The organism is Actinomadura sp. NPDC048955, assembly GCF_040649435.1.
In the GTDB taxonomy this organism is placed as follows: domain Bacteria; phylum Actinomycetota; class Actinomycetes; order Streptosporangiales; family Streptosporangiaceae; genus Spirillospora; species Spirillospora luteofluorescens.
Genome location: NZ_JBEZJI010000066.1, coordinates 1 through 48,094, shown reverse-complemented (window position 1 = coordinate 48,094; position 48,094 = coordinate 1). Strand labels below are relative to the sequence as shown.

General features: G+C 73.4%; 40 protein-coding genes. 17 read left to right on the top strand and 23 right to left on the bottom strand.

What is annotated here, in order from left to right:
- Positions 1 to 106: 106 nt before the first annotated feature.
- Together AB0C84_RS38585 and AB0C84_RS38580 are read right to left on the bottom strand one after the other, a co-directional pair.
- Positions 107 to 616, bottom strand: a complete 510-nt coding sequence (locus AB0C84_RS38585) for an aldo/keto reductase (protein WP_361075896.1) — start codon at positions 614 to 616, stop codon at positions 107 to 109.
- Positions 553 to 1,104 (bottom strand): aldo/keto reductase, encoded by a 552-nt coding sequence (locus tag AB0C84_RS38580; RefSeq protein ID WP_361075893.1) that lies wholly within the window; start codon positions 1,102 to 1,104, stop codon positions 553 to 555. Before AB0C84_RS38580 ends, AB0C84_RS38585 begins: the two co-directional genes overlap by 64 nt.
- Before the next feature lie 101 nt (positions 1,105 to 1,205).
- On the opposite strand from AB0C84_RS38580, the gene AB0C84_RS38575 reads away from it, so the two are divergent.
- Both AB0C84_RS38575 and AB0C84_RS38570 read left to right on the top strand, forming a co-directional pair.
- Complete coding sequence (locus AB0C84_RS38575) at positions 1,206 to 2,192, top strand: methyltransferase dimerization domain-containing protein (RefSeq protein WP_361075891.1); 987 nt, start codon at positions 1,206 to 1,208, stop codon at positions 2,190 to 2,192.
- On the top strand, positions 2,189 to 2,926 hold the full coding sequence (locus AB0C84_RS38570) for an SDR family NAD(P)-dependent oxidoreductase (RefSeq protein ID WP_361075888.1): 738 nt from the start codon (positions 2,189 to 2,191) through the stop codon (positions 2,924 to 2,926). The genes AB0C84_RS38575 and AB0C84_RS38570 overlap by 4 nt, the downstream gene beginning before the upstream one ends.
- 71 nt (positions 2,927 to 2,997) lie before the next feature.
- On the opposite strand, the gene AB0C84_RS38565 is transcribed toward AB0C84_RS38570, so the two are convergent.
- Both AB0C84_RS38565 and AB0C84_RS38560 read right to left on the bottom strand, forming a co-directional pair.
- Positions 2,998 to 3,678 carry a GntR family transcriptional regulator gene (locus tag AB0C84_RS38565; protein WP_361075885.1) on the bottom strand — a complete coding sequence of 227 codons (681 nt, stop codon included), beginning with the start codon at positions 3,676 to 3,678 and terminating at the stop codon, positions 2,998 to 3,000.
- Between the two features lie 50 nt (positions 3,679 to 3,728).
- Positions 3,729 to 4,460, bottom strand: a complete 732-nt coding sequence (locus AB0C84_RS38560; RefSeq protein WP_361075883.1) for an alpha/beta fold hydrolase — start codon at positions 4,458 to 4,460, stop codon at positions 3,729 to 3,731.
- 204 nt (positions 4,461 to 4,664) lie between these two features.
- Here AB0C84_RS38560 and AB0C84_RS38555 point away from each other — a divergent pair, with 204 nt between their 5' ends.
- From AB0C84_RS38555 to hpaD, 4 genes are read left to right on the top strand one after another with little or no spacing between them, the layout of a single operon-like run.
- Complete coding sequence (locus tag AB0C84_RS38555; protein WP_361075880.1) at positions 4,665 to 6,113, top strand: fumarylacetoacetate hydrolase family protein; 1,449 nt, start codon at positions 4,665 to 4,667, stop codon at positions 6,111 to 6,113.
- A gap of 1 nt (position 6,114) precedes the next feature.
- Positions 6,115 to 7,035 (top strand): 4-hydroxy-tetrahydrodipicolinate synthase, encoded by a 921-nt coding sequence (gene dapA, locus AB0C84_RS38550; RefSeq protein WP_361075877.1) that lies wholly within the window; start codon positions 6,115 to 6,117, stop codon positions 7,033 to 7,035.
- Between the two features lie 41 nt (positions 7,036 to 7,076).
- Positions 7,077 to 8,573, top strand: coding sequence for a 5-carboxymethyl-2-hydroxymuconate semialdehyde dehydrogenase (gene hpaE, locus AB0C84_RS38545; RefSeq protein WP_361075874.1), 1,497 nt, complete (start codon positions 7,077 to 7,079; stop codon positions 8,571 to 8,573).
- 8 nt (positions 8,574 to 8,581) lie between these two features.
- Positions 8,582 to 9,595, top strand: coding sequence for a 3,4-dihydroxyphenylacetate 2,3-dioxygenase (gene hpaD, locus AB0C84_RS38540; RefSeq protein WP_361075871.1), 1,014 nt, complete (start codon positions 8,582 to 8,584; stop codon positions 9,593 to 9,595).
- Between the two features lie 18 nt (positions 9,596 to 9,613).
- Here the strand turns inward: hpaD and dinB are convergent, their stop codons facing one another.
- The 3 genes from dinB to AB0C84_RS38525 all read right to left on the bottom strand — a co-directional run bounded on the left by dinB (position 9,614) and on the right by AB0C84_RS38525 (position 14,983).
- Positions 9,614 to 10,789 carry a DNA polymerase IV gene (gene dinB / locus AB0C84_RS38535; protein WP_361075868.1) on the bottom strand — a complete coding sequence of 392 codons (1,176 nt, stop codon included), beginning with the start codon at positions 10,787 to 10,789 and terminating at the stop codon, positions 9,614 to 9,616.
- 121 nt (positions 10,790 to 10,910) lie between these two features.
- Positions 10,911 to 13,835, bottom strand: coding sequence for a glycoside hydrolase family 48 protein (locus AB0C84_RS38530; RefSeq protein ID WP_361075865.1), 2,925 nt, complete (start codon positions 13,833 to 13,835; stop codon positions 10,911 to 10,913).
- Positions 13,836 to 13,945: 110 nt separating this feature from the next.
- A complete protein-coding gene (locus AB0C84_RS38525) occupies positions 13,946 to 14,983 on the bottom strand; it encodes a LacI family DNA-binding transcriptional regulator (protein ID WP_179848561.1) in 1,038 nt (345 codons plus the stop codon).
- Positions 14,984 to 15,277: 294 nt separating this feature from the next.
- Between AB0C84_RS38525 and AB0C84_RS38520 the strand changes: the two genes are divergently transcribed.
- Positions 15,278 to 16,768, top strand: coding sequence for a cellulase family glycosylhydrolase (locus tag AB0C84_RS38520; protein ID WP_361075862.1), 1,491 nt, complete (start codon positions 15,278 to 15,280; stop codon positions 16,766 to 16,768).
- 43 nt (positions 16,769 to 16,811) lie between these two features.
- Complete coding sequence (locus AB0C84_RS38515; RefSeq protein ID WP_361075860.1) at positions 16,812 to 18,542, top strand: glycoside hydrolase family 6 protein; 1,731 nt, start codon at positions 16,812 to 16,814, stop codon at positions 18,540 to 18,542.
- Positions 18,543 to 18,693: 151 nt separating this feature from the next.
- On the opposite strand, the gene AB0C84_RS38510 is transcribed toward AB0C84_RS38515, so the two are convergent.
- From AB0C84_RS38510 to AB0C84_RS38495, 4 genes are all read right to left on the bottom strand, one after another.
- Complete coding sequence (locus AB0C84_RS38510) at positions 18,694 to 19,773, bottom strand: lytic polysaccharide monooxygenase (RefSeq protein ID WP_361075857.1); 1,080 nt, start codon at positions 19,771 to 19,773, stop codon at positions 18,694 to 18,696.
- Between the two features lie 103 nt (positions 19,774 to 19,876).
- Positions 19,877 to 20,704 (bottom strand): carbohydrate ABC transporter permease, encoded by an 828-nt coding sequence (locus tag AB0C84_RS38505; RefSeq protein WP_361075854.1) that lies wholly within the window; start codon positions 20,702 to 20,704, stop codon positions 19,877 to 19,879.
- Positions 20,701 to 21,705: a sugar ABC transporter permease gene (locus AB0C84_RS38500; protein ID WP_179848556.1), complete on the bottom strand. Its 1,005-nt coding sequence runs from the start codon at positions 21,703 to 21,705 to the stop codon at positions 20,701 to 20,703. Before AB0C84_RS38500 ends, AB0C84_RS38505 begins: the two co-directional genes overlap by 4 nt.
- A complete protein-coding gene (locus AB0C84_RS38495; RefSeq protein WP_361075851.1) occupies positions 21,702 to 23,000 on the bottom strand; it encodes an extracellular solute-binding protein in 1,299 nt (432 codons plus the stop codon). Before AB0C84_RS38495 ends, AB0C84_RS38500 begins: the two co-directional genes overlap by 4 nt.
- 267 nt (positions 23,001 to 23,267) lie before the next feature.
- Between AB0C84_RS38495 and AB0C84_RS38490 the strand changes: the two genes are divergently transcribed.
- From AB0C84_RS38490 to AB0C84_RS38480, 3 genes are read left to right on the top strand one after another with little or no spacing between them, the layout of a single operon-like run.
- The gene (locus AB0C84_RS38490) at positions 23,268 to 24,329 is read left to right on the top strand and encodes a LacI family DNA-binding transcriptional regulator (RefSeq protein ID WP_361075902.1); all 1,062 of its coding nucleotides are present in this window, start codon (positions 23,268 to 23,270) and stop codon (positions 24,327 to 24,329) included.
- Entirely contained in the window at positions 24,326 to 26,647 is a 2,322-nt protein-coding gene (locus AB0C84_RS38485) for a glycoside hydrolase family 3 N-terminal domain-containing protein (RefSeq protein WP_361075848.1), read from the top strand. Before AB0C84_RS38490 ends, AB0C84_RS38485 begins: the two co-directional genes overlap by 4 nt.
- A complete protein-coding gene (locus AB0C84_RS38480; RefSeq protein WP_361075845.1) occupies positions 26,644 to 28,167 on the top strand; it encodes a glycoside hydrolase family 43 protein in 1,524 nt (507 codons plus the stop codon). Before AB0C84_RS38485 ends, AB0C84_RS38480 begins: the two co-directional genes overlap by 4 nt.
- Here AB0C84_RS38480 and AB0C84_RS38475 read toward each other — a convergent pair.
- Positions 28,164 to 29,369 (bottom strand): ROK family transcriptional regulator, encoded by a 1,206-nt coding sequence (locus AB0C84_RS38475; RefSeq protein ID WP_361075842.1) that lies wholly within the window; start codon positions 29,367 to 29,369, stop codon positions 28,164 to 28,166. The two genes, AB0C84_RS38480 and AB0C84_RS38475, sit on opposite strands and share 4 nt — an antisense overlap.
- 92 nt (positions 29,370 to 29,461) lie before the next feature.
- On the opposite strand from AB0C84_RS38475, the gene xylB reads away from it, so the two are divergent.
- Positions 29,462 to 30,844 carry a xylulokinase gene (xylB, locus tag AB0C84_RS38470; protein WP_361075839.1) on the top strand — a complete coding sequence of 461 codons (1,383 nt, stop codon included), beginning with the start codon at positions 29,462 to 29,464 and terminating at the stop codon, positions 30,842 to 30,844.
- A gap of 9 nt (positions 30,845 to 30,853) precedes the next feature.
- The gene (xylA, locus tag AB0C84_RS38465) at positions 30,854 to 32,011 is read left to right on the top strand and encodes a xylose isomerase (protein WP_179848550.1); all 1,158 of its coding nucleotides are present in this window, start codon (positions 30,854 to 30,856) and stop codon (positions 32,009 to 32,011) included.
- Positions 32,012 to 32,204: 193 nt separating this feature from the next.
- Here xylA and AB0C84_RS38460 read toward each other — a convergent pair whose 3' ends face one another.
- From AB0C84_RS38460 to AB0C84_RS38445, 4 genes are read right to left on the bottom strand one after another with little or no spacing between them, the layout of a single operon-like run.
- The gene (locus AB0C84_RS38460) at positions 32,205 to 33,413 is read right to left on the bottom strand and encodes an ABC transporter permease (RefSeq protein ID WP_361075836.1); all 1,209 of its coding nucleotides are present in this window, start codon (positions 33,411 to 33,413) and stop codon (positions 32,205 to 32,207) included.
- A complete protein-coding gene (locus AB0C84_RS38455) occupies positions 33,410 to 34,096 on the bottom strand; it encodes an ABC transporter ATP-binding protein (RefSeq protein ID WP_258943111.1) in 687 nt (228 codons plus the stop codon). The genes AB0C84_RS38460 and AB0C84_RS38455 overlap by 4 nt, the downstream gene beginning before the upstream one ends.
- Positions 34,093 to 35,136 carry a peptidoglycan-binding protein gene (locus tag AB0C84_RS38450; RefSeq protein WP_361075833.1) on the bottom strand — a complete coding sequence of 348 codons (1,044 nt, stop codon included), beginning with the start codon at positions 35,134 to 35,136 and terminating at the stop codon, positions 34,093 to 34,095. The genes AB0C84_RS38455 and AB0C84_RS38450 overlap by 4 nt, the downstream gene beginning before the upstream one ends.
- The gene (locus tag AB0C84_RS38445; protein WP_361075830.1) at positions 35,136 to 35,675 is read right to left on the bottom strand and encodes a hypothetical protein; all 540 of its coding nucleotides are present in this window, start codon (positions 35,673 to 35,675) and stop codon (positions 35,136 to 35,138) included. The genes AB0C84_RS38450 and AB0C84_RS38445 overlap by 1 nt, the downstream gene beginning before the upstream one ends.
- Positions 35,676 to 35,852: 177 nt before the next feature.
- Between AB0C84_RS38445 and AB0C84_RS38440 the strand changes: the two genes are divergently transcribed.
- Together AB0C84_RS38440 and AB0C84_RS38435 are read left to right on the top strand one after the other, a co-directional pair.
- On the top strand, positions 35,853 to 36,509 hold the full coding sequence (locus AB0C84_RS38440) for a response regulator transcription factor (RefSeq protein WP_361075827.1): 657 nt from the start codon (positions 35,853 to 35,855) through the stop codon (positions 36,507 to 36,509).
- Positions 36,506 to 37,771, top strand: coding sequence for a HAMP domain-containing sensor histidine kinase (locus tag AB0C84_RS38435; RefSeq protein WP_361075824.1), 1,266 nt, complete (start codon positions 36,506 to 36,508; stop codon positions 37,769 to 37,771). Before AB0C84_RS38440 ends, AB0C84_RS38435 begins: the two co-directional genes overlap by 4 nt.
- Here AB0C84_RS38435 and AB0C84_RS38430 read toward each other — a convergent pair.
- Both AB0C84_RS38430 and AB0C84_RS38425 read right to left on the bottom strand, forming a co-directional pair.
- The gene (locus AB0C84_RS38430; protein WP_361075821.1) at positions 37,754 to 38,824 is read right to left on the bottom strand and encodes a hypothetical protein; all 1,071 of its coding nucleotides are present in this window, start codon (positions 38,822 to 38,824) and stop codon (positions 37,754 to 37,756) included. The two genes, AB0C84_RS38435 and AB0C84_RS38430, sit on opposite strands and share 18 nt — an antisense overlap.
- A 48-nt stretch (positions 38,825 to 38,872) precedes the next feature.
- The gene (locus AB0C84_RS38425) at positions 38,873 to 39,826 is read right to left on the bottom strand and encodes a sensor histidine kinase (protein WP_361075818.1); all 954 of its coding nucleotides are present in this window, start codon (positions 39,824 to 39,826) and stop codon (positions 38,873 to 38,875) included.
- Between the two features lie 233 nt (positions 39,827 to 40,059).
- Here AB0C84_RS38425 and AB0C84_RS38420 point away from each other — a divergent pair, with 233 nt between their 5' ends.
- Positions 40,060 to 40,566: a DUF664 domain-containing protein gene (locus tag AB0C84_RS38420; protein WP_179848543.1), complete on the top strand. Its 507-nt coding sequence runs from the start codon at positions 40,060 to 40,062 to the stop codon at positions 40,564 to 40,566.
- Here the strand turns inward: AB0C84_RS38420 and AB0C84_RS38415 are convergent.
- From AB0C84_RS38415 to AB0C84_RS38395, 5 genes are all read right to left on the bottom strand, one after another.
- Entirely contained in the window at positions 40,539 to 41,873 is a 1,335-nt protein-coding gene (locus tag AB0C84_RS38415) for a glycosyltransferase family 4 protein (protein ID WP_361075815.1), read from the bottom strand. The two genes, AB0C84_RS38420 and AB0C84_RS38415, sit on opposite strands and share 28 nt — an antisense overlap.
- Before the next feature lie 60 nt (positions 41,874 to 41,933).
- Positions 41,934 to 43,127 carry an Ig-like domain-containing protein gene (locus AB0C84_RS38410; RefSeq protein WP_361075812.1) on the bottom strand — a complete coding sequence of 398 codons (1,194 nt, stop codon included), beginning with the start codon at positions 43,125 to 43,127 and terminating at the stop codon, positions 41,934 to 41,936.
- Positions 43,128 to 43,319: 192 nt separating this feature from the next.
- Positions 43,320 to 44,462, bottom strand: a complete 1,143-nt coding sequence (locus AB0C84_RS38405) for an Ig-like domain-containing protein (RefSeq protein WP_361075899.1) — start codon at positions 44,460 to 44,462, stop codon at positions 43,320 to 43,322.
- 187 nt (positions 44,463 to 44,649) lie between these two features.
- Positions 44,650 to 45,438 (bottom strand): DUF3159 domain-containing protein, encoded by a 789-nt coding sequence (locus tag AB0C84_RS38400; protein ID WP_258943119.1) that lies wholly within the window; start codon positions 45,436 to 45,438, stop codon positions 44,650 to 44,652.
- Between the two features lie 213 nt (positions 45,439 to 45,651).
- On the bottom strand, positions 45,652 to 46,578 hold the full coding sequence (locus AB0C84_RS38395; RefSeq protein ID WP_179848540.1) for a LysR family transcriptional regulator: 927 nt from the start codon (positions 46,576 to 46,578) through the stop codon (positions 45,652 to 45,654).
- A gap of 145 nt (positions 46,579 to 46,723) precedes the next feature.
- Between AB0C84_RS38395 and AB0C84_RS38390 the strand changes: the two genes are divergently transcribed.
- Entirely contained in the window at positions 46,724 to 48,058 is a 1,335-nt protein-coding gene (locus AB0C84_RS38390; protein WP_179848539.1) for a pyridoxal phosphate-dependent aminotransferase, read from the top strand.
- Positions 48,059 to 48,094: the final 36 nt, after the last annotated feature.

Sequence of the window (48,094 nt, the reverse complement as noted above, 5' to 3'; positions counted from 1 at the left end):
GGCTCCACTTCTACAATCACCACCGCGCCCACTCCGCCATCGGAGACCAGCCACCGATCACCCGGCTGACCAACCTCCCTGGACATCACACCTAGGGCGCCCGGCGTCAGGCGCGGACGGGGGCGTCGGTGCCCCAGGACGCCGACGGGTCGACCACGTCCCGGTCCAGCCACAGCCCGGCGAGGGCGGCGCGCAGCTCGTCGCCGCGCCGGGCGCACAGGGCGAGGGCGGCGAGGTTGTCCTCCAGCTGCGCCGGCCTCGTGACCCCGACCAGGACGTTCGCCACCGCGGGGTTGGCCAGGCAGTACGCGATCGAGAGCTGCGCGGGCGTGGCGCCGAAGCGCTCGGCGATCCGCCCGACCTCGGGAACGACGGCGCGGATCCGGTCGCGGATCCCTCCCGGGTCGGCGCCGATCTTGCGCTCGGGGTGCAGCCTGCCGGCGAGGATGCCGCCCTCCAGGACGTCCGACGCCTGCAGGGCGAGGCCCTCGCCGGTGAACAGCGTCCCGAACGGCACCCCCTCGGGCACGGACCGGCGGACCAGGCTGTACTTCAGCTGCGCGAACGAGGGCGGCACCAGGCCCTCGGCGGCGGCGAACCGGCAGGCGAACAGCACGTCCCCGGCCGACCAGTTGTTGACGCCCCAGTGCGCGAACCCGCCCGCGCGCGCACCTGCTCGGCCACGTCCGTCACCACGGCGCGCAGGTCCGGGCGCTCCATGAAGTCGCCGACCACGACCATGTCGGCGCGGTCGGTGCCGATGCGGTCGAGAGAGACCCGCATCTGTTCGGCGAACGAGGACGCGGGGTACTCCCAGAGCCAGAGCTTTCCGCACAGCATGTAGTCCTCGCGCGCGAGGCCGGCGTCGCGTACGGCCTGCCCGAACAACACGTCCGTCTGGGCGTTCTCAGCGTGCGGGCCGAAGTCGTAGTGCGCGACGTCGAACAGGTCGACGCCCCGGTCGACGGCGAGGCGCAGCAGTTCGGCCGCGTCGTCGCGGTCCATGCGGTCCCAGGTGTTCCAGGAGCCGAGCGCCAGGAGCGGGACCTCGGGGCCGCCCACGCCGAGGCGCCTGCGCGGCGCCCGTTCTGCGAACTCCATCATGACCTCCGATGAGGAAGATCGGCCGTGGGCCGGGCCCCCTGGCCGCTGACGCAACGATCGTATAGCATCTGGCATATTCTTACCTGAAGGAGACCACTTCCATGGCGCATTCCTCTCCGGACCCCTCGGGCATCCTCGGCGTCGCCACCGGCTACATGGCCGCCAAGCAGCTGTTCGCGGCGAGCGAGGCGGGCGTGTTCGCCGCGCTCGCGGGCGGCCCGGCCACCGCGGCCGAGCTGGCCGGCCGGGCCGGGATGCCGGAGCGCACCGCCCGCATCCTCGGCGACGGGCTCGCCGGCCTCGGGCTGCTGGCGCGGGAGGACGGCCGCTACGCCAACTCCCCCGCCACCGCGGCCTACCTGTCCGGTGAGGGCGACGGCGTCGACCTGCGCCCGTTCCTGGCCTTCCTGGACGCGATCAGCTACCCGCACTGGCTCGGCTTCGGGGCGACCACGGCCAGCGCCGAGCCGCAGCCGCTCGACCTGACCGGTGACCGGATGCGGACGTTCATGAACGGCGTGATGACCTACAACGCGCTGCACGCCAGGATGCTCGCGGAGAACTTCGACTTCACCCGCTACTCCCGGATCCTGGACTACGGCGGCCTGTCCGCCGCGTTCCTCGTCGAGGCGCTCCGCTCGGCCGGGCAGGCGCACGGAACGTTCCTCGCGCCCGGCCAGTTCACGGAGTTCGCCCGCAAGGCCCTGCTCGACGCCGGTCTCGGCGGACGCAGCGAGGTCGTGGAGGCCGACCCGCTCACCGGGGACGTCCCCGAGGGGTTCGACCTCATCCTGCTGGAGCACGTCGTCCACCGCTTCGACGCCGAGCGGAACAAGGCGATGATCCGCCGGGCCCGGCAGGCCGCCGCCCCCGGCGGCACGCTCGTCCTGCTCGACTTCTTCCTGGACGACGACCCCGGCCAGCGCGTCATCGACGCCCTGCACGCGGGCGAGTACCTGGTCATCGACGGGACCGTCGTCTACCCCGAGGCCGAGGTGCGCGTCTGGCTGACCGCCGCGGGCTGGGAGCCCGTGGAGACCCGCGCCCTGCCCGCCAGCCCGCGCGTCATCGTCGCGGAGGCCCGGTGAGCGCCGGGCGCGTCGTCCTCGTCACGGGTGGCGCGAGCGGCATCGGCCGCGCCGTCGCCGCCGCGTTCGCCGCCGCCGGCGACCGCGTGGCGATCGCCGACCGGGACGCCGGGGCCGCCGCGCGCGCCGCCGGGGAACTGGACGTCCGCGCCGTCACCATGGACGTCACCGACGCCGCCTCGGTCACCGCGGGCGTCGCGGAGGCGACCGCGGCGCTCGGCCCGATCGAGGTGCTGGTCAACAACGCCGGCGTGGTGGCGGGCGGCGGCCCGCTGGTCTCTCTGCCCCTGGAGGTGTTCGACACGGTCGTCGCGGTCAACCTGCGCGGCACGTTCACCGTCACCCAGGCGGTCGCCGGCCAGATGATCGAGAGCGGCACGCGCGGCCGCATCGTCAACATCAGCTCGATCGGCGCCCGCCAGCCCACCGCCGGCCTCGGCCACTACGAGGCCACCAAGGCGGCCGTTGACGCCCTCACCCGCACCGCCGCGCTGGAGCTCGCCGGCCACGGCATCCGGGTCAACGGCGTCGCGCCGGGGCCCGTCCACACGCCGATGACGGCCGGGCTGATGGACGACCCGCAGGCCCGCGCCGCCTGGGAGTCGCGCATCCCGCTCAGCAGGATCGCCACGACGGACGACATCGCCCCGCTGGTGCTGTTCCTCGCCTCTGACCAGGCGAACCACATCACCGGCGCGGTCATCCAGGTGGACGGCGGCCAGCTGCTCGTGTAGCCGGCGTTCAGGACTCGGACGCGCCGTTCCCCATCCCTCGCCCGGTGGGAACGGCGCGTCCGGCCTTCAGGTCACTTGTGCGGGACGGGGTGCGCGCTGTGGAGCGCGTCGGCGGTGGCGTTCTTGTGGGCGCAGGCGATGCGCTCGATCTCGGCCGGGTCGCCGCCCCCGGTGATGAGGTCGAGGATGTGCCCGTGCTCGACCACGGAGCGGCGGGCGCGGCCGGGGACGTAGCTGAAGGTCGAGCGGCGCATGTGGTCCAGCCGGGTCCACTCGGCTTCGAGCAGGGAGCGCAGGTGCGCGTCCGGGCAGTGCTCGTAGATCGAGAAGTGGAACTCGCGGTTGAGCGCGGTGAACGCGGTCGGGTCGAACTCCTCCAGCGCCTCCACCATCCGGTCGTTGATCTTGCGGGCGGCGTCGATGTGCGCGGCCGTCATGAGCGGCGCGGAGATCGCGGTGGCGTAGCCCTCCAGCCGGGCGAGGATCTGCAGCGTGTGCTCGACCTGCTCGGCGTCGAAGACCGCGACGCGGGCGCCGACGTTGCGCACCACCTCGACGAGCCCGTCGGACTGCAACCGGCGCAGGGCCTCGCGCAACGGGATCGTGCTGACCCCGGTCTCCTGGGCGAGCTGGTTGATGACCAGCCGGTATCCGGGCACGTAGGTGCCTTCGAGAATGCGCGACCGCAGCAGCTCGTAGCAGAACTCGGCCTTGCTCTCCTTGGTCTGGTCCTGCTTCCTCGCGGCACTCACCCGGTTCTCCTCATCCTCGGCCCGCACCCCGGACGTGTTCGCCGGCCCGGTCACCGCGACAGCGCGTCCAGGACGGCCACACGCCAGTGCGGCCCGCCCGGCACCTCGTGGTGGGCGCCGGGCACGGTGACCAGTTCCGCCTCGCCGAGCTCCTCGGCGAGCCGGCCGATTCCTCGTGTCAACTCATCATTCTCTCCGACGACGAAGACGGGAAGAACCTTCGCGTTCCACGGGCCGCCCTCGAACGGCGTCGCGCGCAGGCCCTCGACGCAGAGCGCGAGCCCGGCGGCGCGGTCGCCCTGCGCCCTGACCATGGCCGCGATGGCGCCGGTGAACGGGTCGTCGCACTCCGTGCCCTCGTGGACGGCGCGCCGCAACGCGTCGATGTCGACGGCGGTGAAGGGCTCGACGGGGCTCAGACCGCCCAGGACGGCGCGCTCCATCCGCCCCGGCGCGGCCGACGGCAGCTCCCACGCGATCCTGGCGCCGAGCGAGTAGCCGACCGCGTCGAACGTCTCGGCCCCCGCCCGGTCCAGGACCGCCACCAGGGCGGCGGCGACGGCGGGCGCGGTGGCCTCGCCCGCGGAGGCGGGCGCCGCGCTGTCCCCGTGTCCGGGCAGGTCCGGGACGATGACGGACCGCCCAACCGCGGTCAGGGCGTCGACCATCCCGGTCTCGATCCAGTCGGCCCGCCCGTCGGAGCCGAAGCCGTGGACGAGCAGCACGGGCGGGGCGTCCGCCGGGCTGTCCGGCGTGAACGTGCGAACGGCGAGGTCGCGCATCCGTCAAGCACCTCCTAGAGGATTTCGCATACGATTTGCGATCGTACTGCACGGGGGCTTCGTCCCCCGTCGCGTCCGGCCCCCGATTGGAACGATCGAAGTCGGGATGGCCCTGCTCTCGTCATCGTGCATGACTTCATATACGATTTCTTCGTGACCTCGTCCGCGAGGTCCGGTCCCGTCCCGTCACAGGAGAGAGCCCCCGTGCCGCACCCCCTGGGCAGCCGGCCCTCGAAGATCATCGCCGTGCACCTCAACTTCCCCTCGCGGGCGAAGGAGCGCGGCCGGATCCCCGCCGAGCCGTCCTACTTCCTCAAGCCGCCGTCCTCGCTCGCCGGGACGGGCGACCCGCTGAACCGCCCCGCGGGCTGCGAGCTGATGACCTTCGAGGGCGAGATCGCCCTGGTCGTCGGCCGGCGCGCGCACCGCGTCGCGCCGCGGGACGCCTGGGAGCACGTCGGCTGGGTGACGGCCGCCAACGACGCCGGCGTGCACGACCTGCGCTACGCCGACCGGGGCTCCAACCTGCGCTCCAAGGGCTCGGACGGCTTCACCCCCCTCGGGCCCCGGCTTCTCGACGCGCGCGGCCTGGACCCGCGCGCGCTGCGCGTCCGCACCTGGGTGAACGGCGAGGTCGTCCAGGACGACACCAGCGACACGCTCCTGTTCCCCTTCGCCGACCTGGTCGCCGACCTCTCCCGGCTGGTCACCCTCGAAGCCGGGGACGTCATCCTCACCGGCACCCCCGCCGGCGCCTCCGTCGTCTCCCCCGGCGACGTCGTCGAGGTCGAGGTGACCGCCGGGACCGCCACCACCGGGCGCCTGTCCAACACGGTCGCCGACGCGGACCCGCTTCCCGGGTGGGGCGCCATGCCCCGGGTCGACGACGCCGTCCGGGCCGACGCCTGGGGCCCGGCCCACACGCGCGAGCCCGTCCTGGACGAGGCGACCGCGACCGCGCTGCGGAGCCTGTCGACCGCCACGCTCAGCTCCCAGATGCGCAAGCGCGGCCTCCAGCACATGACCGTCGACGGCGTCCACCCGGCGGGCGGCGCGGTGAAGATGGTCGGCACCGCGCACACGCTGCGCTACCTGCCCCTCCGCGAGGACCTGTTCGAGCGGTACGGCGGCGGCATGAACGCCCAGAAGCGGGCCGTCGAGGAACTCCGACCGGGCCAGGTGCTGGTCATGGACGCGCGCCGCGACGCCTCCTCCGGCACGATCGGCGACATCCTCGCGCTGCGCGCCCTGCGGCGCGGCGCGGCGGGGGTCGTCACCGACGGCGGGCTCCGCGACAGCGCCGCCGTCGCCGGACTGGACCTGCCGGTCTTCCACGCGGGCGCGCACCCGGCCGTGCTCGGGCGCCGCCACGTCCCCTGGGACACCGGGCTGCCGATCGCCTGCGGGGGCGCGCTCGTCCAGCCCGGCGACGTCCTGGTCGGCGACGCCGACGGCGTCGTCGTCATCCCGCCGGACCTCGTGCGCGGGCTCGCCGAGGACGCGGCCGAGCAGGAGGCGCAGGAGCGCTTCATCGCCGAGCGCGTCGCCGCAGGCGAGCCCGTCGAGGGCCTGTACCCGCTCGGGCCGCGCCGGCGGGAGGCCTACGAGGCCTGGCGCCGCGCCGGCCGACGAACCCCGACCGAGGAGCGATGAGTTGAAGTTCCGCACCGATCCGGCCGCGATCCGCGGGTCGATCGCGCCCGTCGTCACACCGTTCACCGCCGCCGGCGCCGTCGACCACGACGCGCTGCGCGGGCTGGTCCGCTGGCAGTTGGAGTCCGGCTCGCACGGGATCTCGCTGGGCGGCTCCACCGGGGAGCCGAGCAGCCAGACCACCGCCGAGCGGATCGCCGCGATCCGCACCGCCGCCGGCGCGGTCGCGGACCGCGTCCCGTTCCTGCCCGGCACCGGCTCGGCGAAGCTGGAGGAGACGCTGGAGATCACCGCCGCGGCCCGCGACGCCGGCGCCGACGCCGCCCTGGTGATCACCCCGTACTACGTGCGGCCCACCCAGCGGGCCCTGTACGACTGGTACGCGACCGTGGCGCGCGAGTTCCCCGACCTGCCGCTGGTGATCTACAACGTGCCGTCCCGGACGGCCGTGGACATCGCGCCCGAGACCGTCCGGCGGCTGTTCGCCGACTTCGACAACGTCGTCGGGATCAAGGAGACGACCAAGGACTTCGAGCACTTCTCCCGCGTCCTGCACGCCTGCGGGCCCGAGCTGCTCGTCTGGTCCGGCATCGAGCTGCTGTGCCTGCCGCTGCTCGCCCTCGGCGGCGCCGGGTTCGTCAGCGCCGTCGCCAACCTCGCGCCCGCCGCGGTCGCCCGCATGTACGAGCTGTGGACGGCGGGCGACCACGCCGCCGCCCGCGACCTGCACTACCGGCTGCACCCCCTCGTGGACCTGCTGTTCGTCGAGACGAACCCGGCGCCCGCCAAGTGGGTGCTGGAGCGGCAGGGCCGCATCCCCTCCGGGCACGTCAGGCCGCCCCTCGCCGCGCCCTCCGACGAGGCGCGGGCGCGCATCCGCGTCCTGCTCGACCAGGGCGGCGACCTCACCGCGGGGATCTGACCCGCCGCCCAGCCTCCCGCACCGAACCGGAAGAGAGCACGATGTCCCTCCCCTCCTCCCCCGCCCGCCCGGCCGGGCTGCCGGACCGCATCCGGCACTGGATCGGCGGCGCGTACGCCGACAGCGCCGACGGCGCGGTCTTCGACGTCGCCGACCCCGTGTCCAACACCCGCTACACCACCGCCGCCGCGGGCGGGCCAGCCGACGTCGACCGGGCCGTGGCCGCGGCCCGCGCGGCGTTCCCCGCCTGGGCGGCGCTCGGCAACCGCGAGCGCGCCTCCATCCTCGTCCGCGTCGCCGACGCCGTCGAGGCGCGCGAGGACCGCCTCGCCGAGCTGGAGTCCTTCGACTCCGGGCTGCCGATCACCCAGGCGCGCGGCCAGGCCCGCCGCGCCGCCGAGAACTTCCGCTACTTCGCCGACGTGATCGTCGCCCTCGGCGAGGAGGCCTACCGGGTCGGCGACACCCAGCTCAACTACGTCGTGCGGACGCCCGCGGGCGTCGCCGGGCTGATCACCCCGTGGAACACCCCGTTCATGCTGGAGAGCTGGAAGCTCGCCCCGGCGCTGGCGTCCGGCTGCACGCTCGTGCTGAAGCCCGCCGAGTGGACGCCGCTGTCGGCGGGCCTGTGGCCGGAGATCCTCACCGAGGCGGGCGTGCCCGCCGGGGTGGTCAACATCGTGCACGGCATCGGGGAGGCCGCCGGGCAGGCGCTCGTCGACCACCCGGACGTGCCGCTGCTGTCGTTCACCGGCTCCACCGACACCGGGCGGCACATCATGCGGTGCTCCGCCGACGGCCTGAAAGCGCTGTCCATGGAGCTCGGCGGCAAGTCCCCCGTCGTGGTGTTCGCCGACGCCGACCTGGAGGCGGCGCTCGACTCGGTCGTCTTCGGCGTCTTCTCGCTCAACGGGGAGCGCTGCACGGCCGGATCCCGCGTGCTCGTGGAACGCCCCGTCTACGAGGAGTTCACCCGGCGGCTCGCCGAGCGCGCCGAGAAGGTGCGGGTCGGGCTCCCGTCCGACCCCGCCACCGAGGTCGGCGCCCTCGTCCATCCGGAGCACTACGCGCGGGTCCTGGAGTACGTCGAGGTCGGCCGGCGGGAGGCCAGGCTGGTCGCGGGCGGCGGCCGCCCGGGGCACCTGCCGGAGGGCAACTACCTGCAGCCCGCCGTGTTCACCGACGTCCCGCGGGACGCCCGGATCTTCCAGGAGGAGATCTTCGGCCCGGTCGTGGCCGTCGCGCCCTTCGACGACGAGCGCGAGGCGGTCGAACTGGCCAACGCCACCCGCTACGGGCTCGCCGCCTACGTGTGGACCGACGACCTGCGCCGCGGCCACCGCATCGCCCACGAAGTCGCCTCGGGTATGGTCTGGATCAACTCGCACAACGTCCGTGACCTGCGCACCCCCTTCGGAGGGGTGAAGGACTCCGGGCTCGGCCGCGAGGGCGGCGCGCACAGCATCGACTTCTTCTCCGAATCCAAGATCGTGCACGTCATGCTCGGCGAGGTGCACACGCCCCGCTTCGGCGCCTAGGAGCAACCATGAGCACACCTCCCGACGTGATCCGCTCCGCGTACGCGCAACTGGCCGTCACCGACCTGGCCGCCGCCCGCTGGTTCTGGGTCGACATGCTGGGCCTGCACGTCCAGCACGAGGACGCCGGCGCCCTGTACCTGCGCGGCACCGACGAGCTGACCCACCACTCCCTCGTCCTGCGCTCCGGGCCCGTCGCCGCCCTGGACCACATCGCCTACCGGGTGCGGACGCCCGAGGACGTCGACCGCGCCGAGCGGTTCTTCGCCTCCCTCGGCCGGCCCGTCCGGCGCGTCCCCGCCGGGACCGGGACCCACGGCGTCGGCGACGCCGTCCGCGTCGTCGACCCGCTCGGCTTCACCGTGGAGTTCTTCCACGACATCGCCCGTGGTGAGCGCCTCATCCAGCGCTACGACCTGCACCGCGGCGCGCAGATCGCCCGCCTGGACCACTTCAACATCTGCACGCCCGACATCCCCGCCGCCTACGCGCACTACACCTCCCTCGGCTTCGGCTGCTCGGAGACGATCGAGGGCGACGAGCACGAGCTGTACGCGGCGTGGATGTACCGCAAGCAGACCGTCCACGACGTGGCGTTCACCGGCGGCGCGGGGCCCCGGCTGCACCACGTCGGCATGGCGACGCACGAGTCCCACCAGGTGCTGCGCACCGCCGACGTGTTCGGCTCCCTGCGCAAGGAGCACCACATCGAGCGCGGCCCCGGGCGGCACGGCGTCTCCAACGCCTTCTACGTCTACCTCCGCGACCCCGACGGGCACCGGGTCGAGATCTACACCTCCGACTACTACACGGGCGACCCGGACCACGAGACGTTCCGGTGGAACGTGCACGACGACCGCCGCCGCGACTTCTGGGGCAACGCCGTGATCGAGTCCTGGTACAAGGAGGCCAGCCCCGTCCTCGACCTGGACGGGCACCTCCAGCCGATCTCGGAATCGGTGCTGGACGAGTCCGCCGTCCAGGTCGGGGCGGACGGCCTCGGCATCGTCGAGCCGTCCTGACGGCCCGGCCGGGCCGGCTCAGTCGGGCAGCAGCGGCACCGGGTCGCCCTGGTCCCGGCCGAGCAGCACGGCGCGGGTGATGGCGGACGAGCCGAACCGGTCCCGGACGCCGTCGACCGCGCCGTCCACCGCCATCGCCTGGTCGAAGGGCAGGGTGAGCTGGACGGCCCGGTCGTCGTGCAGGTTGCCGAGCGAGAGGCCGATCAGCGTCAGCCCGCGCTCGTCGACCAGCGGCATGGCCGCGGCGAGCAGGCCCCGCGCCGCCGCCAGGAAGGCGGAGGTCTCGGCGGTGGCCTGGGCCAGCGTGTGCGAGCGCGTGGCCCGGGCGTAGTCGCCGAACCGCAGCCGGAGGGTGACCGTCCGGCAGACGCGGCGGGCCTTGCGCAGCCGGCCGCCGAGCCGGTCGGCCAGCCCGACGAGCATCGCGTCCAGCTCCGCCGCCGTGCGGGGACGCCGGCCGAGCGCCCGCTGCGCCCCCATCGACCGCCGCCGCACGCCCGCCCGCACGGGGCGCGGGTCGCGGTTGTGCGCCAGCGCGTACAGGTGGCGGCCCGCCCCCGGGCCGAGCATCGACACCAGGGTGGACTCCGGCATGCCGGCCACGTCCCCGACCGTCCGCACGCCGAACCCGGCGAGCTTGGCCGCGGTCGCGGGCCCCACGCCCCACAGCCGCCGCACCGGCAGCGGGCGCAGGAACTCCAGCTCGCCGTCCGGCGGCACCACCAAGAGCCCGTCGGGCTTGGCGACGCCGCTGGCGACCTTGGCGAGGAACTTGGTGCGGGCCACCCCGACCGTGATCGGCAGCCCGACCTCCTCGGCGATCGCGCGCCGCAGCCGGACGGCCACGTCGACGGGCGGGCGGCGCAGCCCGTCGGCGTCGAGGAACGCCTCGTCGATCGACAGGCCCTCCACCAGTGGCGTCGTGGCGCGGAACACCGCGAAGACCGCCTTGCTCGCCGCGCTGTAGGCGCTCATGCGCGGCCGGACGACGACCGCCCGCGGGCACAGCCGGCGGGCCTGCCCGCCGCTCATCGCCGTGCGCACGCCGCAGGCCTTGGCCTCGTAGCTCGCCGCCAGCACCACGCCCGTCCCGACGATCACCGGCCGCCCCCGCAGCGCGGGGTCGTCCCGCTGCTCGACCGACGCGTAGAACGCGTCCAGGTCGGCATGCAGGATCGTCGCACCGGCGGACACGAACATATGTTCGCATACACGGGCGTCGCCGCTGGTGGCGGCCCCCATGGACGAGCGGAGGGCCCGCCGCGGCGGACGTCGCGACGGGCCCTCGTGCGGATGGGTCACTCGTGCGGATGGGTCACTCGTTGAAGAGGCGGCCGTAGTCGGCCATGGCCAGGGCTATGTCGGCCTGGGCCCAGAAGCGGTGGTAGGTGAACACCGGCGCCGTGGAACTCTGGCCGCTGGCGTACGCCCAGACGCGCGCGTAGTCGGGGTCGCTCTTGTAGAAGGAGCGGATGGACATGAAGGTCGAACTGGAGTTGATCGGGTCGCCGTTCGGCATCTTGCCGCTCCAGCCGGAGGGGACGTAGACCGGGTCGGTGAGGCGCTTGTAGTCGGACCGGGTCTCCTGCACGGAGACGCCCTTGGCGTCGGTGTGCTTCCAGATGGCGTCGAGCAGGTCCTTGGCGGCCTGCTTGGCGGCCGCGTCACCGGACTTGGCGGCGTAGTACGCAAGGGTCTTGGCGTACGCGGCGGCCACGCCGACGTCGTCGGTGTAGTCCTGCACCGAGACGTGCAGGCCGGTGTTGGCGGGCGGCATCCCGGTGGCGGCCGACCAGTTCGCGTCCGGCTGCCCGGTCCACTTGAGGGTGGACGGGATCTTGATGCCGCCGGTGGACGGGTCGACCGTCGTCTGCGACAGCGCCCAGGAGACCCACTTGTCGAGGATCGCCTTGGCGGACGCGTCGCCGGTGACCTGGTAGTACTCGGCCACGCGCTCCATCGACCACGCCTGGAAGCCGAACCACTGGTTGCTCGGCGGGTCGTGGTAGACGGGCTGCCAGTCGTAGGCCATGCCGAAGAACTCGGTCAGGCCGGCCGGGGGCGCGCTGTAGCTGCCCTCCCAGCTGTTGGTGACGCCTCCGGCGATCGCGCCCTCGGCGGACTGGAGCCACTTGTAGAGCTGGAGCTGCCGGGTGAGGCTCTTGCCCCAGTCGGCCTTGGCCGTCGCGCCCTTGGGCGCGAGCGCGGCGTCGTTCACCAGGGCGTAGGCGGCCAGGGGGTTCTGGTAGCCGAAGTGCGAGGCGCCGTCGCCGATGCGCCACGCCCAGCCGGCGTTCGTGTCGTTCGCGCCGCCCCACGCGTAGTACCAGGACAGCAGGTAGTGCTCGCTGTCCTTGCCCGACCCGGCCGGGCAGGACGAGGGCGAGTCGCAGTCACCGATCTTCTTGAAGTACTTGTCGAAGAACGAGTACCGCAGGTAGTCGCCCATCTTGCCCGCCTTGGCCACGGTGGACGAGACGTCACCGGACTTGCCCTGGTCCTTGGCCCAGGCGTTCGCCCAGTACGCGGCCTGGATGGCGCGGGCGTCGGCGTCGGGCGCGTCGGTGAACTTCCACTGCTTGGCGTAGGACGAGTCCTTGATGAACAGGTCGAGGTAGCCGTTGGTGCCGCCGAAGGCGAACTTGTCGCACGTCGGCTGCGGGACGGTCTCGAACACCGACTCCTGCGCACCGCGCTGGTAGGTGTTGATGTAGGAGGGGCCGTCCGCGCTCGGGCCCTGCTCGCAGCCGCCGCCGGGCGTGTTGCCGTACCCGTAGACGTTGTCCACGTCCTGCAGCCAGTGCATGCCGTAGATGTCGTCGGTGCCGTAGGCGGACTTCAGCTCGCTCGCGATCGGGTCCTGGCCGACGGGGACGCTGCCGTCGATCAGCGACGGGTAGTCGCTCACCTCCGGGTGCTCGGCGGCGTAGGTGGCGGGCTTGGAGGCGTTGTAGAACGAGTTCGTCGGCTGGTCCGCGTGCGTCGGGATCATGTACTTCTCCATCAGCGCCCAGGAGGCGTTGAAGGGGGCCCAGTTCTGCGTGACCTTGCCGTACATGGCCTCCAGCCAGATGAGGTAGCTGTAGGCCTCCGACGTCGTCTCGTGGCCGTGGTCGGGGGCCTCGACCATGAACGTCTCCACCGAGTGGTACGGGATGCCCTCGGGGCTGAAGTAGCCGTTCGCCGGGTCCTTGATCTTGTTGTACTGGTCGAGGAACCGCTGGGTGTAGGTGCCGCCGGAGTTCGCCACCTCGGTCGCGGTGACCTTGGCCGCCGCGTAGCCGGACGCGGTGGAGGTGAAGGTCGCCTGGCCCGTCCCGGAGGCGTCCGCGGTGATCGTCACGTTCTGGGCGGTGGACCAGTTCTGCGGCGTGAAGGTCAGCGTCCCGCCGCCGGTCACCGACAGGCCGGTGTTGCCCGCGGTCCGGGTCGTCGTCACGGTCACCGTCGTGGACGGGGCCTGCGACAGCTTCACCGCGTACGCGGCCTTGGCGCCCTGCGCGACGGTCAGCGCGGCCGGACTCGCCACGACGCTCGCCGCGGCCGTCACCGTGACGCCCACCGGCGCCGACTCGGCCGTCGCTCCGGTGCTGTCGGTCACCCTCGCGTAGACGGAGTAGGAACCGGCCGCGGTGGGCGTCCAGGTCATCCCGTACGGGGCGGTGGTGTCGGCGGCGCCGAGCGACCCGTCCTGGTCGAAGAACTCGACCTTGGACACGGTCGCGCCGGACCCGGCCGCCGCGGTGGCGGCGATCGGCACCGCGGCGCCCACCGAGTACGTCGCGCCGGCGGACGGGCTCGTCAGCGCCACCGTCGGGGCGGACGAGCTCTGGTTGCACGGGGTGCCGTTGAGGCTGAACGCGGTGGGGTCGGTGTTCGTCCCGCTGTAGGTGAACTGCGCGCCGACGTTCACCGAGGCGCCGGAGGCGAGCGTCCTGTTCCAGCTCTCGTTCTCGGCGGTGACCTGCCGGCCCGACTGCGACCACTTCGCCGACCAGCCGCTCGCCAGCTTCTGGTCGCCCGAGTAGGCGTAGGTCAGCTTCCAGCCGTCGAGCGCGTCGCCCTGGTTGGTGATGTCGATGCTCGCGGTGAAGCCGCCGCCCCAGTCGTTCTTCTTGTAGACGACCTTGCACGCCGCCGCGGCGGCGTGCGCCGGGGCCATCACGCCCAGGCCGCCGCACAGCAGGGCCAGCGTCGCGCTCACCGCCGTGAACGCGCGCCATCGTTGGTGTCTTCTCACCTGTGTTCCTTCCTGTCGCGCCCGGCGTCCGGGCATGGCGGTCTCCACCACCGGCGGTGCACGGCGGTGGTGGTGATGCGAAGGGCGGGGGCCGCTCCGGCCCCGGTCCGTCAGCCGGACTCCCGGATGATCAACTTGGTGCGCAGCACGACGCCGCGCTCGGTGTTCGGCCTGCCACCGGTGCAGGCGCGCAGCTCGCGCGCCAGCCGGGCGCCGAGGTCCTCGGCCGGCTGCCGGACGGTCGTCAGCCGGGGGCGGACCTGCTGGGCGACCGGGGCGTCGTCGAACCCGACGACCGCGACGTCGTCGGGGACGCGGCGGCCCGCCCGGCGCAGCGCGCTCAGCGCGCCGACCGCCATCTGGTCGGACGCGGCGAGCACGGCGTCGACGTCCGGCCGGCGCTCCAGCAGGCGGCGCATCGCGCGCTCGCCGGACAGCCGGCCGAAGTCGCCCTGGCAGACCAGCCCGTTGACGCCCATCCCGGCCTCGCGCGCCGCGAGCCGGTAGCCGGCGAGCCGGTCCACGGCGGCGCCCATGTCGGCCGGCCCGGTGATGGTGCCGATCCGGCGGCGGCCCGAGGCCAGCAGGTGCCGGACGGCGGCGTGCGCGCCGCCCCGGTTGTCGACGTCGACGTACGGCAGCGCCACCTCGTCGAGGGGGCGCCCGGCGAGCACCACCGGGGCGCCGGCGGCGGCCTGCACGAGCGGGGCGACCTGGTCGCGGCGGGCGCCGACGAGCAGCACGCCCTCGGCCCGCCCGCCGCGCAGGTAGCCGGTGGTCGCCCGCCACTCGTCCGCCCGGCCGGCCATAAGGAGGACGAGCGGCGCGCGGCCGCCGAGCTCGCGGCGCACGCCCCACAGCAGGCGCGCGAAGAACGGGTCGCCGAGGACGCGGCAGCCGTCCTCGCAGACGACGGCGGCGATGGTGCCGGACGACTCCCGGTCGGGAGGGCCGCTGCGGCGCCGGACGTAGCCGAGCCGCTCGACCGCCGCCTCGACCTGGAGGCGGGCCGCCCTGCTGACGCGCGCGGACCCGTTCAGCACGCGTGACGCCGTGGCCGGCGAGACGCCGGCCAGCTGCGCGACGTGGGCGAGGGTGGGCGGTCGGTCGGGGAGGGCGGGGTCGTGCGGGGGGTGGGTGACGGTCACGCTTGCGGCACTCCCTTCGGGGGTTCCCGGCCTTTCGAGGGGGTGGACCGGGTCGGGAGTAGTGGGAGCGCTCCCAAGAATCTGTTCGAAGGCGCATCGTGTCAAGGGGTCGCGAGGAAACCGAATTCGGGGACCGCCCGGACCCGCCGCTCACCGCGCGCGCAAGGCGCCGTGAAATTTCGTGAAAGGAATGGAACAAGGCTTCCCTCCCGCGTCCGAGCCGTTCTACGTTCACCGCAGTCCAGGAGTGGGAGCGCTCCCAAGCTCTATCGTCCGACGTGAAGGCGGAGATCCATGAGATCGCTTTCCCCGCGCACCGCCGTGGTGGCCGCGCTGACCGGCGCGATCTGTGCCGCGGGCTCGCTCGTCGCGGGCACCGGGACCGTGCTCGGCGCGCCGCCGGCCCGCGCCGCGGTCGCCTGCGAGGTCGGCTACACCGTCAACGACTGGGGCACCGGCTTCACCGCCGCCGTCACGATCACCAACCGGGGCCCGGCCGTGAACGGCTGGACGCTGACGTACTCCTACACCGGGAACCAGCGCCTCACCGGCGGATGGAACGGCCGGTGGACGCAGTCCGGCAAGACCGTCACGGTCGCCAACGAGAGCTGGAACGCGGCCCTCGCGACCGGAGCGTCCGCGCAGGCCGGAGCGCACTTCGCCTACAGCGGCGCGAACGCCGCGCCGACCGCCTTCGCGCTCAACGGGACGGCCTGCAACGGCGGCGGCGAGCCCACCGATCCCCCGACCACTCCCCCGCCCGGCGGCCCCGCCCCCAAGCTGAAGGTCTCCGGCAACGGGTTCGTGGACGCCGCCGGCGCCGCGGTGCGCCTGCGCGGGGTGAACCGTTCCGGCGGCGAGTTCGCCTGCGTCCAGGGGAACGGCATCTGGGACGGCCCGATGGACGCGGCCTCGGTGGCCGCGATCAGGAACTGGAATGTCAACGCCGTCCGGGTGCCGCTCAACTCCGACTGCTGGCTGGGCTTGGACAACGTCGATCCCGCCTACCGCGGAACCGCCTACCAGAACGCCGTCAGGAATTACGTGGGGCTGCTCGAAGAGAACGGCATCACGCCCATCCTGGAACTGCACTGGAGCCGCGGATTGTGGACGGGCTATGACAGCCATTGCCAGACCGCGGCCGCGGAATGCCAGAAACCGATGCCGGACGCCCAGTACGCGACGGAATTCTGGAAGCAGCTTGCCACCACCTACAAGGGCGACACGGCGGTCGTGTTCGACCTGTTCAACGAGCCTTACCCGAACAACCTCCAGACCATGGACTACGCCCAGTCGTGGAAGTGCTGGCGCGACGGCGGCTCGGCCTGCACGGGCCTGACCTACGAGGCGGCCGGGATGCAGGACCTCCTCGACGCCGTCCGCGCCACCGGCGCGCAGAACGTCGTCATGGTCGCGGGCAGCAGCTACTCCAACGACCTCGGCCAGTGGCTCGCCCAGAAGCCGTCCGACCCCACGGGGAACCTGGCGGCCGCGTGGCACTCCTACAACTTCAACTACTGCAAGGACGCGTCCTGCTGGGACCAGCAGATCGCGCCGGTGGCCGCGCAGGTCCCGCTCGTCGCCGGCGAGATCGGCGAGAACACCTGCGGCCACTCCTACGTCGACTCGCTCATGGCCTGGCTGGACGCGCGCGGAGCGTCCTACCTCGGCTGGACGTGGAACACCTGGGACTGCTCCAGCGGCCCGTCGCTGATCAGTTCCTACGACGGCACCCCGACCGCCTACGGCGCCGGACTGCGCGACCACCTGCGCTCCGCCCGCTGAGCCCCCCGCAAGAAGCCCACCCCAACCAGATGGAGGAATCCGGATGAAACACCCCCCCGCGCGCAGCGGCCGCGGCGCCCTGCGCCGCGGCGCGGCGGCCGCCTCGGTGGCCGCGCTGCTCGCCTCAGGCACGGTCGCGCTGGCCCAGGCCCAGGCCAGCGCGGCCGCCGGCTGCAAGGTCGACTACACCACCAACGACTGGGGTACGGGCTTCACCGCCTCGGTGACGGTCACCAACCTCGGCGACCCGATCAGCGGCGGCTGGACGCTGGAGTGGGACTTCGCCGGCGACCAGCAGGTGACCTCGGGCTGGAACGGGACGTTCGCGCAGTCCGGCAAGCACGTCACCGTGAAGAGCCCGAGCTGGGCCCAGACGCTGGCGACCAACGCGACGGCCAACCCCGGCTTCCAGGGCACCTACTCCGGCACCAACCAGGCACCGGCCCAGTTCAAGCTGAACGGGACCGTCTGCACCGGGTCGGCGGGACCGACCGACCCGCCCACCGACCCGCCCACCGATCCGCCTCCGGGCAACCGCGTCGACAACCCCTACGCCGGGGTGAAGGCGTACGTGAACCCCGAGTGGTCGGCCAAGGCGGCGGCCGAGCCCGGCGGCAGCGCGGTGTCCAACCAGCCGACCGGCGTGTGGCTGGACAGGATCGCCGCGATCCAGGGGGCGAACGGCTCCATGGGCCTGCGCGCCCACCTCGACAAGGCCCTCGACCAGGGCGCCGGTGTGGTCCAGCTCGTCGTCTACGACCTGCCCGGGCGCGACTGCTCCGCGCTGGCGTCCAACGGCGAGCTCGGCCCGGACGACCTCGACAAGTACAAGACGCAGTTCATCGACCCGATCGCGGGGATCCTCGGCGACGCGAAGTACGCCGGCCTGCGGATCGTCACGGTCGTGGAGATCGACTCGCTGCCGAACCTCATCACCAACGCCGGGGGCCGGCCGACCGCCACCCCGGACTGCGACACCATGAAGGCCAACGGCAACTACGAGAAGGGCGTCGCCTACGCGCTGCAGAAGCTCGGCGCCCTCTCCAACGTCTACAACTACCTCGACGTCGGCCACCACGGCTGGATCGGCTGGGACGACAACTTCGCCCCGACCGCGCAGCTGCTCGCCACCGTCGCGCAGGCGTCCGGCTCCAAGGGCAACGTCGCCGGGTTCATCACCAACACCGCCAACTACGGAGCCCTGCAGGAGCCGTACTACACCATCAACGACAGCGTGAACGGCACGTCCGTCCGCCAGTCCAAGTGGGTCGACTGGAACCGGTACGTCGACGAGCTGTCCTACGCGCAGGCGTTCCGGCAGGAGCTCGTCAAGGACGGGTTCGACTCGGGCATCGGCATGCTGGTCGACACGAGCCGCAACGGCTGGGGCGGCGCGAACCGCCCGACCGGCCCCGGCCCGAAGACCAGCGTGGACGCCTACGTGGACGGCAGCCGGACCGACCGGCGCATCCACCTCGGCAACTGGTGCAACCAGGCGGGCGCGGGCCTCGGCGAGCGGCCCAAGGCGGCCCCCGCCGCCGGCATCGACGCCTACGTGTGGATGAAGCCCCCGGGCGAGTCGGACGGCGCCAGCAAGGAGATCCCGAACGACGAGGGCAAGGGCTTCGACCGGATGTGCGACCCCACGTACACCGGCAACCCGCGTAACAACAACAACATGAGCGGCGCGCTGGCGGACGCCCCGCTGTCCGGGCACTGGTTCTCCGCCCAGTTCCAGGAGCTGCTCAAGAACGCCAACCCGCCCGTCCGGTAACCGGCCACCACGGAAACGGCCCCGTGACCCCGCTCCGGTCACGGGGCCTCTCCCGTCCTGGGGGTGCCCCGGAGTGGAGCGGGGTTTCCCGGAAAGGGAGCGGCCCGCGGCGTCCCCTGTCGGACGCCGCGGGCCACGTTCCGTTCTGACCTCAGGAGGTCATGCAGTGGGGTTCGAGCGCGGTCGGGGAGCTCGGCGCCTTCACCGTGAACCCGAACGTGGTCGACGCGCCCACGGCGAGAGCACCGTTGTAGTTCGCGTTCTTGACCGTGACGTCCGGGCCGGACTGCGTGTAGGTGCCGTTCCACAGGCTGTCGACCGTCTCGCCGTTGGCGAAGGTGAAGTGGGCCATCCAGCCGGCGAGCGGGAGCGTGCCGGTGTTGGTGACGGTGATCTCGCCCTGGTAGCCGCCGTTCCAACCGCCGATGGAGCGGTACCCGGCCTTGCAGACCTTGCCCGGGTCGCCGGGCGGGTCCGTGGGCGGGTCGGTGGGCGGGTCGGTCGGTCCGCCTCCGTTCTCGCCGACGCCGGTCACCTCGCCGTTGCCGCCGTCGAAGACGACGTCGGAGCAGCCGTAGAACGTCTCGTTGCTGTCCGAGCGCTGCCACACGGTGTAGAGGAGGTGGCGGCCGCTCTTGCCGGACGGCAGCCTGGCGTTCCAGTGGTAGTAGGCGTCCTCGTTGCCGGGCGAGCCGACGCTCGGCGGGTCGGTGACGCTGTAGAACGGCTGGTCCTCCAGGTCGTCCCAGCTGAGGGGCCTGGTCGGGCTCCAACTGTCCTTGGTGATATAGGTGCGGAACGTTCCGGGATGGGCCGCCCACTTGTTGTAGCGGAACTCGATGTCGGCGCCGGAGGTCAGGTGCGTGACCGGCCAGTCGTCGCGGGCGAGGTCGTAGCCGCTGAAGTCGTAGACGACCGCGCCGCCGCTGCACAGCTTCCCGTCGGGGATGAAGCCGCGGGTGCGGCCGGCCCCGTCCGAGCGCAGGACGGCGAACCAGTTGTAGAGCGAGTTGGGGCCGCTCTGCGCGACCGCCGCCGCGCAGGCCGGGTTGTGCGGGACGATCTGCCCGGTCGTGCTCAGGCCGTCCTTCCAGCACAGGTAGGTGCGGCTGCCGGGCACCATCATCGCGCCGTGCGCGGACGCCGGCGCGGCCGTCAGCAGCGCGCCGGCGATCATCGCGGGGCCGAGCACCGCCCCCGCGGCCAGTGCCCTTCGTCTTCGCTTGCCCATGTTCCTCCCGTCACCGGGCCGAGGAGAGTCCTGTCCAGCGGACGCTAACCCCGCCCCGCGCGGCCGGTGAACGGGCCTTTCAGGCTTTCATCGGCCGCGGGGCTCAGCCCTTCGTGGCGCCCGCGGTGAGACCTCCGATCAGCTGGCGCTCGGCCACCGCGTAGAAGGCGACGGCAGGCACCATCGCCAGCACGATGTAGGCGATGACGAGCGCGTAGTTCGTCGAGTACTGCCCCTGGAACTGCTGGATGCCGACGGGGATCGTCTGCCACTTCGGGTCGGCCAGGACGAGCAGCGGGAGGAAGAAGTTGTTCCAGCTCGTCACGATGGCGAGGACGGACACCGTACCGAGGGCGGGCCTGGCCATCGGCAGCAGGATGCGCCAGAAGAACCCGAACCGGCTGCAGCCGTCCATGATGGCGGCCTCCTCCAGCTCCGCGGGGATCGTCCGGAAGAACGAGCGCAGGATGATGATCGTGATGGGCAGCGCGAACGCGGCCTGCGGCAGGACGACGCCGAGCGGGTCGTCCAGCAGCCCGAACGAGCGCAGCAGGACGAACAGCGGCAGCACCGCCACGGCGGGCGGGAACATCAGGCCGGCCGCGAACAGCGTGAAGAAGAACTCCCGGCCCCGGAAGGCGTAGCGGGCGAAGGCGAACGCGGCGAGCGCCGCCGCCGCGACGGTGAGCACCGTGGTGGCCACGGCGATCATCACGCTGTTGCCGATCTGCCGCCAGAAGTCGCCGGACGACAGGATGCCCGTGTAGTTCGACACCTTCCAGGGCGAGGGGAGCCCGACCGGGTCCGTGGTGAGGTCGCCCGTGGTCTTGAAGCCGGAGACGACCGCGTACAGCAGCGGCACGACGATGAAGGAGCCGAGCACCCAGACCAGGGTGTGCCGGGACGCGCTCCGCGCGAGGCCGGCCCTCATCGGCGGCCTCCCGCGGAGGTGACGGCGCCCTGCAGGTCGCGGCGCAGCGCGTAGCGCTGGTAGAGCAGGGAGAAGACCATGCTGATGAGGAACATGGCCACGCTGATCGCGCTCGCGTAGCCCATCTGGTACCGCTTGAACCCGAACTGGAACATGGTGACGGCCATCGTCTCCGTGGAATGCGTCGGCCCGCCGGTCGTGGTGACCCACACGAGGTCGAACAGCTGGATCGAGCCGATGACGGACAGGAACACGCTGATCCGCAGCGTCGGCGCGAGCAGCGGCAGCGTGACGCCGCGGAATCTCCGCCACGGGCCGGCCCCGTCGATCGAGGCCGCCTCCAGCACCTCCGGCGGGATGCCCTGCAGCCCGGCGAGGTAGATCATCATGTGGAAGCCGAAGTACTTCCAGGTCATGACGGCGAACAGTGTGGGCAGCGCGGTGCCGGCGTCGGAGAACCAGCCGCCGGCGAGGCCGCCGACGAGCGGCAGGTCCCGGACGAGCGTGTCGGCGAGCCCGGTGCCCGGCAGGAAGATGATGCCGAACAGCACTCCGGCGATCACCTCGGACAGGATGTAGGGCGCGAAGAAGACCGCCCGGTAGACGGCGCGGCCGCGCATCCGCTGGTTCAGCAGGACGGCCGTGCCGAGCGCGACCGGCAGCTGGACGGCGATCGACAGGACGACCAGGAAGAGGCCGCGCCACAGGTCGCCGCGGAAGACGGGGTCGCCGGCCAGCTTCCGGTAGTTGTCCAGGCCGGCGAAGTCCTCCGGCCGGCCGAAGCCGCCCCAGGTGAAGAAGCTCGTGTAGAACGCGACGAAGATCGGGATCAGCACGAAGAACAGGAACAGCAGCAGCGCCGGGAGGAGGAACCAGGTGGCGGACATCCAGCCGCGCAGCCGCCGCCCCGCCGGCGCGCCGCGGGCCCGCCCCCGCGGGGCCCGCACGGCGGGCCGCGGCCGGTCGTCGGTCGGGGCGGACCCGCGGAACGTGGAGGTCATTGGCTCTTGGCCGCCTTGGTGACCTGCCGGGTGACCTCTTCCGGAGTGCCCTTGCCGCCGACGAGGGCGGCGACGCTGTCGTTGACCTGCTGCCCGACGGCGGGCGGGAAGGCCTGGTCCAGGTAGAGCTGGAACCCGCTGGAGCCGTCCAGCGCCTGCGCGACCTGCTTGCGGTTCGGGTCGTCGAGCGCGCTCTCGGCTCCCTTGACGACGGGCATGAAGGCGCCCGAGGAGACGAGCTTGCGCTCGTTCTCGGCGTTCATCAGGAACGTCAGGAAGTCCAGTGCCTCCTTGGGGGCGCCCTTGCTGAGCGCGTGGCCGTTGCCGCCTCCGAACACGTCGGTCACCGCGCCCTGGCCTCCGTCGACGGTCGGGAAGGGGAACCAGCCGAGGTCGTCGCCGATGCCCTTGCCGGAGGCGTCCTTCTCCACCGACGGGGCCCACTGCCCCATCAGCTCCATGCCGGCCTTCCCGGCGCCCATGGTGGCGGCCTGGCCGCCGGGCGCGTCGTAGCCGGCGTTCTGGAAGCCGCTCTGGAAGGGCTGGAGGTCGACCAGTTCCTTGAGGTGCTGTCCGGCCTGGACGAACGCCGGGGCGGTGAAGTCGCTGGACTTGGCGGCCTGTTCCATCGCGGGCATGCCGCCGACGCGCATCGCCAGGTAGGCCCAGTAGTAGTGGCCGGGCCACTTGTCCTTGCCGGCCAGCGCGACGGGGGTGACCCCGGCGCCCTTCAGCTTGCGGACGGCGTCCAGGAACTCCGCCCAGGTCTTCGGGGTGTCCTCGATCCCGGCCTTGGCGAAGTGCCGCTTGTTGTACCAGAAGCCCACCATTCCCATGTCGTACGGGACGGCGTAGGTCTTGCCGTCGAACTGGTAGGCCTTCTGCGACACCGGCGTGATGGTGCCGAGCAGGCTCGCCCCGTCGGAGGTGAGGTCCTTCACCAGCCCCGCGTCGATCTGCTGCTTGAGCACGCCGCCGCCCCACGTCACGAAGACGTCCGGCAGTTTCCCGGAGGCGACCAGCGCCGTCATCTTCGACTTGTAGGCCTCGTTCTCCAGGTTGGTGAGCTTGATCCTGACGTTCGGGTGCGCGGCCTCGTAGGCCTTGGCGATCTGCGGATAGAGCGACTTGGACGGCTCGGTCGTCGCGATGTCCATCCACTCGACGGTCACCTTGCCTCCCGATCCGGAGTCGCCGTCGCCGCAGGCGGCGAGCAGGGGCGCGGCGGCGGCCAGGACGGCGCCCGCGGAGACTGCGGTGAGGAGGGAACGGCGCGACAGCGGTGGGATGCCCATGATGGCCTCCTGGATCGGGGGTGGGCTCGGCCGGGAGCGGTGGGACGGGACCGCTCGTTCGAAACTTTTCGAAATTCTTCGGGCTTGCCGTTGCCGTGGAACTCTAAGAAAGGGCCCCCTCACGGTCAAGGCTTCGACCGCGAGTGACCTAAATGAAACGCTTGATAACTCCTGGACCGGGACTAGGAGCGAGCGAAACATTGCGATACTGTTCGCAATCGTTTCCTCGGGGAGGAGAGAAGCGTGCCCGTGCGCACCACCGACGAGATGCCGGACCCCCCGTCCCGGCCGACCCTGGCACTGATCGCGTCCGAGGCGGGGGTGTCCCCCGCCACGGTCTCCAAGGTCCTCAACGGCCGCACCGACGTGGCCGCCGCGACCCGCGAGCGCGTGGAGGCGCTGCTGCGCACCCACAACTACCCGGGCCCCGGCGGGTCCCGGCGCGCCCGCAGGTCCGGCCTGATCGACCTGGTCCTGGCCGGGCTGGACAGCCCCTGGGCGGTGGAGATCCTGCGCGGGGTGGAGGCCGAGTGCGCCGAACACGGCACCGGCGTGGTCGTCTCGCTGGTGCGCGAGGACGACGCCCGGCCGCCGAGCTGGCAGAACCTGCCCGCGCTGCACCACAGCGACGGGGTCATCCTGGTGACGTCCCGGATGACGCGGCGCCAGCGCGAGCAGCTGGAGCGGGCCGGCGTCGGGCTCGTCCTGGTCGACCCGGTGAACCTGCCGGACGCCGAGATCGCCAGCGTCGGCGCCACCAACTGGGCGGGCGGGCTGGCCGCGACCGAGCACCTGATCGGGCTCGGCCACCGCCGCATCGCCATGATCGGCGGTCCCGCCGACATGCTCTGCACGCAGGCCCGCGTGGACGGCTACCGGACCGCGCTGGAGCGCGCCGGGATCGAGGTCGACCGCGAGCTCGTCCGGTACGGCGACTTCCACCACCGGGGCGGCTACGCCCGCACCCGGGAACTGCTGGCGCTGCCCGAGCCGCCCACCGCGGTCTTCGCGGGCAGCGACGAGCAGGCCATGGGCGCCTACCAGGCGGCCCGGCTCGCCAGGCTGCGCATCCCCGAGGACCTGAGCGTCGTCGGCTTCGACGACCTGCCCACCTGCGAGTGGCTGTCGCCGCCGCTCACGACCGTCCGGCAGCCGCTGGAGGAGATGGGCCGCGTCGCGGCCCGCACCCTGCTCCAGCTCCTGGACGGACGGCCGCCGCTGACCCCCCGCGTGGAACTGGCCACCGACCTGCGCGTGCGCGCCTCCACCGCGCCGCCGCCCCCGGCCCCGCCGGTCCCCACCTCGCCGCCCCCCACGGAGGAGCGATGACCGAAGCCGTCCCGGCCCCGAGCGCGGTCCGCGGTCCCTGGCAGGACCGCGGGCTGCCGGTCGCCGAGCGGGTCGCCGACCTGCTGGCCCGGATGACACCCGAGGAGAAGGCGGGGCAGCTCGCCGGTTTCTGGGCGATCCCGGCCGGGCCGGGCGAGCCCGTGGCGCCGATGGAGGACGACTCCCACGAGACCGCCCCGCGCCTGGAGGAGATCCTGGACCGCGGCCTCGGCCAGCTCACCCGCGTGTTCGGCACCGTGCCGGTCGCGGCGGACGAGGGCGCCGCCCGCCTCCGCGAGCTGCAGGACCGCGTCGCCGCGGGCAACCGGTTCGGCATCCCGGCGATCGCGCACGAGGAGTGCCTCAACGGCTTCATGACGTGGGGCGCCACCGTGTTCCCCAGCCCGCCCGCGTGGGGCGCCACCTTCGACCCCGGCCTGGTCGCGGAGATGGCCGCCGCGATCGGGGCGAGCATGCGCGCGGCAGGCGTCCACCAGGGGCTCGCGCCCGTGCTGGACGTCGTCCGCGACGCCCGCTGGGGCCGCACGGAGGAGTGCATCGGCGAGGACCCGTATCTCGCCGGCGTGCTCGGCACGGCCTACGTGACGGCCCTGGAACAGTCAGGCATCGTCACCACGCTCAAGCACTTCGCCGGCTACTCCGCCTCCCGCGCCGGGCGGAACATGGCGCCGACGCCGATCGGCCCGCGCGAGTTCGCCGACGTCGTGCTGGAGCCGTTCGTGATGGCGGTGCGCGACGGCGGCGCCCGCTCGGTCATGCACTCCTACACCGACGTGGACGGGATGCCCGCCGCGGCCGACGAGCGCCTGCTGACCGGCCTGTTGCGCGAGGAGCTCGGCTTCGCGGGCGTCGTCGTCGCCGACTACTTCGGCATCTCGTTCCTGGAGAGCCGGCACCGGGTGGCCGGGTCGCGCGGCGAGGCCGCCGCGCTGGCGCTGCGCGCCGGGATCGACATGGAGCTGCCGACCGTCCGCTGCTACGGCGATCCGCTGATCGAGATGGTCCGGCGGGGGGACGTTCCCGAGGATCTCCTCGACCGCGCCGCCGGCCGCGTCCTGACGCTCAAGGCCGAGCTCGGCCTCCTGGACGGCGCGCCCGCCTGGGACGCCGCGGCGGAGCAGGACCTCGACCCTCCCGAGCACAGAGCGCTGGCCCGGCGGCTGGCCGAGGAGTCGGTCGTCCTGCTGGCGAACGACGGCGTGCTGCCGCTGCGCTCCGGCGACGGGGTGGTGCTGGCGGGGCCGCTGGCGGACGACCCGTTCGCGATGCTGGGCTGCTACACGTTCCCGAGCCACGTGGGCCGCCTGCATCCGGAGATGCCGCTCGGCGTGCGGATCCCGACGCTGGCGGACGCGGTGCGCGCCGAGCTGCCCGGCGTGCGGGTCGCGGGCTCGCACGACGTGTTCGTCGCCGAGGACGCCGACATCGAGGCGGCCGTCGCGGCGGCGCGCGAGGCCGAGGTGTGCGTGCTCGCCCTCGGCGACCGGGCGGGGCTCTTCGGCCGCGGCACGTCGGGCGAGGGCTGCGACGCCGAGACGCTCGCGCTGCCGGGACGGCAGGCCGAGCTGGCCGCGGCCGTCCTGGACACCGGGACGCCCACGGTCATCGTGATGCTGACCGGGCGCCCGTACGCGATCGAGGCCCTCGCCGACCGGGCGGCCGCCGTCGTGCAGGCGTTCTTCCCCGGCGAGGAGGGGGGCGGAGCCGTCGCGGGCGTCCTGTCGGGCCGGGTCGCGCCGTCGGGGCGGATGCCGATCAGCGTGCCGCGCCGCGCGTCCGGCCCGCCGGTCACCTACCTGCGGTCGCTGATGGACGGCGGGCACGACTGGAGCGTGGTCGACCCCGTCCCCCTCTACCCGTTCGGCCACGGGCTGACCTGGACCTCGTTCGAGTACGGGGACCTGCGCGCGGACGAGCGGACGGCGACCGACGGGGCGGTGACGGTCAGCGCGGTCGTCCGGAACACCGGGGAACGCGCCGGAACGGAGGTGGCGCAGCTGTACCTGTCCGACCCGGTCGCCTCGGTGGTGCGCCCCGCGCGCTGGCTCGCCGGGTGGGCCAGGGTCCGGCTGGAGCCGGGCGAGGCGGCGCGGGTCGCGTTCCGGGTGCACGCCGACCGGACCTCCTTCACCGGCCCGGACCTGCGGCGCATCGTCGAGCCCGGCGTCATCGAGGTCTCGGTGGGGCGCTCGAGCGCCGACCTGCCCCTGCGCGGCGCGTTCACGCTCGACGGGCCCGTCCGCGAGCTCGGCCCGGACCGCGTCCTCACCGTCCCGGTGGAGGTCACCCCGCTGTGAGCGCGTTCGCCAATCCCGTCCTGCCGGGCTGCCACCCCGACCCTTCGGTCTGCCGCGTGGGGTCCGACTTCTACCTCGTGACGTCGACCTTCGAGTGGTTCCCCGGGCTGCCGGTGTTCCGCAGCCGCGACCTCGTGCACTGGCGTCAGATCGGGCACGCGCTCGACCGGGCCGGCCAGCTGCCGCTGGACGGCGTCCCGGCGTCCGGCGGCCTGTACGCGCCGACGCTGCGCCACCACGACGGCACCTTCTACCTTGTCTGCACGCTGGTGGACGGGACGCGGTGGTCGGGGCACTTCGTGATGACCGCGTCCGATCCCGCCGGGCCGTGGTCGGACGCGCACCGGCTGGACGGCGACGGCATCGACCCGTCGCTGTTCTTCGACGACGACGGCCGCGCGTGGTGCACCGGCACCCGGCCCACGGACCGCTACGAGGGCCACACCGAGATCTGGCTGCGCGAGTTCGACCCGGCCGCCCTCGCCCTGACCGGCGACGAGCACGTGATCTGGGACGGCGCCGTGAAGGGGGCGATCTGGTCCGAGGGATCCCACCTCTACAAGATCGATGACCGGTACGTGCTGCTCACGGCCGAGGGCGGCACCGCCCACGACCATGCCGTGATGGTCGCCCGCGCCGATGCCGTCACGGGCCCCTACGAGGGGAACCCGCGCAACCCGGTGCTCACGCACCGCAACCTCGGGGCCGGGCATCCGATCGTCGGGGCCGGGCACGCCGACCTCGTGGACACGCCGGACGGCGAGTGGTGGATGGTGCTGCTCGCCATGCGCCCGCACCACCTCGACCGGTGCGCCCTCGGCCGGGAGACGTTCCTGACCCCGGTCACCTGGGAGGACGGCTGGCCGGTCACCGGCGGGCGGGTCGAGCCGAACCACCCGTCCCCGTCGCTGCCGTCGCACCCGTGGCCGGCCGCCCCGGCCTGCGACCACTTCGACGGGCCCGAACTGGGCCCGGCCTGGAACATGCCGCGGACGCCGCGCGAACGCTGGTGGAGCCTGGCTGAACGCCCCGGGCACCTGAGGCTTCGCGCCCGTCCGGAAACGCTCGCCGACGTGGCCAACCCGTCGTTCCTCGGGCGGCGCCAGCAGCACCCGGACTTCGCCGCGTTCACCTCGCTCGACTTCGCACCGGCCGGTGATGAGTGGGCCGGGCTCGCCCTCGTCCAGAACAACGACTTCCACGTGTTGCTCGTGTCCACGAGCCAAGGGCTGCGCCTGGTCAAACGCGAGCAGGGGGTCGAGACCGTGCTCGCCGCGGGCCCCGCCGCCCCGGGGCCCGTCCGGCTGGGCTTCGAGGCGCACGGACGCTGGTACCAGGCGTTCTACGGCGCGGCACCGGACGAGTGGACGCCGCTCGGCGGCCCGGTGGACGGCGACCTGCTCAGCAGCCAGGTCGCGGGCGGCTTCACCGGCGCCTACATCGGCCTCTACGCCACGTCCAACGGCCGGACGGGCGGCGGCCGCGCCGACTTCGCCTGGTTCGAGTACCGGCCCCTCTAGAGGAGCAGCGCCGGGTCGGCGATCACGCGTTCCACGACGAGGCCCGCGGCGCCGAGGACCGCGGCGCCCTCCGCCAGGCCGGAGACCTCGACCGGGGGGACGCCGCGCCGCAGCGAGCCCGGCCCCTCCGCGAGGACGCCTTCCAGCGGGGGCCGGATCCAGGCGGCGAGCGGGGAGAACACCCCGCCGAGCACGATGGTGTCCGGATCGATCAGGTTGACGGCCGAGGCGAGCGCACCGCCGAGCGCGCGGCCCGCCCGGGTGACCGCGTCCAGCGCCGCCGCGTCGCCGGCGCTCAGCCGGTCGACCAGCCTGCCCACCGATCCCCCGGGCCCGGCGGCCGGCCGCGTCACCGGCAGGCCCGCCGCGCGCAGCATCGCCTCCTGGCCCGCGATCTGCTCCAGGCAGCCGCGCCCGCCGCAGGAGCACGCGGGACCCGACGGGTCGGCGACCAGATGCCCGAGTTCCCCCGCGAAGCCGTGCGCGCCGCGGAACACCCGCCCGTCCACGACGATGCCGGCGCCGATCCCGATCTCCCCCGAGACGTGCACGAAGTCGCCGAACCGGGCGCCGTCGCCGAACCACAGCTCGCCGAGGGCCGCGAGGTTGGCCTCGTTGTCGTACTCGGCGGGCAGCGCCGCGGCGAGGCCAGGGGCGCCGGTGACGGGGACGTCCGTCCAGCCGAGGTTCGGGGCGTGCCGCACCACCCCGTTCTCGCGGTCGAGCAGTCCGGGCAGGGCGACCGCGGCGCCGGCGACGGTCAGGCCCTGCCCCGCGGCGGCGGCGACGGCCTCGCCGGCCAGCGCGGACAGCGCGGCGAGCACGGCGCCGGGCTCGCGGCCGCGGTTGTCGGCGCTGACGACGTGCCGGTAGCGGACCTGCTTGGCGAGGTCGAGGACGCAGGCGGCGAGATAGTCGACGTTGACCTCCAGACCGAGCCCGGCCGCGCCGTCGCCGTGCACGGACACGCCCACCCCGGGGCGCCCCCGCTCCCCCTCGTGCACCAGGGCGCCGTCCCGCACCAGGCCGGCGCCCTCCAGCAGGGAGACGAGGTTGGACACCGTCGTCTTGGTGAAGCCGGTGAGCTCGGCCAGGCGCGCCCGGGTGACGGGCTGGTGGCGGGCCACGTGCTCCAGCACGACGGCGAGGTTCCGCTCGCGCATCGTCGCGTGCCGGACGGGGGCGTTGGCGGACTTCGTCATGGATGAACCCTAAATGAATCACGTGTATAGGCAGGGCACAGGCCCTCTGCTAGGTTAATTAGTCCAAGTTCTTTACGAAAGGCGGGACGCGGATGCCCGAGAGGCTGGTCGCGGGCGTCGACTCCTCGACGCAGTCGACGAAGGCCGTGCTGTGCCGGGCCGCGGACGGCGCCGTGGTCGCCACGGCCTCCGCCCCGCATCCGGACGGCACCGAATGCCACCCCGACCACTGGTGGAGCGCGCTGACCCAGGTCGGCGACCTGCTCGAACGCGCCGACGCGGTGGCCGTCGCCGCCCAGCAGCACGGCATGGTCGCGCTCGACGGCACGGGCGAGGCCGTCCGCCCCGCCCTGCTGTGGAACGACACGCGCTCGGCGCCGCAGGCCCGCGACCTCGTCCAGGAGCTCGGCGGCGCGAAGGCCTGGGCGGAGCGGACCGGCAGCGTGCCGCTGGCGTCGTTCACGGTGAGCAAGCTGCGCTGGATGGCCGAGCACGAACCGGACCGCGCGCGCCGCACCGAGCAGGTCATGCTCCCCCACGACTGGCTGACGCTGCGGCTCGGCGCGTCCGAGCCGGTGACCGACCGGGGCGACGCGTCCGGCACCGGCTACTGGTCCCCCGCGACCGGCGCGTACCTGCCGGACGTGCTGCGCGCGGCGCTCGGCCGCGACGCCGCGACGCCCCGCGTCGCCGCCCCCGGCGAACGCGTCGGCGAGACGGCCTGGGGCGCGGCCCTCGGCCCCGGCACCGGCGACAACATGGGCGCCGCGCTCGGGCTCGGGCTGGAGCCCGGCGACGTCGTCGTGTCGATCGGCACGTCCGGCACGGCGTTCGCGGTCGCCGCGGAGCCCGCGGCCGACGCCTCCGGGCTGGTCGCGGGTTTCGCCGACGCGACCGGCCGGTTCCTGCCCCTCGTCTGCACGCTGAACGCCGCGCGGATCCTGTCGGCCGCCGCCGCCATGACCGGCGCCGCCCTGGACGAGCTGTCCGCGCTGGCCCTCGCCGCCGAGCCCGGCGCGGGCGGCCTGACGCTGCTCCCCTACCTCGACGGCGAGCGCACCCCCGACCGGCCCGACGCCAGCGGGGTGCTCGCGGGGCTCACCACGTCCAACGCGACGCGGGAGAACCTCGCGCGGGCCGCCGTGGAGGCGCTGCTGTGCTCGCTCGCCGACGCCGTCGACCATCTCGCCGCGCAGGGCGTCCGGCCGCGCCGCGTCCTGCTGATCGGGGGCGGCGCCCGCGCCGGAGCCGTCCGCGCCCTCGCGCCGGCGATCTTCGGGACGCCGGTGACGGTCCCCGAGCCCGCCGAGTACGTCGCGCTCGGCGCCGCCCGCCAGGCGGCCTGGGCCCTGGCCGGGACGCCGGAACCGCCCGCCTGGCCGGCGCCCCCCGCGACCGAGCACACCGCCGACCGCACCGATGCCGGGGTCCGCGCGCGCTACGCGGCGCTGCGCGACACCGCCCCGCAGATCTGAGGAGGAACCATGAGCGACTACACCCCCACGCCCGAGGACCGCTTCTCGTTCGGCGTCTGGACGGTCGGCTGGCAGGGCGTCGACGTGTTCGGCCCCGGGACCCGGCCGCCGATGCCCGCCGACCGCGCCGTCCGCGAGCTGGCCGAGATCGGCGCCTACGGCGTGAACTTCCACGACAACGACGTGTTCGACTTCGACGCCACGCCCGCCGAGCGGCAGGGCGCCATCGACGCTTTCCGGAAGGCGCTGGACGAGACGGGCCTGGTCGTCACCACCGCCACCACCAACCTGTTCGGCCACCCGATCTTCAAGGACGGGGCGTTCACCGCCAACGACCGCGACGTCCGCCGGTTCGCCCTGCGCAAGGTCATGGACAACCTGGACCTGGCCGCCGAGCTGGGCGCTCGCACCTACGTGTGCTGGGGCGGGCGGGAGGGCGCCGAGTCCGGGGCCGCCAAGGACGTCCAGGCCGCACTGGACCGCTACAAGGAGGCGTTCGACGTCCTCGGCGCCTACGTCGCCGACCAGGGCTACGACCTGCGCTTCGCGATCGAGCCGAAGCCGAACGAGCCGCGCGGCGACATCCTGCTCCCCACGATCGGCCACGCGCTCGCGTTCATCCAGACCCTGGAGCGCCCCGACACCGTCGGCCTGAACCCCGAGGTCGGGCACGAGGAGATGGCCGGGCTGAACTACGCGCACGGCCTGGCGCAGGCGCTGTGGCAGGGCAAGCTGTTCCACATCGACCTCAACGGGCAGCACGGCCCCCGCTACGACCAGGACCTGCGGTTCGGCGCCGGCAACGCGCGCGGCGCGTTCTGGGTCGTCGACCTGATCGACCGGAGCGACTACGACGGCCCGGTCCACTTCGACTTCAAGCCGCCGCGCACCGAGGACGACCGGGGCGTGTGGGAGTCGGCGGCCGCCTGCATGCGCAACTGGCTGATCCTGCGCGCGAAGGTCCGCGCGTTCCGCGCCGACCCCGACGTCCAGGACGCCCTGCGCGAGGCCAAGCTCGACGAGCTCGCCCAGCCCACCCTGGCCGACGGCGAGGACTGGCGCTCCGTCCGCGACGCCACCGCCGACGCCGACGCCCTCGGCGCCCGCCGCACCGCCTTCGAGCACCTCGACCAGCTCGCCCTGGAGCACCTCTACGGCGTGAGGTGAAGGTGTCCTCCCCGGGGGGCGACCCCCTGGAACCCCCGTTGCGAGCCGGGCGATCCTCACGCCACCGTGCGGGTGTGTTGTGCCCGTGCGGATTGTGGCGTGTCGCTGCGGTCGCCCGGCTCGACGGGTCGAGCTTCCTATCTGGTGGCTGGCCTTCCTAGTGGCTGGGCTCCATTCGTGGGGTCGGGTGGTGCTACGGGGCGGCCAGGGCCTCGGTGGGGGCCAGGCGGGCTGCGCGTAGGGCGGGGTACAGGCCCGCGACACCGCCTATGAGGAGGGTGGCGAGGATGCCGCCGGCCATCGCCCAGACCGGGACGACGGTCGGCCAGCCCTGGGTCGTCGCGAAGACGGCGGTGACCACGATGCCCGCGGCCACGCCGCCGACGCCGCCGAGCACGGCCAGCAGCTGCGACTCGGCGAGGAACTGGAGCCGGATCTGGCCCCGGGTCGCGCCGAGGCTGCGGCGCAGGCCGATCTCGGCACGGCGCTCCAGGACGGAGATCACCATCGTGTTCGCGACGCCGACGCCGCCGACCAGCAGCGCGACGCCGCCGAGCCCGAGGAGCAGGCCGGTGAACGCCCGGTCGCCCGCCTGCTGGGCGGCCAGCGCGTCCGAGGGACGGCTGACCTCGACCTCGTTCGGCGCCTGCGGGTTCGCGGTCGCGGCGAGCAGGTCCCGCACCTTCGCCACGGCGTCCTCGCGGGCCCGCGTGTAGACCGTGGTCGGGTGGCCGTCGAAGCCGAGGCGGGACGCGGCGGCGTCCCAGCCGACGAGCGCGGCCGAGTCCAGCTCCGGCGCCAGCTGGTTCGGTTCCAGGACGCCGACGACGGTGAACCACTGGGACCCGAGCCACACCTGCACGTTCGGCGTCGAGACCCCGAGCCGGTCGGCGGCCGCCGACCCGAGCACGACGGCCGGGTACTTCGCCGTCCCCGCGTTGAGCCAGGTGCCGGCGGCCATGGTGAGGCCGACGGTCCGCGGCAGGTCGAGGCGGGAGGCGAGGACGCTGATGCCGCCGCTCTCCCCCTCCGGGATGTGGTCGTTGCGGTAGACGGCGGTGTCCTCCAGCTTCGCCGTCGCCGACGCCGACCGCACGTCCGGCATCCGCGCCACCATGCCGACCGACTCCTCGGGCAGCTTGGCGTCCCCGCCGAACAGGTCCCGGCCGGGGCCGGCCGTGAGCAGGTTGGTGCCGAGCCGGTCGAGGGTCGCCTGGAGCTGAGCGCGGCTGGAGGTCGAGATGCCGACCACGCCGATCATCGCGGCGATGCCGATCGCGATGCCGAGGGCGGAGAGGAACACCCGCATCGGCCGCGACCGCAGGCCGGCGGCGCCGACGCGCAGCACGTCGCTGGGGCCGAGCCTCGCCGGGACGGCCCCGGCGGCGGTTCTGTCGATCACGGCGCCCCCACCCGCGCGTCGTCGTGCACGATCCGGCCGTCGCGCATCCGCACCTGCCTCGGCAGCAGCGCGGCGATGTCCCGGTCGTGCGTTATCAGGACGACGGTCGTACCGCCGCCGGACAGCTCGCGCAACAGGTCCAGGACGCCCGCGCCCGACGCCGAGTCCAGCGCGCCGGTCGGCTCGTCCGCCAGCAGCAGCGCGGGCTCCCCCACCACCGCGCGGGCGATCGCGACCCGCTGCCTCTCGCCGCCCGACAGCTGGTGCGGCCGGTGGCCGAGGCGGTGCCCGAGCCCGACGCGCTCCAGCGCGCGGCGGGCCCGGCTGCGCCGCTGCGGCAGCGGCACGCCCCCGTACAGGAGCCCGTCGGCGACGTTGTCGAGCGCGCTCACGCCCGCGGCGAGGTGGAACTGCTGGAACACGAAACCGATCCGCCGGGCCCGCAGCGCGGACAGGCGCCGGTCCGGGAGGCGCGACACGTCCCCGCCCTCGACGAGGACGGTGCCGGCGCTCGGCCGGTCGAGTGTGCCGAGCAGGTGCAGCATCGTCGACTTCCCCGAGCCGGACGGCCCGACGATCGCGAGGAGCTCGCGCTCCGCCACGGTCAGCGACACCCCGTCCAGCGCGGTGACCCCGCCCGGATAGGTCTTGGTGACCTCCCTGAGCTCCACGACCGGGCTCATGACGGCACCCCGACCTTCATGCCCTGCGCGAGGCCCGCCCCGGAGACCTCGACGCGGCCCTCGGTGAACACGCCGGTCTCCACCGGCACCGTGCGGACCCGCCCGTCCTGGACGACCTGGACGGCGTAGCCGCCGTCGCCCTGGGCGATCAGCGCGCCGATCGGCACGGCGAGGACGTCGGGATGCCGGTTCGCGGTGAGGTGCACCTCGACGGGCGCCTTGTCGTAGGAGCCGAGCTTCGCGCGGCCGGCGACCGCGATCTCGACCGCCACGGTGGCCGGCTGGTCCCGCGCCCCCGCCTTGGCGACCTTCCCGACCGAGGAGATCCGCCCGGTGACGGTGTCACCGGACGGCAGTTCGACCTCCGCCTCCGCGCCCTTCTTCGCGAGCCGCTGGTACTCGACGTCCAGGTCGACGGACACCACCCGGGTCGTGCCGGTGCAGGTCAGGACGGGTCCGCCGACACGGTCGCCGACGTCGGCCTTGCGTTCGGCGACCCGGATCCGGCCGGACGCGACGACGGCCGCGCCTGGTGCGACCCGGCCGGTCTCGTCGACGCCGAGGGCGTCCTGCCATCGCCGCACGGCCGCGGCGGTGGCGGCGTCGTAGGTCCTGTCGACGGTGAACCCCGTGTAGCCGAGGGCGCGCAGGTTCCGTTCGAGTTGCAGGACGTCGGAGCCCTTTGTCCCCGCGGCGAGCGTCCTGTAGAGCGGAAGCCTGCCGTACAGGAGGGGTACCGGCCTGTCGTCGACCCGGTACACCGCCCTGCCCCTGGACACGACCGACCCGGGACCGGCCAGCCATGTGAGGGTGCCGCGCCCTGCGCCGGCGACGGTGCGGGTGCCGCCGTAGCCGAGCGTGCCGTCCACGTCCTGCGTCTCGGTGAGCGTGGTGCGCTCGACCGCCGCCGTCGCGGGCGGCAGGGTGCCGCGGCCGGCGGCGGGGTCGCCGCCCCCGCCGAGTCCGACCGTCGCGAGCCCCGCGCCGCCGGCCACGACGGCCCCGGCCGCGCCGAGGACGACGGTGCGCCTCCTGGCCACTAGTCGCCGCCCCGGGTCGTCCGCATCAAGCCCCCGCCGCCGGGCGAGAGCTTGGCACAGGCCTTCTGGGCGCTCTTGAACGTCGGGCTCCCCGGGTCCATTTCCGTGCCCTTCCCCTCCTTGATCTTCATGCCGCCGTCCGGCTGGGGGTCGGGGAACGCGCTGACGCCCTTGTCGCGCATGCACTTGGAGAACGCGCGCATCTTCGCCAGATCCTCGGGCTTGGGCTTGGGCGGCTTCCCGCCGTTCGGCATCAGGTGGGCGCACTTCTTCTGCGCGGCCTGGAGCCCGGCGTCGACCTCCGGGGCCTTCTTGCCCGCGCCGCCCGGCTTGGCGGACGCCCGGATCTCGATCCGGCCGTCCTTCGGGTCGGGCATGTCCACCCCGTTGGCGCGCATGCACCGGGCGAACTCGCGCATCTTCTGGTCGTCGCTCGCGGCCTTGGCGGTGCCGTCCCCGCCACCCCCGCCCCCGCAGCCCTGCGCCCCGAGGGCGAGGGCGGGGACGAGTGCCAGCGCGGCGAGCGTGCGTCGTCGCATCGGTCGGTCTCCTCGTCGTCTCCGCCGGCCTGTGCGCCGACGGCGATGACGAGTCCAGCCCGCGGCCGGTAACCCCGGCGTAACCGGATCGCGTTATGCCGGCGTTACGCCGCGTCCCCCAAGCTGGGGGCCGACGAGGCGCGCCGGGGGCGCGCCCCAGGGACGGCGGGAGTTGACGTGCGGGTACTTGTCGCCGAGGACGAGCGGATGCTCGCCGACTCGATCGCCGAGGGGCTGAGGGCCGAGGCACTCGCCGTGGACGTGGTCTACGACGGGGACGCCGCGCTGGAGCGGCTCGGCGTGCACGACTACGACGTGCTCGTCCTGGACCGGGACCTGCCGGTCGTGCACGGCGACGACGTGTGCCGCGCGGTGGTGGAGTCCGGCGCGCTCGTGCGGGTGCTGATGCTCACCGCCGCCGTCACCGTCCCGGCCCGGGTCGACGGGTTGCGCCTCGGTGCCGACGACTACCTCACCAAGCCGTTCGCGTTCGAGGAGCTGGTGGCGCGGATCCTCGCGCTCGGCCGGCGGTCCCGCCCGGCGGCGCCGCCGGCGCTCGAGCGCGCCGGGATCCGGCTCGACCCGTCCCGCCAGGAGGTGTACCGCGACGGCCGGTACGTGCACCTGGCGCGCAAGGAGTTCGGGCTGCTGGCCGAGTTGCTGCGCGCGGACGGGACGATCGTGTCCGCCGAGAGGCTGCTGGAGAAGGTGTGGGACGAGCACACCGACCCGTTCACCAACACCGTCCGGGTGACGCTGATGAAGCTGCGCCGCAGGCTCGGCGATCCCCCGGTCATCGAGACCGTCCCGGGAGTGGGGTACCGGATTCCATGAGCGCTGAGACGACCGCGAGGTTCGCCGACCGGCTGCGGCCGACGATCCGGCTCCGGCTGACGATCCTCTACACGGGCCTGTTCCTCGGCGCGGGCATCGTGCTGCTCGGCCTGACCTACCTCCTCGTTCAGAACAACCTGCAGCGGCAGGGGGGTCCCGGGGAGGACCGCGCCTTCACGGCCGTGGGACCCTCGGTGAAGAGCACGGCGCAGATGCCCGAGGGGGCGACGGATCTCACCGTGCAGAGGGTGCAGGGCGCGCTGATCAAAGGGCGCGAGGACTACCAGCGGGAGACCCTCAACGCGCTGCTCACCCAGGGCGGGATCGCGCTCGGGCTGGTGGGCGCGGCCGGGCTCGGCTTCGGCTGGCTGCTCGCCGACCGGGCGCTGCGGCCCGTGCACGCGATCACCGAGACCGCCCGGCGCGTCGCGCGCAGCCACGACCTCACCGAGCGGATCGCCTACGAGGGCCCGCGCGACGACGTCAAGGAGCTGGCCGACACCTTCGACACCATGCTCGGCCGGCTGGCCCGGGCGTTCGACGGCCAGCGCCGGTTCGTCGCGAACGCCTCGCACGAGCTGCGCACGCCCCTCGCCATCAACCGGACGCTGATCGACGTGGCGCTGCGGCGCGCGGACGCCACCGGCGACGTCAAGCGGCTCGGCGAGTCGCTGCTGGTCGTCAACGGCAGGCACGAGCGGCTCATCGACGGGCTGCTCACGCTCGCCGGGACCGAGAACGTCGTGGCCGAGACCGGGCCGCTGGACCTGGCGGACGTCGCCGGGCACGTGCTGCGGCAGGCCGCCCCCGAGGCGCGGGCCCGCGGCGTGACCGCGGACCGGCTCCTCGGCCCGGCCCCCACCAGCGGCGACCCGGTGCTGGTGGAGCGCCTCGTGCAGAACCTGGTGGAGAACGCGATCCGGCACAACCGCGACGGCGGCGAGGTGCGGGTCGCCACCCGGGGCCGGGACGGCTGGGCCGAGCTCACCGTCGCCAACACCGGTCCGGTGGTCCCCGCCTACGAGGTCGAGACGATCTTCGAGCCGTTCCGGCGCCTCGGCAACGACCGGGTGCGCTCCGACCGCGGCGCGGGCCTCGGGCTGTCGATCGTCCGGGCGACCGCGACGGCCCACGGCGGCGCGGTGACCGCGGCGCCGCGCCCGGAGGGCGGCCTCGTCGTGACCGTCCGCCTGCCGGGCCGGGCCGGCGACCCGTTGGATGCCGCGCCCGCCGCGGGGGGCTCGTCAACCGCCCCCGGCTGAGGCGGCCCCCGCGGCCGGGGCGGGGGCTCGCGGGCGCAGCGCGGACACCGCCAGGGCGACGGCCGTCCCTACGAGGGCCCACCCGGCCAGCACCCACAGCGCGTGCGCCGTGGCGTTGCCGGAGAAGTAGACGGTGTTGCGGACGGCCGTCGTGGCCGCGCCCGTCGGCAGCCAGCCGCCGATCGCGCGCCAGAACGGCGGCAGCAGCGCGAGCGGGTAGGCGCCGCCGGCGCTGGGGTTGCCGAGCACGACGAACAGCAGGATCGCCAGGCCGATCCCGACGAGCCCGAACAGCGTCTGGAGCGCGGCGGTGGCGGCCGCCGCCGCGAAGACCACGAGCGCCCCGATCCCCCACACCGGGAAGAAGTGGCCCGGCAGCGCACCGAGGACGGGACCGGCGACGAGGGCGCCGCCGAGCCCCGACACGACCGCGTACAGGGCGAGCGCCCCCAGCCGGATGACCGTGCGGCGCGCGTTCGCCGGGCGGGCGCCGCCCGCGACCGCGAGGATCGCCGCCGCCAGGTAGCCGCCCACGACCCAGCCGATGACGAGGTAGAAGGAGGACAGGCCCCGGCCGTCCTTGGGGCCGGGCGGACGGATGTCGACGACCGTCACCCGCCGGCCCTGGGCGGTCTCCAGCCGGTGCGCGACATCGGTGGCGGTGCCGGCGAGCGCCGGCCCGGCGGCGGAGGCGACCAGCAGCGTGTCGGTGCCGCCGCGCGGATCCACGATGATCGCCGCGTCGACGTCCCGGCGCAGGATGTCCCGGCGGGCCTGCTGCTCGCCGGGGGCCGTGCGGGCCTCCAGCGGCCGGCCCTGCAGCGCGTTCACCCGCGCGACGGCCTGACCCGCCACCGCGGGCGGCGCGACCACCGCCACGGGGATGCGGTGCGGGGTCGGCGAATGGAACGCGCCGATGTAGGACAGGATGAACCCGAGCTGCAGCAGGAGGACCCCGCTGATCAGGGCGAACGCGCGTAGCGTCACCGCGTCGCGGAGTTCGGCCGCGAACCCGCGGTCGGGCGGCCGCCGGTCGGGCGCGCGAGTGCTCATGCCGGTCGCCTACCCATTCGGCGGCCCGCTAGCTGCGCGAACGCGCGGTCAGGCACCGGCGCCGCCCTCGGTGTCGCGCAGGGTGGGAGTGTGCAGCCGGATCGTGGTGCCGCCGGGCCCGGACCGCACGTCGAGATGGTCGCAGATCTGCCGGGCGAGCCAGATGCCGTCGCCCGGTCGCGGGTCGAGCAGGGGCGGATGCAGGCCGATGAAGGGGTCGAGGGACGCGGTGGCGGGCAGGTCGACGTCGCAGACGACCTCCCCGGGCAGCCCCCACAGCGCGACGCTCGGGCGGCGGCCCCCGGCGCCGGGCACCCCGGTGAGCAGCTCGCCGACCGCCGCCGCGAAGATCATCAGGCGTTCCCCGGCCAGCCCGAGCAGCGCGGTCTCCAGCACGACGGTGTGCCGCATCCGGCCGAGGTCACCGGTGAACGCCACGGTGACGGCGTCGTCCGGCCGGGCGGCCAGCGGCGCCGCCCGGCCGCTCACGAACGCGACGGGCTCGGTGTACCCGGGACTCGCGGCCACGTCGGTCCCGTCCACCATGTGCGGGTGGGTGCGCAGGGCGTTGCTGACGATCTCCGGTTCGAGGGTGCGGGCGTCGTAGGGGCAGACCATGTGGATGCCGGTGCCGGCCAGTACCGCGTTGAGGGCGGAGTCCATGCACTCCCACGCCTCGACCTGCCGGGCCGACCGTCCCGCCCACACGGGCTCGGCGATGATGCGGACGCGCGCGGCGCCGGGATGCCGGTGCCGGTAGCCGGTGAACGCGGCGACGCGCTGCGGCGGGCGGCGGCCGAAGAACGCGGACTCGGCGTAGTCGACGTTGCGCGCGTGCCGCCCGAGGGCGGTCTGCACCAGGCTCAGGTTGACGGGCGTCGTGGTCACCAGGACCGGCTCCTCCCGCCGGAGCCCCTCGTCGATGAACGGGACCGCCATCCGTAAGAAGTCGTCGTCGCTGGAGTAGACGCAGCCTTGGTGCACGAACGTGGAGCCGTTCACCTCCGGTCCCCCTCTTCCAACGGCACCGGTGCGTGCCGTTACGCCGTGGCAGCGCGGCGCGCCCCGCCAGGCGGAGGCGTCGCCGCGGCAGATGACCCCCCGGTCGACTACAGCAAGGATCGTATCGATCACAATGAGTATCAAGCGGAACGCCGGAATCCCCCTGATGTCACGCCCGGATGCCGGTGGGTCCCGGCCTGAAACCCGGGCCGGATCAAGGTAGCGTCGGATCAATGACCAGTGCTGAACTGCTCACCGACGCTTTCGACCGGATCCAGCAGGTCGTCCACCGGGCCGTCGGGGGCCTCGACGGGCCGCGGCTCGCCCGCCGGCCCGCCGAGGGCGCCAACTCGATCGCGTGGCTCGTATGGCACCTCACCCGCATCCAGGACGACCACGTCGCGGGCGTCGCCGGCACCGACCAGGTGTGGACGCGGGACGGCTGGGCCGACCGCTTCGCGCTTCCGTTCGACGCGTCCGACACCGGATACGGCCACACCCCGGACGACGTCGCCGCCGTCCAGGTGGACTCGGCGGACCTGCTCACGGGCTACCACGACGCCGTGCACGACCGGACCGTCCAGTACCTGTCCGGGCTGACCGACGCCGACCTGCCCCGGATCGTCGACCGGGCGTGGGATCCGCCGGTCACGCTCGCGGTCCGGCTGGTCAGCGTGGTCTCCGACGACCTCCAGCACGCGGGCCAGGCCGCCTACGTCCGCGGCCTGCTCACGGGCTGACCCGCGGCCCGCCCGCCCGCGCACCGGGGCGTGACGGGGGCGAGGTCGCGGATCAGGCGGGACCACCGGGGGCCGATGCGGTCCAGGTGGTGGGCCCGCGACGACCGCAGGGCCGCCTCGCCCAGCCGGTCCCGCAGGCCGGGGTCCTCGATCACCGCGCGGAGCGCCGCGGTCAGCGCGTCCTCGTCCCCGGCGGGGACGAGCAGCCCGTCGCGGCCGTGGGCGATCACCTCGGCCGGCCCGGTGGGGCAGTCGAACGCCACGACCGCCAGGCCCATGCCCATGGCCTCGATGACGACCATGGGCATGCCCTCGCGGCGCGACGACAGCGCGTAGACCGACGCCCGCTCCATCTCCGCGTGCAGGTCGCGGGTGCGCGGGCGCACCTCGGCCCGCCCGCCGAGGCCGAGGTCGTCGATCAGCGCGCGGAGCCGGTCGCGCCGGGGCCCGCCGCCGAAGACGCGCAGGGTCCAGTCCGGGTGCTCGGCGGCGATCGGCACGAACGCGCGCAGGAGCACGTCGAAGCCCTTGGCGTGGACGAGGCGCCCGGCCGCCAGGACGACCTTGTGCACGCGCCGGGACGGCCGCGGCGGCAAGGGGGGCGCGGCGTTCGGGATGCGGACGACGCGCACGGCGGACCCCGCGAGCGCGGCCTCGTACTCGGCGCGGTCCGCCTCGGTGAGCGTGGTGACGGCGGTGAGCCGGCGGTAGGCGCGGACGATCTGCCGGCGGAGCGCGGGCCGGTAGGCGCCGAGATGCATGTGGTCCTGGCCGATCGTCGCGACCCCGGCCGGCGCCAGCTCGGCCGCCAGCAGGTTGAGGGACGGCCTGGTCCCGATGAGCACGTCGGGCGGCGTCGCCCGCCAGAGCGCGTGCCGCAGCAGGCACACGTCCGTCCAGAGGCTCATGTGGCGGAACGACGCCTCGTCCGCCGGTGTCAGGAGGCTGGGCAGCCTGGCCAGGAGGCGGGCCGCGCGCCCCTTGGGGGCCAGGCCGTCGTCGGCGTAGGCGACCGTGACATCGGCGGGCACGACGAAGAACGGCCTCCTGCTCCGCTTCAGCACGCTGACGATCTCGACGTCGTGGTCGCGGGCCAGATGGCCGCACAGGTTCAGCACCGTGCGGATCGTCCCGCCGGTCCCGTGCGCGTTCTGCAGCAGGACGCGGACGCGGATCCGGTCACCGGGCGGCGGGAGGCGCCTTCGCCGCAGCGGGCGCAGCACGCAGAGCGCCGCGCGGCGCAGGACGCGATGCGCCCTGCGCCTCACGCGGCGCCGCAGTCGCAGCGGGTGCGCTGGCTCGTTCACCGGGTCCCCGATCGCCGACGGCCGTGTCCGGGCCGTTCCCGGGGCGGGGCCCGGTCATCGTCACCCCGTGGTCACGGTTCGGTCGAGGGCGCTGCCCTTCACCCACCGGTCCCACGACATCTGGTAGTAGCTCCAGCCGTTCATCGGGTCCAGCTTGCGCTTGGTGCCGGTGATGATCACCGGGTCGCCGCGGTAGGACCACTGGTAGTACCAGCGGGCGGCGGCGGGCGGGGAGTTGAGGCAGCCGTGGCTGACGTTCTGGCGGCCCTGCGCCCAGGTCGTGGCGGCCATCGAGTGGATGTACTCGCCGCTGTTGGAGATCCGCACCGCGTGCGGGATGACCTCCTTGTAGCCGCCGTTGGCCTTGTCGTCGGGCTTGACCCCCATCCACTCCGACGTCATGATCGCCGGATTCTCCTTGCCCATGGTCAGGTGGATGCCGCTGGTGGTCAGGTAGGTGTCGACGCCGTTGACGACGCGGCCGCCTTTGCCGGCGCTGATCCCCCAGCTGCGGATCTTCTTGCCGTTCTTGGTGGCGACGAGCTTGTGCGTCTTGGTGCTGACCTTGACCATGTGCTCGTCGCCGATGCGGAACCCGCGGGTCACGTCCGACACGCCGTAGGTCCTCTTGCCCGACCTCACCCCGGCCAGCTTGGCGGTGAAGGTCACCTGCTGGTTCGGCGCCCACCAGGTCCCGTTCTTCGTACGGAAGATCACCGTGGTGTCGTTCGTCCAGTACCAGGCGCCGGTGGCGGGCGTGGTCGACTTGACCTGCAGGGCGCTCTCGACGGCCTTCTTGTCGACCACCGGACGGTTGAAGGTCACCTGGATCGGCATGCCGACGCCGACCTTCTCGTTCTTGTTCGGGGTGATGTCGACGATGCTCAGCTCGCTCGCGGCCTTGAGCGTGGCGAACGCGGCATTGACGGTCGCCGTCTTGCCCTTGGGGCTCTTGGCGACCGCGGTGACCTGGTACTTGGCGCCGGGTCGCAGCGTGCGCGACTTCCAGCTGGTCTTGTCGGCGGCCATCGCGCCGTCCACGGGCCTGCCCTTGAGCGTGACCGCGACCTGTTCGAGCGTCCCGCCCGCGGCCGTGACCACGACGCCGTCCTCGGGCTTGGCCTTCGTGTTGCCGTTGCCCGGGTTGATCGTCACCTGCGGGACCGTCGCGTCGCCCTTCTCCCCGACGGTGACGCCCGAATCCTTCTCTCCCCCGCTGCAGGCCGTCGTGAAGAGGAGGACGACCCCCGCCATTCCCGCGCCAGCCCGAACCCCTGCGGAAACCCTCCGCTGCACCCTTGACCTCCAGAACCCGCCGTCTACCAGAGTGACATTAGCGACAAAAGTCGTCGATCATGCCATGTCCCAGGGTTTTTGCAGGTGCCTGAGATCAAAGCGTTGTACGACGAAGGTTTCGTCGGCTTCTCCCCGTCGGAGACGACCGTCTCAACGGAGCGCACTGCCCTGCCGCCACTTGTCGAAGGACAGCTGCCAGACGCTCCAGCCGTTGTCCCACTCGACCTCGCGGTCCGTCCCGGTCAGGTCGATCACGTCACCGCGCTGCATGACGTCGTAGAACCACTTGGCGTCGGCCGGGCTGACGTTCAGGCAGCCGTGGCTGACGTTCGCCGAACCCTGCGAGCCGACCGACCAGGGCGCCGAGTGCACGTACTCGCCGCTGTTGGAGAAGCGGACCGCGTAGTTCACGACGGTCTTGTAGTAGCCCGCGTCCCCCTCCTTGCGTCCGGGGGACGTCATCGTGACGGGGTTGCCCTTCTCCATCAGCAGGTGGACGCCGCTGGTGGTGGTGAACTCCCGCGTCTCGCCGTTGCCGGCGCTGAACGGGACGGTGCGCAGCTTCTTGCCGTCCCGCGTCACCGTCATGCGGTGGTCGCCGATGTCGCCGGTGGTGATCTGCGCGGCGCCGATGCTGATCGTCGCCCGCGCGTCCTTGGCCCCGTAGACGCCGCCGCCCGCGTTCACCCCGGCGAGGTCCGCCTGGAAGCGGACCGTCTGGTGCGGCTGCCAGTACGTCTTCGTCCGGTAGATGACCTGGTCGGAGCCGACCCAGCGCCACGCGCCCTCGACCGGCTTGTCCGGGCTGACGCGCAGCGTCCGCTCCACGGCGGCCTTGTCGGTGACCGGCCGGTTGAACCGGACGAAGATCGGCATGCCGACCCCGACCTTCTCCCCGGTGAGGTTCGGCGTGACGTCCGTGATCGACAGCGTCTCGGCGGGCTTCAGGGTCGTGAACGAGCTGGTGACCGTGCGGGCCTTGCCGCCGTCGCCGGCCTGGGCCGTGACCGTGTAGGACGTCCCGGGGGTGAGCGTGCGGGCGGACCTCCACGTCTTGTGGCCGTCCCCGTACTTCCCGGAGATCGCGGCGCCCGCGCCCTGGACGGTGACGTCGCGCAGCTTCGCGCCGGAGGCCTTGACCTCGATCGTGCCGTCCGGCTTGACCTGGGCGGTCCCGTTCGCCGGCGTGATCGTCACGGTCGTGTCCGACCCGCCCGAGGCGAGCCTGCCCTCGCCCCCGATCGAGCAGCCGGTCACGAGCAGCGCCAGCGCTCCCGTCCCGCCGGCCACCACAGGTCCCAACCGACCCTTTGTCACCACTGACTCCCCCAACCTCAAACATTCACCCCGTGTAGGTGAAATGTATCTAAGGATGGAGACGCCCTGAATCACGCCCGGGTTCGGACATGAGCGAAGATTCGCTGCTCAGAGAGGGCCAGAGGAGGGCAGAGAAGGACGAAGGGGGGACCGGGGGCGGCGGTCAGGCGCCGGCCGCGGGGGCGGCGGCGGCCGCGGGCTCGCGGTTCACGTGGCGCACCACACGCTTGAAGCCCCAGACCGAGACCGCGATGCCGATCGCTCCCAGCCCCGCGACGATGCCGGTGCGGATCCACAGGTACATGCTGATCGACTCGTTGAAGAGCATCCAGAGGCTGACGCCCACGTTCGTGAGCAGCACCGCCGACCACAGCAGCGAGATGCGCAGGAAGAACTGGTGGACCCGGGCGTTCTTGTAGAACGCGTCGGGGATCGGTGCCATGTCCTTGGCGAGCTTCATCGCGAGCGGTCGCCGGAGCGGCACCGAGGCGAGGAAGGCGATGCTGACGGCGAGCGTGCCGAGGGTCGGCTGGAGGAAGTAGATGACGGCGCTGTGCGTCGCGGCGGCGAGGGCCGCGCGGACGGTCACCCCGACCGCGGCGAGCATGAGCATCCCCGACACCGGGTGGCCGCGCACGTACCGGTAGACGATCCCGCCGTAGACCCAGGCGACGGCGGCGACGAGCGCGCCGTTCAGGCCGAGGACCATGAGAGCGGCGTAGAACACCGCGACGGGGGCGATGACCCCCTCGATGAAGCGCGGGAGCGCGTGCATCAGCAGCGCGGTCACCCGCGGCAGTTCGAAGACGTGGTGGCCGCCCGCGTGCCCGTGCCCGTCCTGCGGCTTCGGTGCCCGCACGAGGCCGGGGGGTTCTTCCGCGGTCATGGTCGCCGGTCGTTCCATCGAGCGCTGCGCTCCCCGATCGGTGTACATGGTCTCGGATGTGCTCACGATTCGCCCCACCGTACGTGATGATCCGCGCGCGTTCGTCCGGTTTCGAGGGATTCGTCCCCGCGCGGCCTTTCCCCTGTTAGTTCGGCCCCGATGCCCCTGCGGTGCGAATCAAGGCCGGATGCGGCCATGCCCGAACACGTTCTCCACGGCTTATTTCCGAGTTTCGGCAGAGCTCACAAGGGACTTGCTCCGGGTATCCCCAAAGCCTTTTCAGGACTCGGGCGCGGTGGGCTGCACCTCTTTCGCGGCCGCGTAGATCGCGCGGAGCGTGACCGCCACGGACGGCCTGCGTACGCTGGCGGTGCGAGTCACGGCGTAGACCTCCCGGGCCAGCGCGCATTCGGGGATGCGGCGAACCGCCACGCCCTGGTCGCCGGCGGCCAGCGCCAGCGCCGGCACCGCGGTGATTCCGATACCGCGGGCCACGAGGCTCAGGATCGTGTGGAGGCCTTCGAACTCCCATGGTACAGGACGGGCGCCGCCGACCGTGTCCAGAAGCCGCTCGACGGCCTGCCGGGACGGTTCCCCGGCCGGCGCCGCCATCCACGGCTCCTCGCGCAGCTGCTGGAGGTCGACCGGCCGGCCCGGCTGGGACATGGGGTGGGTGTCCGGGACGACCAGGACGAGGGGGTCGCGGCGGAGATGGAAGAACTCCAGCGCGGCGGGCGCCTGGTCGGGGACCTTGCCCGTCCAGTCGTCGATCAGCGCGATGTCGACCTCGCCGCTCTGCACCTGGCGGATGCCCGCGCCGGGCGCGGTCTGCCGCAGCACGAACGTGAGCCCGGGGTGGTCGCCGAGGCTCTGCGCCAGCGCGGGGGCGAAGGCGACGGCCGCGGTCGGGAACGCGGTGACCACGATCCGGCCCGTGGGCGCGTCGGCCTGGGCCGACAGCTCCGCCTCGGCCGTCTCCACGAGGCCGAGGATCTCCTCGGCGCGCTCGGCGAGGCGGCGCCCGGCGTCGGTCAGCTCCGCGCTGCGCGCCGTCCGGTCCAGCAGCGGGACGCGGGCCTCCCGTTCGAGGGCGGCCAGTTGCTGGGAGACCGCGGAGGGCGTGTAGCCGAGGGCGGCGGCCGTGGCCGCGATGCTGCCGCGGCGGGCGAATTCGGCGAGCAGCCGCAAGCGGCGCAGCTCTAGCATCAGCCCATCTTACGGTCAGCATCGATGAGACTCGCTTGTAATGATGCTCGGCTCGGGCAAGAGTTAGGCGAACCCGGCCGGGTCGCCACACACGGGGATTCCACGATTACCCACCGTGAATCAGCCATGCCCTTTTGGAGTGCTCATGCCCCATAACCAGCCCTCAGCCGTCCGGCCGCTCTCGTTCGAGCCGCGCCGGGTCCCCCTGTCCGCCACGCTCGCGGTCAACGAGGCCATAGCCCGCAAGCGCAGGCAGGGTGAACGCGTGCTCCCGCTCGGCTTCGGGGAAGCCGGGATACCCATACATCCCGCCCTGACCCGCGAGCTCGGCGCGGCCGCGGGCCGGGGCGGTTACGGGCCGGTCGCCGGGTCGGCCGCGCTGCGCGCCGCCGCGGCGGGGTACTGGGCCCGCCGCGGGCTGCCCACCGACCCGGCCACGGTCGTCGCGGGCCCCGGCAGCAAGCCGCTGCTGTTCGCCCTGCTGACCGCGCTGGGCGGCGACGTCGTCGTGGCCGCCCCGAGCTGGGTGAGCTACGCGGCGCAGGCCTCGCTGGCGGGAGTGGACCCGATCCGGGTGGCGACCCCGCCAGGCGAGGGCGGCGTCCCGAGCCCGGCGCTGCTGGCCGACGCGGTGGTGCGGGCCCGCGCCCGGGGCCGCGACGTGCGGGCCGTCGTGGTGACGCTGCCGGACAACCCGACGGGGACCATCGCCTCCGAGGCCACCGTGAGGCGGCTGTGCGCGGTCGCGCGCGAGCAGGATCTGGTCGTCATCTCCGACGAGATCTACCGGGACCTGGTGCACGCGCCGGGCGGGACGGTCCCGAGCCCGGCGCAGTACGCGCCCGAGCGGACCGTCGTGACGACCGCGCTGAGCAAGAGCCTGGCGGCCGGCGGATGGCGGATCGGGGTGGCCCGGCTGCCGGACGGGCCGTTCGGCCGGGCGCTGCGCGACAGCCTGCTCGGGGTGGCCAGCGAGATCTGGTCCAGCGCCCCGGCCCCGATGCAGCACGCCGCCGCGTTCGCGTTCGCCGAGCCCCCCGAGCTGGTCGAGCACGTCGACCGCAGCAGGCGCCTGCACGCCGCCGTCACCGGCGCGGTCGCCGACCGCTTCGCCGCGGCCGGCGCACGGGTCGCGCGGCCGGAAGCGGCCTTCTATCTCTACCCCGACTTCGGCCCGATGCGGGACGAGCTGGAGGCCGACCACGGCATCCGCACGGCCGCCGACCTCACGCACCTTCTCCTGGAGCGCTACGGAGTGGGCGTCCTGCCCGGGAGCTCGTTCGGGGACGCCCCGTCGGCGCTGCGCATGCGGGTGGCGCCGAGCCTGCTCTACGGAGAGGACGACGAGCAGCGCCTCGCGGCGCTGGCCTCCCCCGCCCCGGCCTCCCTGCCGTGGATCGCGGGGGCCCTGGACCGGCTGAGCGAGGTGCTCGCCGACCTGTCGGCGAGCGTCACGGTGGGTGAGCCGGCGCTCGCCTGAGGGGGGACACGGTCCGCGGGCCGCCCGGTCGCCGGG

Bases quoted from the DNA above. Each gene is read 5' to 3' on its own strand.
- hpaE (WP_361075874.1), top strand. From the start codon at position 7,077: ATGTCCCTCCCCTCCTCCCCCGCCCGCCCGGCCGGGCTGCCGGACCGC.
- AB0C84_RS38505 (WP_361075854.1), bottom strand. From the start codon at position 20,704: ATGAGGGCCGGCCTCGCGCGGAGCGCGTCCCGGCACACCCTGGTCTGG.
- AB0C84_RS38410 (WP_361075812.1), bottom strand. From the start codon at position 43,127: ATGGCGGGGGTCGTCCTCCTCTTCACGACGGCCTGCAGCGGGGGAGAG.
- AB0C84_RS38435 (WP_361075824.1), top strand. From the start codon at position 36,506: ATGAGCGCTGAGACGACCGCGAGGTTCGCCGACCGGCTGCGGCCGACG.
- AB0C84_RS38455 (WP_258943111.1), bottom strand. From the start codon at position 34,096: ATGAGCCCGGTCGTGGAGCTCAGGGAGGTCACCAAGACCTATCCGGGC.
- AB0C84_RS38495 (WP_361075851.1), bottom strand. From the start codon at position 23,000: ATGGGCATCCCACCGCTGTCGCGCCGTTCCCTCCTCACCGCAGTCTCC.
- xylB (WP_361075839.1), top strand. From the start codon at position 29,462: ATGCCCGAGAGGCTGGTCGCGGGCGTCGACTCCTCGACGCAGTCGACG.
- AB0C84_RS38500 (WP_179848556.1), bottom strand. From the start codon at position 21,705: ATGACCTCCACGTTCCGCGGGTCCGCCCCGACCGACGACCGGCCGCGG.
- AB0C84_RS38430 (WP_361075821.1), bottom strand. From the start codon at position 38,824: ATGAGCACTCGCGCGCCCGACCGGCGGCCGCCCGACCGCGGGTTCGCG.
- AB0C84_RS38520 (WP_361075862.1), top strand. From the start codon at position 15,278: ATGAGATCGCTTTCCCCGCGCACCGCCGTGGTGGCCGCGCTGACCGGC.
- AB0C84_RS38515 (WP_361075860.1), top strand. From the start codon at position 16,812: ATGAAACACCCCCCCGCGCGCAGCGGCCGCGGCGCCCTGCGCCGCGGC.
- AB0C84_RS38490 (WP_361075902.1), top strand. From the start codon at position 23,268: ATGCCGGACCCCCCGTCCCGGCCGACCCTGGCACTGATCGCGTCCGAG.
- AB0C84_RS38510 (WP_361075857.1), bottom strand. From the start codon at position 19,773: ATGGGCAAGCGAAGACGAAGGGCACTGGCCGCGGGGGCGGTGCTCGGC.
- AB0C84_RS38560 (WP_361075883.1), bottom strand. From the start codon at position 4,460: ATGCGCGACCTCGCCGTTCGCACGTTCACGCCGGACAGCCCGGCGGAC.
- AB0C84_RS38445 (WP_361075830.1), bottom strand. From the start codon at position 35,675: ATGCGACGACGCACGCTCGCCGCGCTGGCACTCGTCCCCGCCCTCGCC.
- AB0C84_RS38395 (WP_179848540.1), bottom strand. From the start codon at position 46,578: ATGCTAGAGCTGCGCCGCTTGCGGCTGCTCGCCGAATTCGCCCGCCGC.
- hpaD (WP_361075871.1), top strand. From the start codon at position 8,582: ATGAGCACACCTCCCGACGTGATCCGCTCCGCGTACGCGCAACTGGCC.
- AB0C84_RS38575 (WP_361075891.1), top strand. From the start codon at position 1,206: ATGGCGCATTCCTCTCCGGACCCCTCGGGCATCCTCGGCGTCGCCACC.
- AB0C84_RS38475 (WP_361075842.1), bottom strand. From the start codon at position 29,369: ATGACGAAGTCCGCCAACGCCCCCGTCCGGCACGCGACGATGCGCGAG.
- AB0C84_RS38390 (WP_179848539.1), top strand. From the start codon at position 46,724: ATGCCCCATAACCAGCCCTCAGCCGTCCGGCCGCTCTCGTTCGAGCCG.
- xylA (WP_179848550.1), top strand. From the start codon at position 30,854: ATGAGCGACTACACCCCCACGCCCGAGGACCGCTTCTCGTTCGGCGTC.
- AB0C84_RS38485 (WP_361075848.1), top strand. From the start codon at position 24,326: ATGACCGAAGCCGTCCCGGCCCCGAGCGCGGTCCGCGGTCCCTGGCAG.
- AB0C84_RS38420 (WP_179848543.1), top strand. From the start codon at position 40,060: ATGACCAGTGCTGAACTGCTCACCGACGCTTTCGACCGGATCCAGCAG.
- AB0C84_RS38580 (WP_361075893.1), bottom strand. From the start codon at position 1,104: ATGATGGAGTTCGCAGAACGGGCGCCGCGCAGGCGCCTCGGCGTGGGC.